Below are 57,355 nucleotides of genomic sequence, written 5' to 3' on the forward strand. Positions count from 1 at the left end.
CCGTCCGCCGCGGTGGGCGCCACGGCCTCCACGTGGTCGACGGCCACGCGCGGCCAGGCGGCACGGGCCCTGGCCTTCCAGTCGGCGAGCCGGCGCGCCGTCCCGGGGTCCAGCGCGCGCCGGGCGCGCGCGGCGGGCGCGTACAGCCGTTCCACGTACTCGCACACCATCCGCCCGGCCAGCACCTTGGGACCGAGCGTGCCCAGCGTGCGGCGGACCATCTCGATCCAGCGCTCCGGAAGCCCCTCGTCGCCCCGGTCGTAGAAGCGGGGCGCGACCCTGTCCTCGATCAGCTCGTAGAGGGCGGCGGCCTCCAGATCGTCCCGGCGGTCCTCGTCCAGGGCCAGACCGTCGGCGGTCGGGATCGCCCAGCCGAAGTCCGGCTCGAACCACTCGTCCCACCAGCCGTCGAGCACCGAGAGGTTGAGGCAGCCGTTGAGCGCGGCCTTCATCCCGCTCGTACCGCAGGCCTCCAGCGGGCGCAGCGGATTGTTCAGCCATACGTCGCAGCCCGGGTAGAGCTTCTGCGCCATGGCCATCCCGTAGTCCGGCAGGAAGACGATGCGGTGGCGCACCCGGGGATCGTCGGAGAACCGCACCAGCTCCTGCACCAGCCGTTTTCCGCCGTCGTCGGCGGGGTGGGCCTTGCCCGCGACGACGATCTGGATCGGGCGGGTCGGGTGGAGCAGCAGTTCCATCAGCCGGTCGCGGTCGCGCAGCATCAGCGTGAGCCGCTTGTACGAGGGAACGCGCCGGGCGAACCCGATCGTCAGCACGTCCGGGTCCAGCACGCCGTCGATCCAGCCGAGTTCGGCCGGCTCGGCGCCCCGGGCGCGCCATGAGGCGTGCAGCCGTTCGCGCACCTCGGTGACCAGCTGTCCGCGCAGGGACCGCCGCAGGTCCCACAGTTCCCGGTCCGGGACCTCGGCGGCGGAGTCCCAGCGTCCGGGCGTGCCGCCGTATCGGCTGCGCAGCCGGAAGACCTCGGGCGCCACCCAGGTGGGTGCGTGGACCCCGTTGGTCACCGAGGTGATCGGCACCTCGGCCGCGTCGAAGCCCGGCCACAGCCCGGCGAACATCTCCCGGCTGACCGAGCCGTGGAGGGTGGAGACCCCGTTGGCCCGCTGGGCGAGCCGCAGTCCCATCACCGCCATGTTGAAGAGACCGGCCTCACCGTCGGGGCGGGTCTCCATGCCCAGCTGCAGGATGCGTTCGGCGGCCACGCCCGGGAGTTCGCCGTCTTCGCCGAAGTGCCGGGCGACGAGTTCGCGGTCGAAGCGGTCGATCCCGGCGGGCACGGGTGTGTGGGTGGTGAAGACCGTGCCGGCCCGTACGGACTCCACCGCGGAGTCGAAGTCCAGCCCGGTGCCGGAGAGTTCACGGATGCGTTCGAGTCCGAGGAAGCCGGCGTGCCCCTCGTTGGTGTGGAACACCTCGGGTTCCGGGTGCCCCGTGAGCCGGCAGTACGTCCGCACGGCCCGTACGCCGCCGATGCCCAGGAGCATCTCCTGGAGGAGCCGGTGCTCGCTGCCGCCGCCGTACAGCCGGTCGGTCACCTCGCGTTCGCCCGGCGCGTTCTCCTCCACGTCGGAGTCGAGCATCAGCAGCGGTACGCGTCCGACCCGGGCCTGCCAGATGTGGGCGTGCAGCGAACGGCCGCCGGGCAGCGACAGCACCACCCGGCTCGGGCTTCCGTCGGCCTCGCGCAGCAGGGCGACCGGGAGCTCGTTCGGATCGAGTACCGGATAGTGCTCCTGCTGCCAGCCGTCGCGCGACAGGCTCTGGCGGAAGTAGCCGTGCCGGTAGAGCAGGCCGACCCCGACGAGGGGGACGCCCAGATCGCTGGCGGCCTTGAGATGGTCGCCGGCGAGGATGCCGAGCCCGCCGGAGTACTGGGGCAGGGCCGCGGTCACTCCGAACTCGGGCGAGAAGTAGGCGACAGCGGCCGGGAGTTGTGCTCCCTGCTCCAGCTGCTCCTGGTACCACCTGGGTCCGTGCAGGTAGTCCCGGAGGCCCTGGGACGCCTCGGCCAGCCGGTGCAGGAACTGCTGGTCCCGGGCCAGCTCGGCGAGTCGTCCGGCGGATACGGCACCGAGCAGCCGCACCGGATCGCATTCCGCCGTCCGCCGGACCTCCGGGTCGACGGCCTGGAACAGCTCACGGGTCTCGGTGTGCCAGGACCAGCGCAGATTGTGGGCGAGGTCGCTGAGCGGTCGAAGGGGTTCGGGGAGGACGGGGCGCACGGTGAACCGACGAATGGCCTTCACGTGTTCCACCTTTACAGGGGACGTACGGATCCGAGGGGACGCACCACGGTGTGCGGCGCTCCGTCACCCTCGACGGCAGTGGCGGGCCCCGTCCCATCCGTAACCGGATTCCCGCACGGCCCCTCCAGGCACATCGACCACACAGGTAATGGCCGATTCCATTCCCCCGTTCGGTCTTGTGGCACTCCACGCCAAGGAGAAAGCTGCCCAGTGGCGTCCGGGGGCACCGGCGGGCCCGCGCACACGGGGCGACGCCCGGTGCGAACAGGTCGTCATGAATACGCCCGAGTAGTTGACAGAATCACTGGATTGGCCCACCGGGAATCGTGGGAAGGCTTCTCCGGTACACAGCCCGAGTGCGCACCGGGCACCAGATGAATACCGCCCGAATGCAGCAAGAATGCGAGGCATCCGCGGGTGTGGAGTCCATCCGGTTCACATGCTCGAAACATACCCGCGCCCGGGTCATTCGACTGCCATTCGAGTGAATGCGGACAGGAGCGGCCATGCCCACACCCCACCAGCCGTCGACGGAACAGCTAGAAAGGACGGACCCCATCGGTAGCGGTGCGCGCATTTCGCCCTCCGCCACTGTGCCGCGCCCCGTTCAGCCCGAACCCCAGTCCCCAGGTGATTCCATGATCGGTCGCATTCCCGTCCTCGACGTCCGTCCCCTCGTCGACTGCGGCAGAAGGCCCGCCAAGGCCGTCGCCGATGAGACCTTCCAGGTCACCGCGACCGTCTTCCGCGAGGGCCACGAGGCCGTCGCCGCCAATGTGGTCCTGGTGGACCCGAGCGGGCGCCCCGGTCCGTGGACGCCGATGCGCGAGCTCGCCCCCGGCACCGACCGCTGGGGCGCCGAGGTCACCCCGGTCTCCGAGGGCCGCTGGACGTATACGGTCGAGGCCTGGAGCGATCCGGTCACCACCTGGCGGCAGCACGCCCGGATCAAGATTCCGGCGGGGATCGACACCGCGCTCGTCCTGGCGGAGGGTGCCGAGCTGTACGAGCGGGCCGCCGGGGGCGTGCCCAAGCGGGACGGCCGCGAGGTGGTGCTGGCCGCCGTCGACGCGCTGCGCGACGCGTCCCGCCCGGCCGCCGCCCGGCTGGCCGCGGCGCTCGCCCCCGAGGCGCAGGCCGCGCTCGCCCGCCATCCGCTGCGCGAACTGGTCAGCGCGTCCCGGCCGCTGCCGCTGGTGGTCGAGCGCCGACGGGCCCTGTTCGGCTCCTGGTACGAGCTGTTCCCGCGCTCGGAGGGGGCCAGGGTCGAACCGGCCGCGCCGACGAGGAGGAAGGGCGGGGCGGGCAGGGCCGGAAAGCCTGCGAGGATCGTCAGCGGCACCTTCCGCACGGCCGGCGAGCGGCTTCCCGCGGTCGCCGCGATGGGCTTCGACGTGGTCTATCTCCCGCCGATCCACCCCATCGGAACCACCCACCGCAAGGGCCCCAACAACTCGCTCTCCCCCGCCCCGCACGACGTGGGGGTGCCGTGGGCGATCGGCTCCGCGGAGGGCGGTCACGACGCCGTCCATCCCGGACTCGGCACCCTCGACGACTTCGATCATTTCGTCAGGACAGCCCGCGATCTGCGCATGGAGATCGCCCTCGATTTCGCGCTCCAGTGCTCTCCCGACCACCCCTGGGTGGAGAAACACCCGGAGTGGTTCCACCATCGCGCGGACGGCTCGATCGCCTATGCCGAGAATCCGCCGAAGAAATACCAGGACATCTATCCGATCGCCTTCGACAAGGATCTGCGCGGACTGGTCGCCGAGACCGTGCGCATTCTGCGGTTCTGGATGGATCACGGGGTGCGGATCTTCCGTGTCGACAATCCGCACACCAAGCCGGTGATCTTCTGGGAGAAGGTGATCGCGGACATCAACCGGACCGACCCCGATGTGATCTTTCTGGCCGAGGCATTCACCCGGCCTGCGATGATGAAGACGCTCGCGACCATCGGCTTCCAGCAGTCCTACACATATTTCACCTGGCGCAACACCGGGCAGGAAATCACCGAATACGTCACGGAGTTGTCCGGCGAAACCGCTTCCTACATGCGGCCCAACTTCTTCGTGAACACGCCGGACATCCTGTCCGGCTATCTCCAGGACGGAGGCCGCCCGGCCTTCGAGACGCGGGCCGTCCTCGCCGCGACGCTCTCCCCCTCCTGGGGTGTGTACGCGGGCTACGAGCTGTGCGAGAACACCCCGGTCCGGCCCGGCAGTGAGGAGTACCTCGACTCGGAGAAGTACCAGATCCGGCCCAGGGACTGGGAGTCGGCGGAGCGCGAGGGCCGTTCGCTGGCCCCGCTCATCACCACGCTCAACCGCGTCAGGCGCCGCAACCCGGCTCTGCAGCAACTGCGCGACGTGCACTTCCACTCCACCGACAACGACGCGTTGATCGCGTACAGCAAGCGTTCGGGGTCGAACATCGTTCTGGTGGTCGTCAACCTCGACCCGCACCACACCCACGAGGCCACGGTCTCGTTGGACATGCCGCGACTCGGCCTCGACCGGCACGAGCGCGTGCCGGTGCGCGACGAGCTCACCGGCGATACCTATCACTGGGGCAGGACCTTCTATGTGCGTCTGGAGCCGGGCGTCACGCCCGCGCACATCGTCGTCCTGCGACCGTCCCCGCCGACCGGAGGGTCACCCACACCATGATCGTCAATGAGCCTGTCCACGACACGTTCGAGGACACCCCGGCCAAGGACCGCGATCCCGACTGGTTCAAGCGCGCCGTCTTCTACGAGGTCCTCGTCAGGTCCTTCCAGGACTCCAACGGCGACGGCATCGGCGACCTCAAGGGCATCACCGCCAAACTGGACTATCTGCAGTGGCTGGGCGTCGACTGCCTCTGGCTGCCGCCGTTCTTCAAGTCGCCGCTGCGCGACGGCGGTTACGACGTCTCCGACTACACCGCCGTGCTGCCGGAGTTCGGTGATCTGGCCGACTTCGTGGAGTTCGTCGACGCCGCGCACCAGCGCGGGATGCGCGTGATCATCGACTTCGTCATGAACCACACGAGCGATCAGCACGACTGGTTCCAGCAGTCCCGCACCGACCCGGAGGGGCCGTACGGCGACTACTACGTCTGGGCCGACGACGACAAGCAGTTCCCGGACGCCCGGATCATCTTCGTGGACACGGAGACGTCCAACTGGACCTTCGACCCGGTGCGCAAGCAGTACTACTGGCACCGGTTCTTCTCCCACCAGCCCGATCTCAACTACGAGAACCCGGCGGTGCAGGAGGAGATCATCTCCGCGCTCCGCTTCTGGCTGGACCTCGGCATCGACGGTTTCCGGGTGGACGCCGTGCCGTATCTCTACCAGCGGGAGGGCACCAACTGCGAGAACCTCCCGGAGACGCACGACTTCCTCAAGCGGGTCCGCAAGGAGATCGACGCGCACTACCCGGACACCGTGCTGCTCGCCGAGGCCAACCAGTGGCCGGAGGACGTCGTCGACTACTTCGGCGAGTACCGGGCCGGCGGCGACGAGTGCCACATGGCGTTCCACTTCCCCGTGATGCCGCGGATCTTCATGGCCGTCCGGCGCGAGAGCCGCTACCCGGTCTCCGAGATCCTGGCGAAGACACCGGCGATCCCGAAGAACTGCCAGTGGGGCATCTTCCTGCGCAACCACGACGAACTCACCCTCGAAATGGTCACGGACGAAGAGCGCGACTACATGTACGCGGAGTACGCCAAGGATCCGCGCATGCGGGCCAACATCGGCATCCGGCGGCGGCTCGCGCCCCTGCTGGACAACGACCGCAACCAGATCGAGCTGTTCACCGCGCTGCTGCTGTCCCTGCCCGGCTCCCCGATCCTCTACTACGGGGACGAGATCGGGATGGGCGACAACATCTGGCTCGGCGACCGGGACGCGGTACGCACCCCGATGCAGTGGACGCCCGACCGGAACGCCGGGTTCTCCTCCAGCGACCCGGGGCGGCTCTACCTCCCCACGATCATGGATCCGGTCTACGGCTACCAAGTCACCAATGTCGAGGCGTCGATGGCGTCGCCGTCGTCGCTGCTGCACTGGACGCGGCGGATGATCGAGATCCGTAAGCAGAACCCCGCCTTCGGTCTCGGCTCGTACAACGAACTGCCGTCGTCGAACCCGGCCGTGCTCGCCTTCACTCGTGAGCACGGGGACGATCTCGTGCTGTGCGTGCACAACTTCTCGCGGTTCGCGCAGCCGACGGAGCTCGATCTGCGGTCGTTCACCGGGCGTCATCCGGTGGAGCTGATCGGCGGGGTGCGCTTCCCCGCCGTCGGTCAATGGCCCTACCTGCTGACTCTCGCGGGGCACGGCTTCTACTGGTTCCGGCTGCGCAAGGACGCGCCGCCGAACTGACCGGACACCCTCTCCCACACCGACCGCGGGGCGGTTTCCGCCGCCCCGCACGGGGCACCCTCCCCCACATCGCACACGCGTACGGCCCCTTCCGGGTCCCATCTGGCGTTTCGATCCCATCGAGTCGAGTCCGTACGGACCATCCTGACCCGACACGTCCCGCACAGCCGGACAGCTATTGCCGCAATCCGGGACACTCTTCGCATCCTGTGGTGTGCCCGGGGAAAGGACGCGATGCCATGTCGGAGGCTGCATCCACTCGGGTCGCCCTGGCTGACAGCACAGCTCTGCTCCCGTCTCTCGCACCCCTGCTGCACGAATGGCTGCCCCGGCAGCGTTGGTTCGCGGGCAAGGGGCGGCCGGTCACCGCGTTCTCGCTGGTGTCGGCGACCGAAATACTGCCGGTGGGCACCGGTTCCGTCGCCGCCGGAACCGGAACCGGGCTGCTCCATCTGCTGGTCCGGGCCCATCAGCCGGCCACGCCCGCGCAGTCGCCGGACGACTGCTACCAACTGCTGCTCGGCGTACGGGCCGCGCTGCCGCCCCGGCTGGCGCCCGCGCTCATCGGCCGGGTGACCGAGGGGCCGCTGGCCGGCCGCACCGTCTACGAGGGGCTGCACGACCCGCGCCTCGCCGGACTCCTGCTGGAACGATTCCGTACCCCCGGCACGCTCGGCGCCCTGCGCTTCGACCGGAGCGGTCCGGCCATCGCCGCGGAACTCGCACCGCGGCTGCTCGAAACCGACCAGTCCAACACCTCGCTCGTCTACGGCGACGCCTACATCCTCAAGATCTTCCGCCGCATCTTCCCGGGCACCAACCCCGACCTGGAACTTCCGCTGGCGCTCGCACAGGAGGGCTGCGGGCGGGTGCCCGCCCCCGTCGCCTGGTTCGAGTCCATCACCCCCCGGCCGCTCACCCTCGGTGTGCTCCAGCCGTTCCTGAGCGGCGCCGAGGACGGCTGGCGGCTCGCCCTGCGCGCCCTGGCCACGGGCCTGGACTTCACCGACGAGGCACACGCGCTGGGCCGGGCCACCGCCGAGGTGCACACCGCGCTCGCCGCCGCGCTGCCGACGCCCGCCCTGCACCGCGCCCAGACCGAGCGCCTCGCCGCCTCGATGGTGCGCCGGCTGGAGGCCGCCGCCCAGGCGGTGCCGGAGCTCGTGCCGTACGTCCCCGGGCTGCGTGCCGCCTTCGACGCGGTGGCCGCGCTGGGGCACCGGGGGCGCGACTGGGCGGCCCAGCGGGTGCACGGCGATCTCCATCTCGGCCAGACCCTGCGCGCGGCCGACGGTTTCTGGTCACTGATCGACTTCGAGGGCGAACCGGCCAGACCGCTGCCCGAGCGCCGCCGGCCGCAGCTCCCGGTGCGCGACATCGCCGGGATGCTCCGCTCCTTCGACTACGCGGCCCGCTCGCACCGCCCGTGGAACGCCGACTGGGCGGCCCGCTGCCGGACCGCCTACTGCGAGGGGTACGCCGACGCGGCGGGCGTCGACCCGCGCAGCGAACCGGAGTTGCTGCGCGCCCATGAGACCGACAAGGCGGTGTACGAGGTGCTGTACGAGGCACGGCACCGGCCCGACTGGCTTCCGGTCCCGATGGCCGCGATCCACCGTCTGGCCGCCGCCGACGACTGACGGCCCGGCGCGCGTACCCCTCGACGCTCTCCCGTCCCCTTCTTTCTCCCCCTCTCAACACCCTCCGAGGAGGCTGTCCCTGTGACCGCCCGCAAGCCGTCCCGAAAGCCGTCCGCCAAAACGCCCGCCCCCATCGAGGGCCTCCGAGTCCAGCCACCGGCACCCGACGGGGCGCCGGCCCCCGCGGGCCCGGCCGAGGCGGCGGCGCCGTCGCCGGAACCGGCCGCCCCCGCCGGACGGAAGAAGCCGGCGGCCGAGCGGGCCGGCACCGCGACGGCGGGCCCCCGCCGGAGCGCCGGCAGCCAGGGCGTACGACAGGCGCGCCCCCTCGACGACGGCGACCGGGGACGGCTGCTCGCCGGTGAGCACCACGCCCCGCACGACCTGCTCGGCGCCCACCCGGTCCGCGGTGGTGTGACCTTCCGGGTGCTGCGCCCGTACGCCCGGTCGGTGACCGTGCTCGCCAAGGGGCTGCGGGCGCGGCTGCACGACGACGGCGACGGCTTCTTCTCCGGGCTGCTGCCGATGCCCGCACTGCCCGAGTACCGGCTGCTGGTCGCCTACGACGACAACGAGATCGAGGTCGAGGATCCGTACCGCTTCCTGCCCGCGCTCGGCGATCTCGATCTGCATCTGATCGGCGAGGGGCGGCACGAGGAGCTGTGGACGGCCCTCGGCGCGCAGCCCATGGAGCACCAGGGGGTGGCGGGCACCCGGTTCACCGTCTGGGCGCCCGACGCCCGCGGTGTGCGGGTCATCGGGGACTTCAACTACTGGGACGGCACCGGCTTCCCGATGCGTTCGCTCGGCTCCACCGGGGTGTGGGAGCTGTTCCTGCCCGCGATCGGGGAGGGCGCGCTCTACAAGTTCGACGTCTGCCGCCCGGACGGTTCGCACACGCTGCGCGCCGACCCGATGGCCCGGTACGCCGAGGTGCCGCCCGCCAACGCCTCGATCGTGACGGCCTCGCACCACGAATGGCGGGACCAGGAGTGGATGGCGCACCGCGGGGACGTCCCGGTGCACGAGGCGCCGATGTCCGTGTACGAGGTGCATCTTCCGTCCTGGCGCCCGGGGCTCACCTTCCGCCAGCTTGCCTCCCAACTCCCGGCGTACGTAAGGGATCTGGGGTTCACGCATGTGGAGCTGATGCCGGTCTCCGAGCACCCCTTCGGCGGCTCCTGGGGCTATCAGGTCACCGGTTTCTACGCCCCGACGTCGCGCATGGGCACCCCCGACGACTTCCGTTTCCTCGTCGATTCCCTGCACCGGGCCGGGATCGGCGTGATCGTCGACTGGGTGCCCGCGCACTTCCCGCGCGACGACTGGGCGCTGGCCGAGTTCGACGGCCGGCCGCTGTACGAACACTCCGATCCGTCGCGGGCGGCGCACCCCGACTGGGGCACGCTGGAGTTCGACTTCGGACGCACCGAGGTGCGCAACTTCCTGGTGTCCAACGCCACTTACTGGTGCGAGGAGTTCCACGTCGACGGGCTGCGGGTCGACGCCGTCGCCTCGATGCTCTATCTCGACTACTCGCGCGAGGAGGGCGAGTGGTCCCCGAACGAGCACGGCGGGCGGGAGAATCTGGACGCCGTCGCCTTCCTGCAGGAGATGAACGCCACCGTCTACCGCCGCAATCCGGGTGTGGTGACCATCGCGGAGGAGTCCACCGCCTGGGACGGTGTCACCCGCGCCACCCACCATGTCGGCCCCGGCGGCTTCGGGGGCCTCGGCTTCGGGCTGAAGTGGAACATGGGCTGGATGCACGACTCCCTGGAGTACGTGTCGAAGGAGCCGGTACACCGCAAGTACCACCACAACGAGATGACCTTCTCGATGGTGTACGCGTACAGCGAGAACTACGTCCTGCCGATCTCGCACGACGAGGTGGTGCACGGCAAGCGGTCGCTGGTCTCCAAGATGCCCGGCGACTGGTGGCAGCAGCGCGCCAACCACCGGGCCTACCTCGGCTTCATGTGGGCCCACCCGGGCAAGCAACTCCTGTTCATGGGCCAGGAGTTCGCTCAGGGGGCGGAGTGGTCGGAGGGGCACGGCCCGGACTGGTGGCTGCTCGACCCCTCGTACGCGGCGGAGAGCGACCACCGGGGCGTACGCACCCTGGTGAGCGACCTGAACGCGGTGTACGGCGCGACCCCCGCGCTCTGGCAGCGCGACACCGTTCCGGAGGGCTTCGACTGGGTGGACGGCGGCGCGGCCGAGGACAATGTCTTCGCCTTCCTGCGCTACGACGCGCACGGCTCACCGCTCCTGGCCGTCAGCAACTTCTCCCCGGTGGTGCGGCACGACTACCGGGTGGGGGTCCCGGACGTGCGCGGGGACCGGGCGGCGTGGGCGGAGGTCCTCAACACCGACGCCGCCCGGTACGGCGGCAGCGACGTGGGCCATCCCGATCCGCTGAAGCCGCAGCCGGTGGCCGCGCACGGCCGGCCCGGCAGCCTGCTGCTGACGCTGCCGCCGCTGGCGACGGTCTGGCTGAAGCCGGTGTGACGCACGGCGCGTGGCCCGCGACCGTCGCTCCCGGTCGCGGGCCACGCGCCCCGGCCCGCTCTCACACCGTCTCGAAGACGTCCTCCAGTTCCTGGAGCAGCCGGCGCTTGGGGCGGGCGCCCACCATCGACTTCACGGGTTCGCCGGAGCGGAAGACCATCAGGGTCGGTGCCGACAGCACCGCGTACCGGCTCGCGATGCCCGGATTGGTGTCGATGTCGAGCTGGACGACCTCCATGCGCCCGGCCAGCTCGGTGGCGACGGCGCTGAGCACGGGGGCGATCTGGCGGCACGGGCCGCACCAGTCGGCGGTGAACTCGACCAGCACGGGCAGGTCCGCCGCGAGTACCTCCGTGTCGAAGGTGGTGTCGGTGACCTCGGCCACGCCCTCTGCATGAATCATCTGTCATCCTCCCAGTTCACAACGTGGTTCCGGACCGCCGGGGAGCACTGCCCCGGCCTCCAGCTCGGCCCTGGCGAGCTCTGCGCCCACCTGGGCGCGGACCGCTTGGAGCTGCTCGATGAGCGAGTCGAGCTCGCCGAGTTTGCGCCGGTAGACGGCGAGCGAGGCGGGGCAGGCGTCACCGGCCGGGTGGCCGGCGCGCAGGCAGTCGACGAACGGCCGGGTCTCCTCCAGCTCGAACCCGAAGTCCTGCAGGGTCCGGATCTGCTGGACCAGTCGCAGATCGTCCTCGTCGTACGCGCGGTAGCCGTTGTCGGCCCGCCGCGCGGACAGCAGCCCGCGTGACTCGTAGTAGCGCAGAGTCCGCGTGGTCGTCCCGGCCCGTTCGGCCAGCTCCCCGATTCGCATGTCCTCGACGGTAGACCTTGACGCCGACGTCAAGGCAAGCGCGAAGGGCCGCCGCGGGAGTCCCGCGGCGGCCCTGTACGTGTTCCGGGTGGCTACGCCTTCGCCACGGCGGGCTGCTCCTCGCTGCCCCGGGGCTCCGGGACGGTGCCCGTGTCGGCGTCCTGGTTGAGCATCTGCTCGGTCCACGGGAGCGCACCGGAGAGGACCTGGTCCACGCGCTCCTTGTCGATCTCCTTGGTCCAGGTGCCGACCAGGACGGTGGCCACCGCGTTGCCCGCGAAGTTCGTCATGGCGCGGGCCTCGCTCATGAAGCGGTCGATGCCGACGATCAGGCCGACGCCGTCGACCAGTCCCGGGCGGTGCGACTGGAGGCCGCCCGCGAGGGTGGCCAGGCCCGCGCCGGTGACTCCGGCGGCGCCCTTCGAGGCGACGATCATGAAGAGCAGCAGCGAGACCTGCTCACCGGCGCTCAGCGGGTCGCCCATCGCGTTGGCGATGAAGAGCGAGGACATCGTGAGGTAGATCGCGGTGCCGTCGAGGTTGAAGGAGTAGCCGGTCGGCACGGTGATGCCGACGACCGGCCGGCTGACCCCGAGGTGTTCCATCTTCGCGATGAGCCGCGGCAGGGCGGACTCGGAGGAGGAGGTGGAGAGGATCAGCAGGAACTCGCGGCCCAGGTACTTCAGCAGCGCGATCAGATTGACCCCGGCGACCAGCCTCAGGATCGTGCCGAGCACCACGAAGACGAAGATCGCGCAGGTGAGGTAGAAGCCGATCATGATGATCGCGAGGGACTTCAGCGCGTCGACGCCGGTCTCGCCGACCACCGCGGCCATCGCGCCGAACGCGCCGACCGGAGCCGCCCACATGATCATGGCGAGGATCCGGAAGACGAGGCGCTGGATGTGGCCGATGCCGCGCAGCACCGGCTCGCCCGCCGAGCCCATGGCCTGGAGCGCGAAGCCCGCGAGCAGGGCGATGAGCAGGGTCTGCAGCACCTCGCCCTCGGTGAAGGCGGAGACGATCGTGGTCGGGATGATGCCGAGCAGGAAGTCGGCGGTGGACTCGCTCGCGCCGGCCGCCTGCTTCTCGCCCGCGGCGCGTACGGCCTCGGTGAGGTGGAGGCCCTGGCCGGGCTCCAGGAGGTTTCCGACGAGCAGACCGATGGCCAGCGCGACGGTCGACATGACCAGGAAGTAGCCGAGGGCGAGGCCGCCGACCGCGCCGACCTTGGCGGCCTTGCGCACCGAGCCGACGCCCAGCACGATCGTGCAGAAGATGATGGGCGAGATCATCATCTTGATCAGGTTCACGAAGCCGGTGCCGATCGGCTTGAGCTCGACGGCGACGCCCGGGGCCGCGAAGCCCACGAGGATGCCGAGCCCCACCGCCGCGATCACGGCGAGATACAGATAGTGCGTGCGGTCCCGCTTGGCGGCTGCCACTCCCACGGGGGTTCTCCTCGGTTCGTCCGGGTCACTCCCCCGTCCCTGGGGGCGCAAGGGCTGCCCGGCGGATGGGAGCCGGAAAAACCCTTGGCGAATATCTCGCTCCCTGTGACGCCGGTCACCGTTGCGTGCATTTCGTTCATTGGTTTTCGGCCAGGCAGACTGTGGCCATGCGTCTCCCCCGCCCCCGTACCCGCCCGCGCAGCCTGGCCGGTCAGCTCTTCGCCATGCAGGTGGTGCTGGTGGCGGCGGTGGTGGCGGGGTGCGCGTTCTTCGCCTACGCCTCCGGCAGCGAGCAGGCGAAGGAGACCGCGGCCAAACAGGTCAGGTCGGCCGCGCTGGCAATCGCCGAGTCGCCGTCGGTACGGGAGGCGATCCGTACCCCGGACCCGTCCGCCGTGCTGCAGCCGTACGCGGAGAAGGTCCGCAAGGACACCGGGATCGCCTTCGTCACGATCATGTCCCCGGACCGGGTCCGCTGGACGCACCCGGACTCCCACCGGATCGGTGAGGAGTTCCTCGGGCACACCGCGCAGGCGCTGCGCGGCGAGACGTTCACCGAGACGTACACCGGCACGCTCGGCCCCTCGATCCGGGTCGTCACCCCGGTCCGGGACGGCGGCAGGATCACCGGTCTGGTCAGCGCGGGCATCACGGTCGAACGGGTCTCCTCGCAGGTGCGGGCGCAGCTCGGGGCGCTGGGGCTGGCGGCGGGCGGGGCGCTCGCGCTCGGCGGCATCGGCACGTATGTGATCAACGCCCGGCTGCGGCGGCACACGCACGGCATGAACGCCGCCGAGCTGAGCCGGATGCACGACTACCACCAGGCCACCCTGCACGCGGTGCGCGAGGGGCTGCTGATGCTCGACGGGCGGCGACGGATCGCGTTGATCAACGACGCGGGCCGGGAGCTGCTCGGTCTGGAGCCGGGTGCGGTCGGGCGCAGGGTCGTCGAGCTGGATCTGCCGGCGCCGCTGACCGGTGCGCTGCTCGCCTCCGAGGAGCGGGTCGACGAACTGCATCTGACGGCGGACCGGGTGATCGTGGTCAACACCCGTCCGGTGGTGGGCGGGGAGCAGCGCGGCACGGTCGTGACACTGCGCGATCACACGGAACTCCAGGCGCTGTCCGGCGAGTTGGACTCGGAGCGGGGCTTCACCCAGGCCCTGCGCTCGCAGGCGCACGAGGCGGCGAACCGGCTGCACACCGTCGTCTCGCTGATCGAACTGGGCCGGGCCGAGGAGGCGGTGGGCTTCGCCACCGCCGAGCTGGAGCTGGCCCAGGCCCTCACCGACCGGGTGGTGGGCGCGGTCGCCGAACCGGTGCTGGCCGCACTGCTGCTCGGCAAGGCGGCGCAGGCGAACGAACGGGGGGTGGAGCTGGTGCTCGCGGACGACAGCCTGATCGACGACGGCGCCCTGCCGGCGACGCTGCCGCAGCGGGATCTGGTGACGGTCCTCGGCAATCTGATCGACAACGCGGTGGACGCGGCGTCGGAGGCGGTGACCGGCGTGCCGGGTCCCGGGTCCGTGCCCGCCCAGCGGGGTACGGGGAGCGGCCGGGCCGCCCGTGCCCGGGTCACCGTCACCGCGCTGGCCGGGGAGGGCGAACTGCTGCTGCGGGTCGCCGACACGGGGGCCGGGATCGATCCCCGGGATGCCGCCGAGGTCTTCGAGCGCGGCTGGTCGACGCACGGCACCGGCCGCGGGATCGGGCTGGCGCTCGTCCAGCAGGCGGTGCACCGCAACGGCGGGACGGTCGCGCTGGACGGCGGCCCGGACGGCGGGGCGCGATTCACGGTACGGCTGCCGCTGACCGTCGCCGGCCGTCCGGCGCACACCACGAAGGAGGCCACGGCGTGATCCAGGTGCTGGTCGTCGAGGACGATCCCGTAGCCGCGGACGCCCATCGGCTCTACGTGGGCCGCGTCCCCGGGTTCACGGTGGCGGCCGTCGCGCATTCGCGTGCGGAGGCGGTGCGGGCGCTGGACCGTACACCGGTCGATCTGCTGCTCCTTGATCTGTATCTGCCCGACGGGCACGGGCTGCAGCTGCTGCGCTCGCTGCGCGCGGCCGGGCACTCGGCGGATGTCATCGCGGTGACGTCGGCGCGCGATCTGGCGGTGGTCCGGGAGGGGGTGTCGCTCGGTGTCGTCCAGTACGTGCTGAAGCCGTTCACCTTCGCCACCCTGCGCGACCGGCTCGTGCGCTACGCGGAGTTCCGCGCGGCGGCCGGTGAGGCGAGCGGCCAGGACGAGGTGGACCGGGCGCTCGGAGCCCTGCGCGCGCCGCAGCCGGCCCGGCTGCCGAAGGGGCTGAGCGGCCCGACCCTGGAGGCCGTGACCCGCGCCCTGCGGGCCGCCCCGGACGGGGTGACGGCGGCGGCGGCCGGGGAGGAGCTGGGCATCTCGCGGATCACCGCGCGCCGCTATCTGGAGCATCTGGTGACGGTGGGACGTGCGGTGCGCAGTCCGCAGTACGGTCAGATCGGGCGCCCGGAGCTGCACTACCGGTGGGTGAGCCAGAATCTCTGAGCCGTGCCCGGCCATGGTCCGCCGGACGGGCCCTCGGACGTTCCTACGAGCCGTGGATATCGGTGGAACACACCGTAGTCATTCGATGCCTTGACTCCTACGGTGGGGCCGTGCACCCCTCCCCGCCGTTCAACGCCCCCGCCGCGCGCCGACTGCGCGAGGCCCTGGGGATGCTTCCCGGTCACGTCGCGTACGGTCTCGGGGCCCAGTACGGGCTCCGGATCAGCACCGAGACGGTGGTCGCCTGGGAGCGCGGGCTCGCCGTCCCGGGCGAGTACGAACTCACGGCGCTGGCCGGGGTGTTGTGGTGCTCGCCGGGCGAACTGCTCACCGCCGCGCGCACCCTGCGGGAGCATCGGGTGGCCAGGGAGCTGGCCGTGGAGGAGCTGGCGCGGCTGCTGGGGCTGACCGCCTCCGCGTATCTGCGGATGGAGGACTCGGGGCGCTGGCGCGGCAACGAACGCCAGTCCGCGGCACTCGCCGAGGTGCTGGGGCTGACGCCCGCCGGGTTCGTGACGGTGTCCGGCCGGGACGAGGAGCTGGCGGAGCTGCTGCGCGGCGCGGTGACGACGCGCTGGCAGGCCCAGCTGCGGGCGGTGGCGAAGCTGGTGCCGCTGGAGCGCGGCTTCCTCCAGGACGTACTGGAACAGCTGCACGCCGACTACCAGTCGCTGATGGTGTCGACGCTGAGCTGGAGCAGCACGGGTGCGGAGCGGGCCGGGGCGACGGGCGACGCGGGACGGGTGTTCCTGGCGGAGATCCTGGAACGGTTCTGGCGGGCCGCGGGGGTGCCGGGGCCGGACGGGTGAGCCGCCCGGCCCGGTCGGCGCCGATGTCCTCAGAGCCTGTCGGGTGACCTCGGATCGGAAAAGCGGACGCGGTCTGGTGCGTGCGATTCCAAGGCGGAGGAGGGAGTCGACGCGGAGCGTTGGCGACCGACGACAACGCAGGAAGCGTGCGTGCCAGGGCGTGGCCGCCCGGTCGGAGGTCACCCGACAGGTTCTCAGCCGTCGGCAGCGTCCGCGGCCACCGGGTCGAAGGAGAACAGACTCCCCCGGTCCACCCCGTCGCAGCCCATCTGCACCAGTTCGGCATCGCGCCTGCTGCTGCCCGCCTCGGCACCGACGCACAGGTGGGTGTGGGCGGGGCGGATCCGGTAGCCCTCGACGGGACGGCCCACGGGCTCGATCCAGAAGGCCTCCGCGGCGCCGCGGCTGCCGCACGTCTGGTCCTGCATCGAGGCGCCGGCCTCCCGTGTCCCGTTCCAGACACCCGTGCAGCCCTTGCCGTAGTCCGGGTGGTCGGTCACGAGCCGCCAGACGCCGTCGCCCAGCGGTCTGAGCGAGAAGCTCGGGATCGTATGCCCATCACATGGCAGCTGGTACAGCCGTCCGCTGTCGGTGCTGCGGTGCTCGGAGAGGCAGAAGCCGGAGTGGACCGACCGGATCTGCACCGTCCGCCCCGCCACAGGACCGGTCACGGGCGCGGTTCCCGTCCGGTCGTCGCCCTGTACGAGAAGGACGACGGCCACCGCGGCGGCGAGCACGACCAGCGAGACGACGGCCGCCAGGACGGTCCTGGACCGGCGACGACGGGCGGGGGACGGCGCGGGGACCGGGACGGTGGGCGGCTCGGACGGCTGCTCGGACGGCTGCTCCGGGGTCTGCTCGGCCGACCGCTCGGGCGGCTCTTCCGGGGAGAGCCCGGCCGGTGCGTCCCGTGCCGTCCCGGAATCCTGGGCTCCGGCCTCGCTCCCGCCCGCGCCCCCGCCCTCGGCCCGCTGCCCGCGCGCGGTGAGCTCCTTGCGTACGGCGAGCCAGTTCGCCGCCTCCGCGGGCCCGCAGCCGCAGGCCCGTACGAAGGCGGCGAGGAGTTCCTCGCGCGGGACCGACGTACGCCCCAGCATGTTGGCGATCGTGGAGCGCGGCAGTACGTCCCCGACCGCGTCGGCCCGCCGGGCCAGTTCCCGCAACGTCAGCCCCGAGGCGTCCTTGAGCACCCGTAACAGGGCTATGAACTCGGGCGCGCTGCGCGCCTCACGAGGATCCGGAGCCCCGCCCTCGACCACCATGCGCTCTGCCTCTCCCCTGGATTCCACGCCCGGACAGGGTTGGGACATGTCCGGGACCAGGGACAAGCCTTGTTGATCCGGTCCGCCGGCTCAAGAGTGGTTTCCGGCACCGCGGCCGCCCGGATCCGACCATCCGGAACGGCCCCGGGCGCCGGGGGAACGGCAAGCGGCCCTGACCGTCCACGGGGGGACAGTCAGGGCCGCCGGGCCGTTCCCGCTGTGCGCTGCCGCGCGGCCGGGGTCAGAAGACCGACTCGGCCTCGTCCATCCGGTCCGTGGGCACCGTCTTGAGCTGTGTGATCGCGTCGGCGAGCGGAACCATCTCGATGTCCGTGCCGCGCAGCGCCGTCATCCGGCCGAAGTCGCCGCGGTGCGCCGCCTCGACCGCGTGCCAGCCGAAGCGGGTGGCGAGCACCCGGTCGTAGGCGGTCGGCGTGCCGCCCCGCTGCACATGGCCGAGAATGACCGGCCGGGCCTCCTTGCCGAGCCGGGTCTCCAGTTCGATGGCCAGCCGGTTGCCGATGCCCTGGAAGCGCTCGTGGCCGAACTGGTCGATCTCGCCCTTGGCGTACGGCATGGAGCCCTCGGCCGGGTGCGCGCCCTCGGCCACGCAGATGACCGCGAACTTCTTGCCGCGCGCGAAGCGTGCCTCGACCATCTTCACCAGGTCCTTGACCTGGAAACGGCGCTCGGGGAGGCAGATGCCGTGCGCGCCGCCCGCCATTCCGGACTCCAGCGCGATCCAGCCCGCGTGCCGGCCCATCACCTCGACGACCATGACCCGCTGGTGCGATTCGGCGGTGGTCTTGAGGCGGTCTATGGCATCGGTGGCGACACCCACCGCGGTGTCGAAGCCGAAGGTCCGGTCGGTGGCGGAGATGTCGTTGTCGATGGTCTTGGGGACGCCGACGACGGGCATTCCGGCGTCCGCCAGCATCCGGGCGGCGGTGAGGGTGCCCTCGCCGCCGATCGGGATGAGGGCGTCCATGCCGTAACGACGGCTCAGCTCGGCGCAGTTCTCCGCGGCCTCGCGCAGCCGGTCGCGCTCCAGCCGGGCCGAACCGAGGATGGTGCCGCCGCGGGCGAGGATGCCGCTGACCGCGTTGAGGTCGAGGGGGCGGAAGTGACCGTCGAGGAGTCCCTTGAACCCGTCCTCGAAGCCGATGACTTCATCTCCGTGCCCCACCACGGCGCGGTGCACGACCGACCGGATCACTGCGTTCAGGCCTGGGCAGTCGCCGCCTGCGGTGAGAATTCCGATGCGCATCGTGCTGTGTCTCCTGCTCGCTAGTGCCGTGCATTCCGGGGGACGTCCGCGGAAGCCCCCGTACCGTGAGCCACGTCGATTGTCCCACGTCAGGTCTGGACCTCGCGCTGCCGGCCGCCCGGTGCGGGGGCTTCGCCCGGCGGGCGACGTCTCGGCCCCCACAGGTATCGTCGACATGGCGATACCATCCCAAACCGAGATTGGACGGGAGAACACGCGTGACGCGCAGCGTGTACGTGACCGGGATCGACCGGGGAGACGGCCGGCAGGTCGTCGATCTGGGAGTCATGGAACTCCTGACGCGTCAGGTGGACCGGGTCGGAGTGTTCCGCCCGCTCGTCCACGACGGACCCGATCGCCTGTTCGAACTGCTGCGGTCCCGCTACCGACTCCCCCAGGACCCCGAGTCGGCCTACGGGCTGGACTACCACGAGGCGTCCGCGCTCCAGGCGGAGCGGGGCACGGACGAGCTGGTCTCCCTGCTCGTCGACCGGTTCCACCAGGTGGCCCGGAAGTACGAGGTGGTGCTGGTGCTCGGCACCGACTTCGCCGCCACCCAGCTGCCCGACGAGCTGGCGCTCAACGCACGCCTGGCCAATGAGTTCGGCGCCTCGGTGATCACGGTGGTCGGCGGGAAGGGCCAGACCGCGGAGTCGGTACGGGCCGAGACCCGCAATGCCTACCGCGCGTACGCCGGACTGGGCTGCGACGTCGTCGCGGTGATCGTGAACCGGGTGGCGGCCGAGGACCGTGACGTCATCGCGGCGCGGCTGGCGGCCACGCTGCCCGCTCCCTGTTCCGTCCTGCCCGACGACGCGGCGCTCTCCGCGCCGACCGTCGCCCAGATCACCGCGGCGCTCGGCGGCACGGTGCTGCTCGGCGACGACTCCGGGCTGGCGAGGGACGCCCTGGACTTCGTCTTCGGCGGCGCGATGCTGCCGAACATGCTGAACGCGCTGACGCCGGGCTGCCTGGTGGTCACACCCGGGGACCGGGCGGACCTGGTGGTCGGCTCGCTGGCCGCGCACAGCGCCGGGACCCCGCCCATCGCGGGGGTGCTGCTGACCCTGGACGAGCGCCCCGGCGAGGAGATACTCAGGCTGGCCGCGCGACTCGCACCGGGCACCCCGGTCGTGTCGGTGGCCGACGGATCCTTCCCCACCGCGGCCCGGCTCTTCGCCCTGGAAGGCAAGTTGAACGCCGCGACGCCCCGCAAGGCGGAGACCGCGCTGGGCCTCTTCGAGCGCCACGTGGACACCGGCGCCCTGCTGGAGCGGATCTCGGTCGCCCGCAGCGGCCGCGTCACCCCGATGATGTTCGAGCACGAGCTGCTGGAGCAGGCCCGCGCCGACCGGCGCCGGGTCGTCCTGCCGGAGGGCACCGAGGAGCGGGTGCTGCGCGCCGCCGACGTACTGCTGCGCCGCGACGTCTGCGACCTCACCCTGCTCGGCGACCCGGACGTCATCCGCAAGAAGGCCGCCGACCTCGGCATCGATCTCGTCGGCACCCAGCTCATCGACCCGCAGGCCTCCGAGCTGCGCCAGACCTTCGCCGAGCGGTACGCGCAGCTGCGGGCCCACCGCGGGGTCACGGTGGAGCTGGCGTACGACGTCGTCGCGGACGTCAACTACTTCGGCACCCTGATGGTCCAGGAGGGGCTCGCGGACGGCATGGTCTCCGGGGCCGTGCACTCCACCGCGGCGACGATCCGGCCGGCGTTCGAGATCATCAAAACCACACCGGACGCCTCGATCGTCTCCTCCGTCTTCTTCATGTGCCTCGCCGACAAGGTGCTGGTGTACGGCGACTGCGCGGTCAATCCGGACCCGGACGCGGAGCAGCTCGCCGACATCGCGGTGCAGTCGGCCGCCACCGCCGCCCGCTTCGGTGTGGAGCCGCGGATCGCGATGCTGTCGTACTCGACGGGCACCTCCGGCTCGGGCGCCGATGTGGACAAGGTGCGCGAGGCGACGGACCGGGTCCGCGCGAGCAGGCCGGACCTCAGGATCGAGGGTCCGATCCAGTACGACGCCGCGGTGGAGCCGAGCGTCGCCGCGACGAAGCTGCCGGGCTCCGAGGTGGCGGGCCAGGCGACGGTGCTGATCTTCCCGGACCTGAACACCGGCAACAACACCTACAAGGCCGTGCAGCGCTCAGCGGGCGCGGTGGCCGTCGGACCGGTGCTCCAGGGGCTGCGGAAGCCCGTCAACGACCTGTCCCGCGGCGCGCTCGTCCAGGACATCGTCAATACCGTGGCCATCACGGCGATCCAGGCGCAGGGCAAGGAGTGAACGGATGACCATCCCGACCACCGAGGGCTCCGCCGTGACGGGCGCGTACCGCGTGCTGGTCCTCAACTCCGGCTCCTCGTCGCTGAAGTACCAGCTGCTGGACATGAGCGACCGCACCCGGCTCGCGGTGGGGCTGGTCGAGCGGATCGGGGAGGAGACCTCCCGTCTGGTGCACACCCCGCTGGTCGGCAAAGGCGCCGAGCGGCGCGAGCGCACCGGCCCGATCGCCGACCACGAGGCGGCGCTGAAGGCGGCGGCACAGGAGCTGGCGGCCGACGGGCTCGGACTGGACTCCCCGCAGCTCGCGGCGATCGGCCACCGGGTGGTGCACGGCGGGCTGCGGTTCACCGAGCCGGTGGTGATCGACGACGAGGTGCTGAAGGAGATCGAGCGACTGATCCCGGTGGCCCCGCTGCACAACCCGGCGAACATCACCGGCATCCGCACCGCTCGGGCCCTGCGACCGGACCTTCCGCAGGTGGCGGTCTTCGACACGGCCTTCCACACGACGATGCCGGAGTACGCGGCGCGGTACGCGATCGACACGGAGACCGCCGACGCGCACCGCATCCGGCGCTACGGATTCCACGGCACCTCGCACGCGTACGTCTCCCGCAAGGCCGCCGAGCTGCTGGGACGCACCCCCGAGGAGGTCAACGTCATCGTGCTGCACCTGGGCAACGGCGCCTCGGCCTCGGCGGTGGCGGGTGGCCGGTGCGTGGAGACCTCGATGGGGCTGACCCCCTTGGAGGGGCTGGTGATGGGCACCCGCTCCGGGGACGTCGATCCGGCCGTCACCTTCCACCTCATGCGCGTCGCGGGGATGTCGGCGGACGAGATCGACGCGCTGCTCAACAAGAAGAGCGGCCTGGTCGGCCTCTGCGGCGACAACGACATGCGGGAGATCCGGCGCCGGATCGACGAGGGCGACGAGCGCGCGGCGCTGGCGTTCGACATCTATGTGCACCGGCTGAAGAAGTACATCGGCGCCTATTCGGCGGTCCTCGGCCGGGTGGATGCCGTGGTGTTCACGGCGGGGGTCGGGGAGAACTCGGCACCGGTGCGGGAGGCTGCCGTCGCCGGTCTCGAAGAGCTCGGCCTGGCGGTGGACGCGGACCTGAACGGCGTGCGGTCCGACGAGCCCCGGCTGATCTCGCCGGACTACGCGCGGGTCGCGGTCGCCGTGGTGCCGACGGACGAGGAACTGGAGATCGCCGTCCAGACCTTCGCGCTCGTCGGACAGGCCCGCGGCCTCGTCGGACAAGCCCACAACTGAGCGCCCCCGCGCCCCTTTGTACCTTCCACCAGACGGAATATTCCGTAGCGAAACAAACCGATAGGATCCGCCTCATGCGCCGTTCCAAAATCGTCTGCACACTCGGTCCCGCCGTCGACTCCCATGAGCAGCTCGTCGCTCTGATCGAGGCCGGCATGAGCGTGGCCCGATTCAACTTCAGTCACGGCAGCCACGAGGAGCACCAGGGTCGTTACGACCGGGTCCGCAAGGCCGCCGCCGAGACCGGCCGCGCGATCGGCGTGCTCGCCGACCTCCAGGGCCCGAAGATCCGCCTGGCGAAGTTCGCCGAGGGCCCCGTCGAGCTGGTCCGCGGGGACGAGTTCACCATCACCGCCGAGGACGTCCCCGGCGACAAGTCGATCTGCGGCACGACCTACAAGGGTCTGCCCGGCGACGTCGCCAAGGGCGACCCGATCCTGATCAACGACGGCAACGTCGAGCTGAAGGTCGTCGCGGTCGAGGGCCCCCGGGTGAAGACCATCGTCATCGAGGGCGGTGTCATCTCCGACCACAAGGGCATCAACCTCCCCGGCGCGGCGGTCAACGTCCCGGCCCTGTCCGAGAAGGACGTCGACGACCTGCGGTTCGCCCTGCGGATGGGCTGCGACCTGGTGGCGCTCTCCTTCGTGCGGGACGCCGATGACGTCAAGGACGTCCACAAGGTGATGGACGAGGAGGGCCGCCGGGTCCCCGTCATCGCCAAGGTCGAGAAGCCGCAGGCCGTCGAGCACATGGAGGGCGTCGTCATGGCGTTCGACGGTGTGATGGTCGCCCGCGGCGACCTGGCCGTCGAGTATCCCCTGGAGAAGGTCCCGATGGTGCAGAAGCGCCTGGTGGAGCTCTGCCGGCGGAACGCCAAGCCGGTGATCGTCGCGACCCAGATGATGGAGTCGATGATCACCAACTCGCGGCCGACGCGCGCCGAGGCGTCCGACGTCGCCAACGCGATCCTGGACGGCGCGGACGCGGTCATGCTGTCGGCCGAGTCCAGCGTGGGCGCGTACCCGATCGAGACGGTCAAGACGATGTCGAAGATCGTCGTCGCCGCCGAGGAGGAGCTGCTCGCCAAGGGACTCCAGCCGCTGGTGCCGGGCAAGAAGCCCCGTACCCAGGGCGGTTCGGTGGCCCGTGCGGCCTGTGAGATCGCGGACTTCCTGAACGGCAGGGCGCTGGTCGCCTTCACCAAGTCCGGTGACACGGCCCGCCGGCTCTCCCGCTACCGCGCGGCGCAGCCCATCCTGGCCTTCACCACGGACGAGTCGACCCGCAACCAGCTCGCGCTGAGCTGGGGCGTCGAGGCCCACGTCGTGCCGCACGTGGACAACACGGACGCGATGGTCGACCTGGTCGACGGCGAGCTGCTGAAGCTGGGCCGCTACAACGAGGGCGACACCATGGTCATCACGGCCGGCTCGCCCCCCGGCATCCCGGGCACGACCAACATGGTGCGGGTGCACCATGTGGGGGGCGGGGCGCGCGACTGACGCGGCCACCCGTGAACAGGGCTGTGGGCCGCACTCCCCGAGGAGTGCGGCCCACAGCCATGTGCGGCTCCCGGACAGGCCCTAGTTGTTGCCGCCGGTGAAGTAGTTGTGCAGCCCGGGGACCTTGAGCGAGCCGCCGAACTGGCCGGCCTGGGTCACCTTGACCTTGGTGAAGAAGGCGAAGGGTACGTTGAGCGGAGGCGGTGTCTCCGGGCTGAACGTCACCGGGATGAGGCCGAAGAGGTTGCCCTTCAGCTGCTCCGTGTACATCGTCACCGTGCCGTTGCGGATGGTGGACCTGGAGCCCTTCCGCGCCTCGACATGGCCCGTCGTACCGGCCGGACCGACCGTCTTCTGGTGGAGGTTGTCGATGTCGATGGAGCTCGCGGTGAACTTCAGCACCTTCTTGACGGTGCCGTCGTACGTCTTCACCTCGACGATGCCCTTGTAGTCGAGCCCGTTGAGGGTGAGCATCGAGCTCTCCAGGATCCACGGGTCGGTCGGGAGCAGCGGGACGCCCGTCTCCAGATCGGCCGCGGCCAGCGCCTTGGGATCGGCGGTCGGACACGGGAAGCGCTCCTTGGCGCCGTCCGGGATGTCCTCGTCCTTCTTGGCGTCGAGCCCCTTGGCGCTCTCGTCGAGCTCCTTGACCGACTTGCCGGCCCTGCCCGCGGCTTCGCGGATGGCGGCGGCGGTCTTGTCGGCCGTCTCCTTCGCGGCGTCCGTGGCCTTCTCGACGGGCTTCTCGGCGGGCTTCTCGGCGGTGTCGGTCCGCGACGGCTTCGGGGACGCGGTGCTCGCGCTCGGGGACGGGCTCGCCGTCTCCTTGTCCGGTCCGTCGAAGAGGTCCTTGAGCGCGTCGCCGACGCCCAGCGGGTCGAGCGGGTTCCTCGACTTCGTGGGTGTGGGCGAGGCACTCGGCGTGGCGGCGGGGGCGTCGGCCGCGGCGGCCTTCGTCTTCGCCGTGTCGCTCGCGGACGGGGTCGTCGAGGGCTTCGGGGTCGCCGAGGACTTCGGGGTCGCCGTGTCGCCCTCGTCACCGGAGTCGGTGGCGGACGGCGACGGGGACGGCGACTTCGACGCGGACGGCGAGGGCTCCTCGCTCGGCTCGTCGGAGCGGGTCACACAGGGGCCGGGCGCGAAGGGAATGTCCGAACTGTCGTCGGCCAGCGCGAGCTTGGGGGTGAGCCCCATTCCCACGAAGACGGCCGTCGGCATCGCGGCGAGCGCGAACGCCTTGCCCGCGGGAATGTGCAGCTTCGTCAGCAAGGACTTCCTGGGGGCCGCGTGGCGCGGTCCGCTTCTCGTCCCGAGGCCCTCCCCGGTCGAGTTCAGCTGCGTCTCGTCACCCCGCACGATGCCTCCCGCCGTCGACCTCAACTGTCGTGTCGTACTGCTCCGGCCGCTGCTGGGGCACCGCTGCCGTGCTCTGGAACTCGGGTTCGAGCTCCTGCGTACCAGGACCGGCGTCCTTGTATGTCTGGTCCAGAGCACCCGCATCCACGGCGTCGGGCTTCGGCTCGCCCGGGGCCCAGGATATGGAGAGCGCCCCACCGAGCAGGGAGAACAGGAAGCCGATCAGGAATCCGCCGATGTTGGCGACCGGTATGGAGATCAACGCCAGCAGGATCGCGGCGACTCCCGCGAACACTCTCACGATGTGGTGAAACCACATCGTAAGGCCCAGCGTGATCAGCAGGACCCCGATGATCAGCGATCCCGCACCGGCGGTCGTGGACATCGCCAGCGTGATGTTGCCGAGGTGCATGTTGGCGTACGGGAAGTACGCGATGGGTAGACCACCCACCATGGTGAACAGGCCCGCCCAGAACGGCCGGTTACCCCGCCAGGTGCGGAATCCCCGCCGGAAGACGCGGAGGTAGTGCTCGTTCTGCCCTGTGGACTCGGGGCTCATGGAAAACAGCTCCCTGGAACCGGTACTGCTGTGAGAAGAGAAAAGGTGGGCGGCCGGAGTCCCCGCAGGGGCGCTCCGGCCACCCGGCGGGTGCTTAGTAGCACTCCTTGACGCCACTGTGCAGCCGCAGGCTCAGGTTGCTGAGCTTGAAGGTGCCGGCGGTGGTCGCCCATGCCGTCTGCTTCACGTTGGTCAGCGTCGCCGTCTCGGCGCGCTGCGCGAAGCCGTTCGGGTTGACCTTCTTCTCGGTACCGGACTGGATGCCGGGCTTGCCGACGTCTCCCGCGGCAACACCGATGTCGATGTGCTCGAAGTACGCGTCGGCGTCGAGCTCGGCGATGTCGAGGTACAGGTTGGTCGCCTCGACCGGCTTCTTCGGGTCCGTACCCGCGTTCAGCTGCAGCGTGACGTTGCCGAGACCGAACGGAAGGTTCGGAGTGACCACCGACTGGCACATGTTGGTGATCGTGGCATCGCTGAAGCCGGACACGGCCACGGCGTGCGCCGCGTCGTCGCCCTTGAGGTCCTTGCCGGTAGCAACGCTGCCGTACTGGACGAAGTCATGGCCGACGAGCTTGTCCGCACGCACCTTGAAGCTCTGGCCGGACACGCTGAACGACGCCGCGAGGGCGCCCTGCGCGAGACCGACACCCACCGCCGCGGTCGCGACGACGCTCGGCACCATGACCAGAGCGAAACGCTTCCATCTGGTGCCGCCACGAACCTGGGAACTCATAATTTTCCTCCTTCTCGGACGTACATCTCCGGTCCGGGCTGGGCCCGTCCTGGGATGGGAGAAGTGCTACGTCCTCGGCAAGGAGAGCGCCTGCGGACGGAGGCATGAACCGCGTCCGAATCACCGGCGATCACCCCCGAGCGACAACCACTGGCCACGCATTCGCGCAACCTGTTCGGACAGGCCCTGCCGGACGACAGGAACCCCCCTGCCCGGAGCCGGCGCCACTGCCGCCGGCCCACTCGGTGGGGACCCAACAGGGCCGCCGCACCGACTGGCAGCCGGGCTGGCGTTATTGGACCGAGCGTGGCCGATCGTGGTGCATTCCCGCCCGTGACACAAGGGGGTTCGTTACTCGCTAGTAACGGCCCGATAACCGATGCGCGACCGGCTGATACCGCCCGGCCACACAGGGTGGCGCCGAGTCGAAGGACGAAAGGGAGGATCGGGTCACCAATACGGACAGATCCCGGTGCACGATTTACTGCGAGTAACAGGCCCTGGCTTTATCAAGATTTGGTAAAGCAGGGGCGTCTCTTATCGCCGGATCGCGAAAAAGGCCGCGGTCCCCCGGAGGGCACCGCGGCCACTTGTCACATCAGAACAAGACCCGCGCCAGCGCCGTACGCGCGGCGCCGACCCGCGGGTCGTCGGGGCCGATCACCTCGAACAGCTCCAGCAGCCGCACCCGCGCGGCGTCCCGGTCGTCACCGAAGGTGCGCCGCACCGTCTCGACGAGCCGGCCGAAGGCGTCCTCGACATGACCGCCGACCAGATCCAGATCGGCGGCGGCGAGCTGCGCCGTGACATCGGCCGGATTCGCGGCGGCGTTCTCGCGGACCCGCTGCGCGTCCATGTCCTTGGCCCGGGAGAGGAGTTCGGCCTGGGCGAGACCGAGCTTGGCCTCCGTGTTGGCCGGGTCGTCGGACAGGACGTTCTTGTACGCCTGGACGGCACCGGCGAAGTCGTCGGCGTCCAGGGCCCGTACGGCCGATTCGAGCAGGGCGTCGTACGGCCCCGCGGGCGCCTCGGCCGGAGCCGCGTCACCCTCTCCGGCGGCGGCGTCCTGGTCGACCGCGATCCCGGTGAGCCCGAACCGCTCCTCGCCGACCTGGATCAACTGGTCAAGCGTCTGGCGGATCTGGGCCTCGGGGGCCGCGCCCTGGAAGAGCGGGAGGGCCTGTCCGGCGACGACGGCGAAGACCGCCGGAATGCCCTGGATGCCGAACTGCTGCATCAGCATCTGGTTGGCGTCGACATCGACCTTGGCCAGCACGAAGCGGCCGTTGTACTCAAGGGCCAGACGCTCCAGGAGCGGGCCCAACTGCTTGCACGGCTCGCACCACTCGGCCCAGAAGTCGATGACGACCGGGACCTCGGCGGAACGCTGGAGGACATCGTTCTCGAAGCCCGCCTCATCGACATCGATCACCAGGGCGGAGGGCGGCACGGCACCGCCGCCACCCTGCCGGGAGGCCTCGGCGCGGGCCTGCTCCGCCTTCACCTTGGCCTCGCCGGCCGCCTTCACCGCGGCGAGGTCGACGACGCCGCTCATGGACATGTTCCTAGGCTGCATACGTACATCCTCCCCCCTCGGTGCGCCGATCCGGAAAGCGATACGGGAACCGGATCGGTCCGCGGCCCCGGCCGGTGTGCGGGGCGGGCGGACAGACACGTTCCCGGGCCCCGCGAAGGACCCTGGAAGAGGTCGAAAAGACCCCGGTGGGCCCCTGAAAGACCCGATTCGGCAGCCGGACCCCCGCCCAGTGCCTGGTGCGGCTCCGGGTCCCCACCCGGCGCCTGTGGTTGTCGCTCGTTCGTGGCGCGAGACGCGGCGCCCTGGCCGCCTTCCTTACGCTACGACCCGTAGCGTAACTGCCGATGGGCTCTCTCGAACAGATGATCCCGGTGATCTGTCTCACGGACACCGGGGCCGTCCCGTTCTTACTACTGACCGGTATGGTCACCGCATGCTGAGCCACAGCGACCAGACCCCCTCCCGGACAGGACGTCCGCGCAGTACCGCGGCCGATGCCGCGATCCTCGAAGCGACCCGGGCGTCCCTGGTCGATCTGGGCTGGTCGAAGCTGACCATGAGCGATGTGGCGACCCGGGCGGGGGTCGCGAAGACGACCCTCTATCGACGCTGGGCGGGCAAGAACGAGCTGGTCGTCGACGCGGTCGCGGTCCTCTTCGACGAGCTGGAGCTCCACGACCGGGGCAGCCTGGCGGCCGATGTGCAGGGCGTCGTGCTCCAGTTCGCCGCATTGCTGGAGCGGCCGGAGACCCGGACCGCGCTGATGGCGGTGGTCGCGGAGTCCACCCGGGACGATTCGCTCCGGCTGCGGATCCGGTCGGCCATCGTGGACCGGCAGAAGCGCCTGGTCGTCCTCGGCCGGGAACGCGCCCAGGCCCGCGGCGAGCTGTCGTACGAGGACGATGCCGGGACGGCGGCCCACAACGCGGACCTGATCTTCGATGTGATCGCCGGTGCCGTGGTGCACCGGACGCTGGTCAGCGCCGAGCCGGTGGACGCCGAGTGGGCGCGCAGCTTCACCTCTCTGCTGCTGCTCGGGCTGGCCGGGGCTCAGAGCCTGTCGGGTGACCTCTGATCGGGCGGCCACGGCCTGGTGCGTCCGCTCTCCGATCGAAGGTCACCCGACAGACTCTCAGACCTGATAGCGCCCCGGCGCGAAGAGGTGGAGGTGCTTCTCCACCCAGGCGGAGGTCCGTTCCAGGCCCTCCTCCAGGGGGACTTCGGGGCGCCAGCCCGCCCACTCGCGGGCCCGGGTGTTGTCGGACAGCAGCCGCTGGACCTCGCTGCCGGCGGGCCGCAGCCGCGCCGGGTCCACCACCACCTCCGCGTCCCGACCGGACGCGGTGATCAGGGCTTTGGCCAGGTCCCCGACCGAAATCTCCCGGCCGGTGCCGAGGTTGGCGCTCTCGCCCAGGGCCCGGTCGCAGTCGGCCAGCGCCAGGAATCCGGCCGCGGTGTCGGTGACGTACGTGAAGTCCCGGGTGGGGGTCAGTGAGCCGAGGCGGATCTCCCGTGCGCCCGCGTGCAGTTGGGCCAGGATCGTGGGGATCACCGCGCGGGCGGACTGGCGCGGGCCGTAGGTGTTGAACGGGCGGACGACGGTCACCGGAAGCTCGAAGGCGTGCCAGTGCGAGAGCGCCATCATGTCGGCGCCGATCTTCGAGGCGGAGTACGGGGACTGCGGCTGGAGCGGGTGATTCTCGCTGATCGGAGCGGTCAGCGCGCTCCCGTACACCTCGCTGGTGGAGGTGTGCAGCAGGCGGCGCACCGAGTGGCGGCGGCACGCCTCGGCGATGTTCTCGGTGCCGACGACGTTCGTGCGGACGTACGCGGCCGGCGCGTCGTAGCTGTACGGGATGCCGATGAGCGCCGCGAGGTGGAAGACCGTGTCGCAGCCCGCGACCGCGTCCATCACACGGCCCGCGTCACCGATGTCCCCGGCGATCATCTCGACGGGGCCGTGCGGGTCGTCGAGGTAGCGGGCGAGGTGACCCTTCTCGGCGTACGGCTTGTAGTGGACGAACGCGCGGACGTGCGCGCCGCGTTCGACGAGCAGGTCCACGAGGGTGGAGCCGATGAAGCCCTCGGCGCCGGTGACAAGGACCGTGCGGCCCTTCCAGTCGATGCTGCGGCCGTTGCGGTCGGTGCTCATGCGGTGGATTCCTTTGCGTTGGGTGGGGTTACTGGGCGGTGGCGAGGCGGATGACGATGGCAGCGAGCAGGTCGGCAGCCCGCGCGTGGTTGCCGGGGTCGGCGGCGCGGCCCATCGCGGCGAGCCTGCCGGGATCGGTGAGCAGCGGCTCGACGACGGCGGCGAGCCGGTCGGCGGTGGTTTCGGCGTCCGGCACGAGGTATGCGGCACCCACCTCGGACAGCACCCGGGCGTTGTGGGTCTGGTGGTCGCCGGGGGCGTGCGGGTACGGCACGAGGACGGCGGGCACCCCGGTGGTCGCGAGTTCGGCGATCGTGGCGGACCCGGCCCGGCAGACCACCAGATCGGCCACGGCGTAGGCGAGGTCCATCCGGTCCAGATAGCGGACGGCCTGCGCGACCGGGCCCGCGCCCGCGTCGGCGAGCCGCTGTCGGGTCTCCGCGAGCGCCGCCGGACCCGTCTTGATCAGGAGGTGGACGTCCCGGCGGTCGCGCCAGCGGGCGGCGAGGCCGACCGCGGCCGCGGTGAGCCGGGCCGCGCCGAGGCTGCCGCCGTTGAAGAGGACGACGCGGGCTCCGGCGGGTATACCGAAGGCGTCCCGGGCCTCGTCGCGGAGCGCGGGGCGGTCCAGGGCGGCCAGCGAGGCGGCGATCGGCATGCCGACGGTCCGGGCCCGCTCTCCGCCCGCCAGGTGCGGCCGGCTGCCGTCGAAGGCGACCGTGAGGTGTTCGGTGAGCCGGGCAGCGAACTGGTTGGCGCGGCCGGGGACGGCGTTGGACTCGTGGATGACGCTCGGCAGCCCGGCCATCCGGGCCCCGAGGACGGCGGGGGCGCTCGGGTAGCCGCCCATGCCGACGACGACCTGGGCCCGCTGGGTGCGCAGGATGGACCGGCACTGCGCGCCGGAGCGCAGAAGGGCGGCCGGGAGCAGGAAGCGCTTGGCTCCCAGCGCGGGGTCGAAGGGGATCATGTCGACGGTGTGCAGCCGGTATCCGGCCGCCGGGATCAGGGTCGTCTCCAGGCCCCGCTCGGTCCCGACGAAGGAGATGACCGCGTCCGGCTCGGCGCGGCGCAGGGCCTCGGCGAGAGCGAGCCCTGGGTAGATGTGGCCGCCGGTGCCGCCCGCACCGATCACGACGGAGAGTGGTGTGCGCATGGCCACCACTCTCGGAAAGCGGCTTAAGAAGGTTCTAAGAGTCCGCTTTGGCATTCTTCGGGGTATGAACAGGATTCTGGTGGCCGACGACGAGCCGGAAGTGCGGGCCGCCGTCGAGGACGGGCTGAGCGTGGAGGGGTACGAGGTACGAGGGGTCGGCGACGGCCTGGCCGCGCTCTCGGCGGTGGCGTCCTGGCAGCCCGACGCGCTGGTCCTGGACGTGATGATGCCGGTCCTGGACGGGCTCGCGGTGTGCCGCCGGCTGCGCGCGATGGAGGACAGGACCCCGGTCCTGGTCCTCACCGCCCTGGCCTCCGTCAGCGAGCGCGTCGACGGCCTGGACGCGGGCGCCGACGACTATCTGGTGAAGCCGTTCGCGCTGGACGAACTGGTGGCCCGGGTCAGGGCCCTGCTGCGGCGGGCCGCCCCGCCCGCGGCGGACGGGGCGGAACTGTCCTTCGCGGACCTGACACTGGATCCGGTGGCCCGCACGGGGCGACGAGCGGGCCGCCCGCTGGAGTTCAGCCGCACCGAGGCCGCCCTGCTGGAACTGCTCCTGCGCCACCCGGGCCAGGTGCTCCCCCGTGCGATGATCCTGGAGCGCGTCTGGGGGCAGGACTTCGGGCCGGACTCCAACTCGCTCGCGGTGTACGTGGGTTACCTGCGCCGCAAACTGGAGCTGGGCGGCGAACCGCGGCTCGTCCACACGGTGCACGGTCTCGGCTACCGGCTGGACACGGCATGAGCGGGGTGCGCCGGCTGGGCGCCCGGTGGCGACGTCGGCGCCCGGTGCGTACACGGCTGGCACTGGCGGCCTCGGCGGCGGTGGCACTGGTCGCGGTCGGGGTGTGCGCGGCCGCCTTCTTCGTGATCCGCTACGAGCTGCTGCACCAGCTGGACCTGAATCTGACGCAGTCCGCGACTCGGCTGACCCAGGAGAACCGGGGCGGCGGCCCGCAGGTACTGGCCGGCGAGTGCCGGTACCTCTCCGCGCCCGCTTGCGCACAGGTGGTCCCGGCCTCCGCGGCGGCGGACCCGGGCGAGGCGTATCCGCTGCCGGTCTCCGCTCCGGTACGAGAGGTGGCGGCGGGCGACCGGCCCCCGTACTTCAGCAACATCACCCGCTTCGGGCAGCCCCTGCGGATGCTCACGACGCGCTTCGGTGACGGGCGGGCGCTCCAGGTGGCGCTGCGCTCGGACCCGGTGGAGAAGGGCGTCCGGCAGGCTGCCGTACTGCTGGCGGCGGTCGGCGGGGCGGGCGTCCTGCTGGCGGCGGCGCTCGGCTACGGGGTCTCCCGCACCGGCCTGGCGCCCGTGGCCCGGCTCACCTCGACCGCCGAGCGGATCGCGGCCACCCGGGACCCGCGCCACCGCATCGAGCTGCCGCCGGGGCCGCCGGGACGCCAGGACGAAGTGACCCGGCTGGCGGCCAGCTTCAATACGATGCTCGGTGAGCTGGAGCAGTCGGTGACCGCCCAGCGCCGGCTGGTCGCGGACGCCTCGCACGAACTGCGGACCCCGCTGACCGCGCTGCGCACCAACGCGGAGCTGCTGGCCCGGACCGACCGGCTGACGCCGGCACAGCGCGACCGGGCGGCGAAGGCGCTGGGTCGGCAGATCCGCGAGGTGACCGGCCTGGTGAACGACCTGATCGAGCTGGCCAGGGACGAGGAGCCGCTGCCGCTGCTGGAGGAGGTACGCATCGCGGACCTGGCCGGGCATGCGGTGACCACGGCCCGGACACACTGGCCGGAGACCCGCTTCCTGCTGGAGATCGCGCCCCCGGCGGCGGAGGTGACCCGGCCCGGCGTGCCCGCCCGCCTGAGTCGGCTGCTGACCAATCTGCTGGACAACGCGGCCAAGTTCAGCCCGCCGGGCGCCCCGGTGGAGATCGGTCTGACCGCGTTCGGGGACGGGCTGGAGGTGACGGTCCGCGACCACGGTCCCGGGATCGCGGCGGCGGACCTCCCGTACGTCTTCGACCGCTTCTACCGCGCCGACGCGGCCCGTGCGCTGCCGGGCTCGGGACTGGGGCTGGCCATGGCCCGGCAGATCGCACGGGCTCATGGCGCGGACCTGACGGCACGGGCGGCGCCGGGCGGCGGAGCGCTGTTCACGCTGACGTTCGAGGGCGGGGACCCGCCGGGCGGCGGGGCCCTCCCCCGCGCCCGTCAGAAGCCGGGCGGCTCCGTGTAGGTGCCCCACTCGTCGCGCAGGACCCCGCAGATCTCACCGAGCGTCGCCTCGGCCCGCACCGCGTCGAGCATCGGCACGATCATGTTGGAGCCGTCGCGGGCGGCGGCCAGCATCGCGCCCAGCGCCGACTTCACCCGGGCGTCGTCGCGGGCGTCCTTGCGGCCGCCGAGCGCCCGGACCTGCTCGCGCTCGACCTCGTGGCTGACCCGCAGGATCTCCAGGTCGCCGGTGACCGAGCCGTGGTGGACGTTGACGCCGACGACCCGCTTGTCGCCCTTCTCCAGCGACTGCTGGTAGCGGAAGGCCGACTCGGCGATCTCGCCGGTGAACCAGCCGTCCTCGATGCCGCGCAGGATGCCGGAGGTGATGGGCCCGATGGGGTGCTGCCCGTCCGGGTGGGCCCGGGTGCCGCGCTCCTTGATCTGGTCGAAGATCTTCTCGGCGTCGGCCTCGATCCGGTCGGTGAGCTGCTCGACGTACCAGGAACCGCCCAGCGGGTCGGCCACATTGGCGACGCCGGTCTCCTCCATCAGCACCTGCTGGGTGCGCAGGGCGATCTCGGCGGCCTGCTCGGAGGGGAGCGCGAGGGTCTCGTCGAGGGCGTTGGTGTGCAGCGAGTTGGTGCCGCCGAGGACCGCGGAGAGCGCCTCGACGGCCGTCCGCACGACGTTGTTGTACGGCTGCTGGGCGGTGAGCGAGACACCGGCGGTCTGGGTGTGGAAGCGGAGCCACTGCGCCTTGTCGGTCTTCGCGCCGTAGGTCTCCTTCATCCAGCGGGCCCAGATCCGGCGGGCCGCGCGGAACTTGGCGATCTCCTCGAAGAAGTCGAGGTGCGCGTCGAAGAAGAAGGAGAGGCCGGGCGCGAAGGTGTCGACGTCGAGGCCGCGGGAGAGGCCGAGCTCCACGTAACCGAAGCCGTCGGCGAGGGTGTACGCGAGCTCCTGCGCGGCCGTCGCCCCGGCTTCGCGGATGTGGTAGCCGGAGACGGAGAGCGGCTTGTAGGCGGGGATGTCGCGGGCGCAGTGCTCCATCAGGTCGCCGATGAGGCGCAGATGGGGCTCGGGCTGGAAGAGCCACTCCTTCTGCGCGATGTACTCCTTGAAGATGTCGGTCTGGAGCGTGCCGTTGAGCACGCCCGGGTCGACGCCCTGGCGCTCGGCCGCGACCAGGTACATGCAGAAGACCGGGACGGCGGGTCCGCTGATCGTCATGGACGTCGTGACGTCGCCGAGCGGGATGTCCTTGAAGAGGACCTCCATGTCGGCGGCGGAGTCGATCGCCACACCGCAGTGCCCGACCTCGCCGAGCGAGCGGGGGTCGTCGGAGTCGCGGCCCATCAGCGTCGGCATGTCGAAGGCGACGCTGAGCCCGCCGCCGCCCGCGGCGAGGATCATCTTGTAGCGCTCGTTGGTCTGCTCGGCGTTGCCGAAGCCGGCGAACTGGCGGATGGTCCAGGTCCGGCCGCGGTAGCCGGTGGGGTAGAGCCCCCGGGTGAAGGGGTACTCGCCGGGCCAGCCGATTCGCTCGAACCCCTCGTACGTGTCCCCGGGGCGGGGGCCGTACGCGGGCTCCACCGGATCCCCGGAGAGTGTGGTGAAGTCCGCGTCACGCTTGCGGGCCTTGTCGTAACGGGCCTGCCAGCGGAGGCGGCCTTCCTCGATCGCGTCAGCGTCCATACCATCGAATTTACTAGGACGTCCTAGTAAATGTCGATGGCAAACCGCCCGGTGCTTCGCACGGGGCGGTTCGGGCGGCGCGGACCGGGGTCCGGCCGGTTCAGGCCTTGGCGGTCGCGGGGGAACCGTCGACGATCAGCGGCTCGACCTCGCGGACGACCTTGCGCTCGACGAAGAACGCGGCCGTCGGGATGGTGCCGGAGATCAGTACCCAGAGCAGCTTGCCCATCGGCCACTTCGCCTTGGAGCCGAGGTCGAAGGCGAAGATCAGGTAGATGATGTAGAGGACACCGTGGATCTGGGAGACGACGAGCGTCAGACCCTCGCCCTTCTCGAAGCCGTACTTGAAGACCATGCAGGTGCAGAGCACCAGCAACATGACGGCGGTGACGTAGGCCATCACCCGGTACCGGGTCAGCACACTGCGTTTCATGGCATCGAGCGTAACCGGACGGCCGGGGCGATCTTGCAGCGGGCCGGGCTCTCGAAACGCCGTTCTACGCCCTCCGCCCGCGCTTCTTCCCCGCGCCTCTCCCCCGCGCCTCTTCTCTACGTCTCTTCGAAGTCCTGGGCGGAGATCCGCAGCGGCCGCAGCATGGCGAAGATCTCCGCGCACTCCTCGGCGTCGTACGCCCCTAGCCCGAACTCCATGTCGACCAGGTCCTTGGTCGCGGCCTCGACGACCTCGCGGCCCTTGTCGGTGATGGAGGCGAGGGTGCCGCGGCCGTCGTTCGGGTTGGGGCGCTTGGCGACCAGGCCGGAGCGCACCAGCCGGTCCACGGTGTTGGTGACGGAGGTGGGGTGGACCATGAGCCGCTCGCCGATCTTGGACATCGGCAGCTCACCGGCCTTGGAGAAGGTGAGCAGCACCAGCGCCTCGTAGCGCGCGAAGGTCAGTCCGTACGGCTTGACGACCGCGTCGACCTCGGCGAGCAGGATCTGCTGGGCGCGCATGATCGAGGTGATCGCCCCCATCGAGGGCACGGGGCCCCAGCGCTGCTGCCAGAGTTCGTCGGCGCGGGCGATGGGATCGAAGGGGAGACTGAGCGGCTTCGGCACGGCACCGACCTTACCCACTGGTCATATGCTGGTCAGCCCCGTCTCGAACTTCGGTCCGAGGACCGTGCGCGGGTTCCGTGTTCCTGGCCTCGCGGACGAGGACGAGCGTGCACACCGTACCGATCACAGCGGCCCCGGCGACCACCTGATGTACGGGGACGAATTCGGCGGCGAGCCCGGCGAGGGCCATGCCGATGCCCTGGACCGTCATCAGCCCGGCGGTGAGCAGGGTCATGGCCCGGCCCCGCAGCTCCTCCGGGACGGCGTCGACGAACCACTGGTCGAGACCGATGACGTACGCCGCCCCCACCCCGGCCAGCACGAGCGCGACAACGCTCAGGACTATGCCGGGACGGAACCCGTACAGCACGAGGGGCAGCAGCCCGGCGGCGGCGACGGGCAGCACGATCCTGGAGCGCAGGCGCGGGGCGAGCACCGCGCCCACGTACAGCTCGGCGCCGATGTGACCGACCGGCATCGCGCACATCAGCAGTCCGAGCGCGGCCGGGCCGACACCGATCTCGTCCGCGTACGGTGCGGCGAGCGCCTCCGGTGCCACGACGAACATCGCCGGCAGCCAGAAGAGCAGCATCAGCGCGCGGATCCTGCGGTCGGCGAGGACGGTCCGGGCTCCGGCGAGCGAGTCCTTGAGCAGGGCGCCGCCTGCGCCGCTGCCGCTCCGGGCGGGCCGGTCCCGGGTCCCGAAGCGGAGCAGCGCCGCCGAGCAGAGGAAGGTCCCGACGGTGATCGTGATCGCCCCGCGCGCGGACACCGCGGCGAGCAGCGCACCGCCCACGCCGAAGCCGATCAGCATCGCGCTCTGCGACACGATCCGCAGCAGCGAGCGGCCCAGTACATAGAGGTCGCCATCGCCGAGGATGTCGGTGAGCGCGGCCATGCGCGTCCCGGTGAAGACGGGCGACACGGAGGCGACGAGACAGCGCAGCGCGAGAAGCCCGCCGACGGGGGTCCCGGGCAGCACCATGACGGCGACGCAGCCCGCGCAGATCAGATCACAGGTGACCAGGACCCGGCGGGCGGGGTAGCGGTCGGCGACCCCGGCGAAGAGCGTGCCGCCGACGAGGTACGGGAGGAGACCGAGCGCGAAGGTGAGGGCGCTGAGCAGGGGCGATCCGGTGAGGTCGTAGACGAGGACGGTGAGCGCGAGCTCGCTGACAACGACGCCGAGGAGGGAGAGCAGGTGTGCGGCGAAGACGGCACGGAACTCCCGTACGGCGAAGACGGCGCGGTAGCCGCGGGGTGTGCCGGGGTCCGGGACGGAAGCCGGAGCCCGGAGCGTGGGCGACGGGTTCGGGTCAATGGGGTCGGCGCGCTCCGGGGACGGCGCCGCTCCTGTGGGGTGGGCGTTCGCTGCGGACGGGTGGTGGGGTGATGGGCCCGTCGGGCCGCTCGGGGGGTCCACCGCGTCGCGTGGGCTGCCCGCCGGGGCGGGGCTGTTGCTCGGCATGGACGCAGCGTGGAGGAGCATGGCCCGCGCTCCATAAACTTTCGGCTGACACCGAATCTTCGTGAGGTGCGCCGATGCCGTTCCATCTGCATTTCGACGAGAGCGATCTGCTGTGCTGCAGGTTCGCCCTCTCCCCGCTCTGGGAGACGCAACAGGCGGTACGCACCCTTCTGCGCCCCGGGAACCACGGCTACCACGAGCCGTGGCTGCGGCGTATCCGGAGCGCCGCCGCGGGGCTCGAACTCGGGCCGCTCTGGTCGCTGATGCCGGCCGGCGGACACAATCCTGACTTTCTCTGCCCGCCGCCGCTCGGGCCCTATGCATCCTTCGAGGAGGAGATCGCCGGGGTGCGCGCCATCGACCCCGAGCTCGTCCGTGCGGACCTGGCACTGACGCTCGCGTGTGTGCCGGGGGCGCTGGACTCCCCCTCCGGACGGGCGATGCTCGACGACCCCGCCCGTGCGCAGCGGGAGCTGTCCGCGCTTCTGGAACAGGCGTGGCGCGTCCTGGTCGAGCCGGACTGGCCGCGGCTGCGCGCATTGCTGGAGGCGGACATCGCGTACCACTCGCGGCGACTCGCCGCGGTCGGCCTCGCGCGGCTGCTCGGCGAATTGAGTCCCCAGCTGAGCTGGGCGGGCTCGACGCTCACGCTCGTCGGGATGCGGGGCCGGCACTCCCGGGTGCTCGGTGGGCAGGGTCTTGTCCTGATGCCGAGCGTCTTCGCCTGGCCGGATGTGGTGAGCGGGTACGAGCCGCCCTACCAGCCCGCGGTGATCTATCCGGCGCGTGGGATCGGTGGCCTGTGGACGGAGCCCGCGGACCGTACGCCGCAGGCGCTCGCGCGGCTGCTCGGGCGGGCGCGGGCCGATGTCCTGTGCATGCTCAACGAACCGGCAGGGACGAGCGCCCTCGCCCACCGGCTCGGGCTCGCGCCGTCCTCCGTGTCGGAACATCTGTCGGTGCTGCGGGCGGCGGGGCTGCTGACCTCGCGGCGGTACGGGCACCAGGTGCTGTACGAGCGGACACCGCTCGGGTTCGCGCTGGCGGTGGAGCCCGCAACGCACTCCGGGTGACCAGGCCCCCCGCGCCGTGCAGCGCGGGGGTTCTCCGGGTGGTGCGGAGGGGCGTCAGCCCGCGAGGTACCGCTCGACCGTCTCGACCTTCGAGGTCAGTCCGTCGGTGACACCGGGGCGGATGTCGGCCTTCAGTACGAGGGAGACGCGTCCGGCGCGGGCCTCGACGGCGGCGACGGCCCGCTTGACGACATCCATGACCTCGTCCCATTCACCCTCGATGGAGGTGAACATGGCGTCCGTGCGGTTGGGCAGGCCGGACTCGCGGACGACCCGGACGGCGTCGGCGACGTACTCGCCGACGTCCTCGCCGACTCCCAGCGGGCTGACCGAGAACGCGACGATCATGCGCTGACCACGCCTTCGCGGCGGGCGCGGGCGGCGATGACGCCGTCGGCCTCGTAGCGCTTGAGCAGCTTGTCGCCGTACAGGCCGCCGAAGGGCAGCAGCGCGAGCAGGAAGAAGAACGCGACGCGCTTCAGCGGCCACTTGGTCTTGGACCAGACATCGAGCAGCAGGACGGCGTAGATCACGAAGAGCACGCCGTGCAGGATGCCGAGCGGCATCATCAGGAAGTCGATGTCGGAGACCCGGCTGAGGATCGAGCCGAAGATGATCAGCGCCGGGAAGGAGAGCGCCTCGGGAATCGAGATGAGGCGCAGCCGGTGCAGGGCGGTAGCGGTCTTGATGTCCACGAGGGCACCTTCGGTGGGAGGACGGTGACAGCTTGTGAATACGGGCACAAGCTCGACCCATTGTGGCATCGGCGCGGGCGGCGCTCGGCGCCGGGGGCCGTATCGGTCGGGTGAAGGACGCGTCCGCGCCGACAGGGCTTACGTCCCGGTTGCGTACGGATCCCGTACCGGATGCGTATCAGGGGCCGTTCAGGGGTCCGGATTCTCCTCCGGGCCCTGTCCCGGCCGGGGGCCTGCCGCTAACGTCGCCCCGTGGCAATGTTCCGACTCCAAGGCAGCAGGACGCTCGCCGTCGACCTGGCCGGCGACGCCGTCAAGGCGAAGAACGGCTCGATGGTCGCCTACGACGGCCGGATGACGTTCAAGAAGATGACCGGCGGCGGTGACGGGCTGCGCGGCATGGTGACCCGACGCCTGACCGGCGAGCAGATGTCCGTGATGGAGGTGACCGGCCAGGGCACCTGTTACTTCGGGGACCGCGCGAGCGAGATCAATCTCGTCTCGCTGCACGGGGACAAGCTCTACGTCGAGGCGAGCAATCTGCTGTGCACCGACGCGGGGCTGCGCACCGGCACCACCTTCACCGGCCTGCGCGGCGGGGCGAGCGGCAACGGCCTGTTCACCACCACCGTCGAGGGCACCGGCCAGGTGGCGATCATGTCGGACGGCTCGGCGGTGGCGCTGCGGGTCTCGGCCCAGTACCCGCTGTTCGTCGACCCCGGCGCCTACATCGCCCACCAGGGCAGCCTCCAGCAGCACTTCCAGTCCGGCGTGAACTTCCGGACGGTGATCGGCGAGGGTTCCGGGGAGTCCTTCCAGATCCGGTTCGAGGGCGAGGGCGTCGTCTACGTCCAGCCGAGCGAGCGGAACACCATCGGGGGCGATGTCTGATGCCGTTCCGTGAGATCAACTCGAAGATGGTCGAGGCGACGGTGGTTCCCGGCCAGAAGATGTACAGCCAGCGGGGCGCGATGCTCGCCTACCGCGGCGAGGTGTCGTTCACGCCGAACATCCAGGGCGGCCAGGGCGGCGTGATGTCGATGATCGGCCGGCGGGTGGCCAATGAGGCGACCCCGCTGATGACGGTCGAGGGCAGCGGAACGGTGATGTTCGGCCACGGCGGCCATCACATCCAGGTGATCAACATGACCGGGGACACCCTGTACGTGGAGGCCGACCGGCTGCTCGCCTTCGACGGGACGCTCCAGCAGGGCACGATGTTCATGGGCTCGCAGGGCGGCGTGATGGGCATGGTGCGCGGCCAGGTGACCGGGCAGGGCCTGTTCACCACCACGCTCAAGGGCCATGGCGCGGTCGCGGTGATGGCCCACGGCGGGGTGATCGAGCTGCCGATCACCCCCGGCCGCGAGGTGCATGTGGACCCGCAGGCGTATGTCGCGCACCACGGCGACGTACGGAACAAGCTCTCGACCGCGCTCGGCTGGCGCGACATGGTGGGGCGCGGCTCCGGCGAGGCGTTCCAGCTGGAGCTGAGCGGCAGTGGCGCGGTGTACGTCCAGGCCTCGGAGGAGAAGCTGTGAGCACGCCCGTGGTCTTCGACCCGATGACGCTGCCGTCGGACGACAACGTCAACTCGTACACCTTCTGCGTGGAGCTCAAGGGGAGCCAGTGGTTCCTGCAGAAGGGCAAGATGATCGCCTACTACGGACGGATCGATTTCAACGGCATCGGCCACGGCCGCTTCGAGCGGCTGATCCGTACGAGCTTCCACTCGCCGCTGCACGCGAGCGACTGGGTGGTGGCCGAGGGCAGCGGCAAGATGCTGCTCGCGGACCGGGCCTTCGATGTGAACTCCTACGACCTGGACGAGGGGAATCTGACCATCCGGTCGGGCAATCTCCTCGCGTACCAGCCGTCACTGGCACTCAAGCAGTCGATCGTGCCGGGCTTTCTGACCCTGATCGGTACGGGGAAGTTCGTGGCCGCCTCCAACGGTCCGGTGGTCTTCATGGAGCCGCCGCTGCGGGTCGACCCGCAGGCCCTGGTGGGCTGGGCGGACTGCCCCTCGCCGTGCCACCACTACGACCACGGCTACATGACGGGCGTACTGGGCGGCCTGCGGTCCCTGACGGGCCTCGGGGGCACCTCGGGCGAGGAGCACCAGTTCGAGTTCGTGGGCGCGGGTACGGTGCTGCTCCAGTCGACCGAGATCCTGATGGCCGAACAACCGACGGGCGCGGTGCCGGGTCAGGCGGGGGTCCCGGGCGGCGCGGGTCAACCTGGCGCCTCACCCCGTATGCCCGGTCAGCTCGGGGACCTCCAGCGTCGCTTCGGTTTGTGAACGGTACTCTGCGGAGTGTGACGTCGAACGTCCGCACCCCGCGCCCGGACCCGTCTCCGGACGGGTGCCGACCGTCACACCTCCCTACTTCGTCCGGCTTTCAACTTCTTAGGTAGAATCCATATATGGAGACCGAGACGGCCACCCGCTGGCTGAACGACGCGGAGCAGTGCGCCTGGCGCACCCACCTGGACGTCAGCAGGCTGCTGATGCACCAGTTGGAGAAGGATCTCCAGCCGTTCGGCCTGACCAACAACGACTACGAGATCCTGGTCAACCTCTCGGAGTCGGACGACCAGCGCATGCGGATGAGCGACCTCGCCGCCGCGACGCTGCAGTCCAAGAGCAGGCTCTCGCACCAGATCACCCGCATGGAGAACGCCGGTCTGGTCCGCAGGGAGAACTGCGAGTCCGACCGGCGCGGTCTGTACGCGGTCCTCACCGAGGACGGCGCGGAGACGATGCGCAAGGTGGCGCCGCACCATGTGGCGTCGGTCCGCAAGCACTTCATGGACCTGCTGACGCCTGAGGCGCTGGCGAACCTGCACGCGGCGCTGACCCCGGTCGCGGAACACCTGCGGGGACGGCGCGGCAAGGTGTGACCCCCGGCGGGGCGGCGTTCAGCGGGCTCCGGGCAGCCAGAGCTCGAACCGGGCGCCGCCCTCCCGCGCACCGTCCACCGTCAGCCGCCCTCCGTGCCGGGCGGCGACGTCCCGGGCGATGGCCAGGCCCAGGCCCGCGCCGCCGTCGTCCCGGGTGCGGGCGTCGTCGAGCCGTACGAAACGTTCGAAGATCCGCTCACGCTCCTCCGGCGGCACTCCCGCCCCGTCGTCGGTGACGGCGACGACCACGCCGCCGCGCTCCGCCGCACGCACCGAGACCGTCACCGCGCTCCGCGCATGACGCTCCGCGTTGTCCAGCAGATTGCCGATCACCCGCGCCAACTGCCCACGCGAACCGGCCACTTCGAACGGCCCGGAGTCCGGTCCGGAGTCCGGCACCGACAGCGTCACCGCGATCCGGTCGCCCGTGCGCTGCGAGACCTCCTCGCGGACCAGCGCGCCCAGGTCCAGCGCCGTACGGCCCGGCCGCTCTCCCGCGTCGAGCCTGGCCAGCAGCAGGAGATCGGCGGCCAGCGCCTGGAGCCGTACGGTGTCGGCGACCGCGCCCGGCACGTCCAGCAGCTCCGGATGGGCCGCCCCCACCTCCAGTTGGGTGCGCAGGGAGGCGATCGGGCTGCGCAGTTCGTGCGAGGCGTCCGCGACGAAGCGCCGCTGACGCTCGACGGAGGCCTCCAGAGCGGTGAGCGTCTCATTGGTCGTACGGGCCAGCCGGGCGATCTCGTCGCGCGAGCCGGGCTCCGGCACCCGCCGGCTCAGGTCCTCGGACGCGGTGATCGCGGCCATCTCGCGCCGGATGCCCTCGACCGGGCGCAGCGCCCGCCGGGTCACCAGCCACGTCACCCCGGCGACGACGAGCAGCAGCACCGGCAGCCCGACCAGCATCGCACCGCGCACGGTGCCCACCGCCTCCTGCTCGGCGGCCAGCGGGGCGCCCGCGTGGACGGTCAGGGTCACCCCGGCGGGAGTCGTCGCCTGCACGGACGCGAAACGGTAGTCGGCCGTTTCGCCGTCGACGTCGGCGGTGCCGTTACCGAAGTCCGGTTCGTCGGAGTCGACTTCGCCGCGACCGGGGGCGGGGGCGGCGTGACGGTCGTCGTCATCGCTTCCGTCGTCGTCGCTTCCGTCGTCGTCGCCGCCCGTGCTGCCGGGCTCCCCGGCGGTCGGTGACGGGACCGGTGTGACCCGGTCCGTACCGGTGCCGGAGATCGCCCGGAGGTCCTTGGAGACGGCGACCACGCGCCCGTCCTCGTCGGTCACCTGGACCGGATGGTCCTCCTCGTCGCGCATCTCCAGCCGGCCGTACGGCACATCGAGGGCCAGTTGCCCGGCCACTTCCCGGGCCACCACCTCGGCCTGCAGGCCCGCCTGGTCGGTGAGGTTGGCGCGCAGGACGAGGAGTACGGAGAGCCCGGCGCCGATCAGCGCGAGGGCGACCACCACCGTGGCACCCAGCGCGGCCCTGGCCCGTACCGACCTCACAGCGCCTCCAGCCGGTACCCGGCGCCGCGCACCGTGCGAATGGCGGCCGCGCCGAGCTTGCGCCGCAGCGCGCTCACGTACACCTCGACGATGTTCGGGTCGCCGTCGTAGGCGAAGTCCCAGACGTGTTCCAGGATGTCCGCCTTGCTCACCACCTGTCCGGCCCTCAGCGCGAGCTGTTCCAGCACCGCGAACTCCTTTGTGGTGAGGATGATTTCGGCTTCGCCGAGGTGGACGCGGCGGGCGGCGGTGTCCATGCGCAGGGCACCGACGGTGACCACCGGGGAGCCGGAGCCGCCTCCTCGGCGCCGCAGCAGCGCCCGGATCCTGGCCACCAGTACGACGTACGAGAAGGGCTTGGTCAGGTAGTCGTCGGCCCCGGTGTCGAGGCCCTCCGCCTCGTCGTACTCCCCGTCCTTCGCCGTCAGCATCAGGATCGGTGTCTCGTGTCCGGCGGCGCGCAGGGCGGCGCAGACGCGGTAGCCATTCATCCCGGGCAGCATGATGTCGAGGACGACGAGGTCGTACGCGCCCTCGGCGGCCCGGTGCAGCCCTTCGAGACCGTCGTGCGCCACGTCCACGGCGAAGCCCTCGGCGGTGAGCCCCGCGGCCAGGGCCGTCGCGAGCCGCTTCTCGTCCTCCACGATCAACAGGCGCATACGCACAGGGTCGCAAACCGAACCTGAAGACGGCTTCAGGTGGCTTCAGGCTGCGTTCAGCATCACCCCGGCAATGTGGTCCTCGTCGAAACCGGCCACCCGATCGGGGAGGAACCCACATGAAGCGCAAGATCGTCATCGCCGCAGTCACCGCGGCCGTGCTCGTCGGCGGCGGAGCCGCCACGGCGGTCGCCTTCGCGGACGACGACAGCCACGACCGCGAGACCCGTTCCGGCGCGCCGAGCGGTGCCACCGCCCGCGTCGACGTGGCGGACGCCATCACGGCCGCCGTCAAGGCCGTCCCGGGCACGGTCACCGAGGCCGAGCTGGACGACGAGGACGGCGGGCTCGTCTGGGAGCTCGACGTGTACGGCTCCGACAAGGCGTGGCACGACGTGACGGTGGACGCGGGCAACGGCAAGGTGCTCGGCAAGCACACCTCCGACGACGACGGTGACGACGACCGCGACCGGCACGCGCCCCGGTCGGCCCCCGTGTCGCTGAACGCGGCCGTCGACGCCGCGCTGAAGGCGAACCCCGGGACCGTGACCTCGATCGACCTGGACGACCACGACGGCCGCGACGGCGGAGCACTGCACTGGGAGGTCGACGTCCGGGGCAAGGACGGCAAGCAGCACGAGCTGAACGTGGACGCGAAGTCGGGCAGGGTGACGGTGGACCGGTCGGACGACGACCACGGGGACGACGACCGTGACGGGGACGACGACTGAGGGCGCCCCGTCCCGGCGGTCCGTCAGGGTGCGTAGCCGGAGAGGACGGTTCCGTTCTCGAAGGTCAGGAAAAGCACGTCTCCCTTCGCGAGATGGGGACACGGTTTCCGGGTCGACCTTGCTGTTCGGGACATTCGACCAGCCGGAGTACCCCTTCATGTTGACCGGGCTCTCTTGGCTGCCCCGGGCGAATTCGTAGGACTCCAGGAGTCCCTCCGTGACGAGGTAGGCGTGGTCGCCGACGATGACCGGTGCGCCCGAGTAGTCCACCGCTTCGGACGTCGCCCAGTCCTGCCGCCCGTCGGCGAGGCCGAACGCGTACACCCGGTCCGGTGAGCTGAGCACGACCGTGCCGTCCCGGGTGACGGCGGGCCGGTAGGCGATGTCCACTCCGCCGGCGATCGTCCGGCGGTTCCGCGGCGCGGTCACGTCGACGACCGTCAGGCCGCTCGGGCCCCGGCAGAGCAGTTCCCTCCCCTTCAGGACCGGTGTGCGGCAGGCGATATCCCCGGGCCGGAAGGCCTTCGGCGCCTCCTCACCCATGGCGTACACCACGCCGTCGTCGGTGGCGATCGGCCAGAAGTTGCCCCCTGGGCGTTGGAGACGCCCTGCGGGGACAGCGGCTCTCGCCACTTCTCGGCGCCGGTTCTCAGGTCGTAGGCGGCGAGGGACGCGTTGCCGAACGTCGGTGCGGTGGAGGCGAAGACCAGGCCGTCGACCACGAGCGGCGCACTCTCCAAGTTGTGCGCGCCGCCGGACCGGACCTCCCAGCGGACCTTGCCGGTCCGGGCATCCAGCGACTGCAGCCGGTCACCCGCCGCGAGCAGGACGGTGCCGTCGTAAACGATGGGGCGGGTGGACCCGGCCGGCATGAAGAACTGGCCCCGGGGCCCCCAGCCCGCCGAGCGGGTGGTCTCCCCCGTATCCAGCGTCCACATCCGGTGCCCGTCCGCCGCCGACAACGCCTCGTACGTGCCGTCCACCATCCGGCAGACCACCACATCCCGGCCCGCCGAACAGCCGATCGGCGACCCCGTGAACTTCCCCTTCCAGGACTTCTTCCACCCCGCAGGCCGGACGTCGCGGCCGTACGGGACCGTGCCCGAGGCGTCCGGGCCGCCGTTCTCGTCCACGCCCGCCACGATGCGGACGGCGGGTGAACCGCCCCCGCGCGCGGTCCCTTCGGGGGTCTTCTGCTGGTTGCGCCAAGCCAGGAGTCCCCCTGTCGCCACGCCCAGCACGATCAGCGCGGCGAGGGCGGCGCCCCGTGCGCGCCGGGAGCGGCGCCGGGGTGGGGCGAGGCCGGGCCCCTGGGTGGGGGCGATGTGCAGCCCCGGGGTGAAGTCGGTTCCCTGGGTGGGTGGTGGTGGGGCGCGGGACGGCTGTCGGCGGTTGCCTCGGCCGGTGTGTATCCCGGCAGCAACGGACCGTCCAGGGCCATGACGCGGGCCAGTTCGCGCCCGTGCTCGGCGATGTGCTGCGCCACCGGGTCCGGCCACCGCTGTGCCGCGCCGGGGTCGAGCAGCTCCGCGAGTCCGGCGGCGGTCGGGCGGGCGGCCGGGTCGGCCACCAGGCAGCGGTCCAGTACGGCACGCAGCGCGTCGGGAACGTCGTCGAGCAGCGGGGCGAGGTGGGGTCCGGCGACGGACCGGGCGACGGTGATCTCGCGGCGGAAGCGGCTGCGGAAGCCGGGGTCCTTGGACACGTCGCGGCGGACGGTCTTGACGGCGACCGGGTCTCCGCCGCCGTCCCGGGCGCCGAGGAAGACCTCTCCCATGCCGCCCGCGCCGAGCCGGGCCCGTATCGCGTACGGGCCGATCCGCCTCGGCGAGTCCTCCCGCAACGGACCCAGCATGCGCCACTCCCCCCGTCGGTACGCATGGATCGGCGGGCGTCCCGTGCAGTATCCGGGTGCGCGCATCCGGCCGTCATCCTGCCACGGACACGTCATGAACCGCAGCGCCGTACGAATGCGACCGGGCGGGTCCCGGAGCGGCCCGCACGCCGCCCCCGGACCCGCCCGGTCGTCCCGTCGGATCACACCTCGCCGGTGAGCCCCGCCACCAGCTCGTCCGCCGCCGCGTACGGGTCGAGGCTGCCCGCCACGATGCGTTCGGCGAGCGCGCCGAGGTGGCGGTCGCCGTGCAGATCACCGATGCGCTCGCGCAGCCGCGTCACGGCGATGGTCTCGACCTCGCGGGAGGCGCGGGCCGCGCGCCGCTCGGCGAGCACTCCGTGCTCCTCCATCCACGCCCGGTGCTTCTCCAGCGCCTCGACGACCTCGTCGATGCCCTCGCCCCGGGCGGCGACCGTCTTCACGATCGGCGGCCGCCAGTCGCCGGGGCCCCGTGATTCGCCGAGGCCCAGCATGTGGTTGAGCTCGCGCGCGGTGGCGTCCGCGCCGTCCCGGTCGGCCTTGTTGACGACGTACACATCGCCGATCTCCAGGATTCCGGCCTTCGCCGCCTGGATGCCGTCCCCCATGCCGGGTGCCAGCAGGACGACGGAGGTGTCGGCCTGGGAGGCGATCTCCACCTCCGACTGGCCGACGCCGACCGTCTCCACCAGGATCACCTCGCAGCCCGCCGCGTCCAGCACCCGGATCGCCTGCGGTGCCGACCAGGCGAGGCCGCCCAGGTGGCCGCGGGTGGCCATGGAGCGGATGTAGACGCCCGGGTCGGAGGCGTGCTCCGACATCCGGACCCGGTCGCCGAGGAGCGCCCCGCCGGAGAACGGCGAGGACGGGTCGACGGCCAGGACTCCGACCCGCTTGCCGGCCCGCCGGTACGCCGAGACGAGCGCCGACGTCGATGTCGACTTGCCGACACCGGGCGAGCCGGTCAGGCCGACGACGTACGCGTTGCCCGTCAGCGGCGCCAGGGCCGCCATCACCTCGCGCAGCTGCGGCGACGCCCCCTCCACCAGGGAGATGAGCCGGGCCACGGCCCGCGGCCGGCCCGCACGTGCCTGCTCGACCAGGGTGGGGACGTCCACCATCACCGCTCCGTTCACTCGCTGCGTGCTCTACGTGTACCGCGTACCACTGGCCCGGAACGTACTACTTGCCCGGGACGCGGACGATCAGCGCGTCGCCCTGACCGCCACCACCGCACAGCGCCGCCGCGCCGGTGCCGCCGCCGCGCCGCTTCAGCTCCAGCGCCAGGTGCAGCACCACACGGGCGCCGGACATGCCGATCGGGTGGCCCAGCGCGATGGCGCCGCCGTTGACGTTCACCTTCTCCGGGGTGACGCCGAGGTCCTTCATCGACTGGACGGCGACCGCGGCGAAGGCCTCGTTGATCTCGATGAGGTCGAGGTCCGCCACCTCCAGGCCCTCCTTCTTGAGGGCGTGCAGAATCGCTTGGGAGGGCTGCGACTGGAGCGAGTTGTCCGGGCCCGCCACATTGCCGTGGGCGCCGATCTCGGCGATCCAGTCCAGGCCCAGCTCCTCGGCCTTGGCCTTGCTCATGACGACGACCGCGGCAGCGCCGTCGGAGATCTGCGAGGAGGTGCCCGCGGTGATCGTGCCGTCCTTGGCGAACGCCGGACGCAGCCTGGCGAGGGACTCCGCGGTCGTCTCCGGGCGGATGCCCTCGTCCTTGGCGAAGAGGACCGGGTCGCCCTTGCGCTGCGGGATCTCGACCGGGGTGATCTCGGCCTCGAAGATGCCGTTCTTCTGGGCCGCGGCGGCGCGCTGGTGCGAGAGGGCGCCGATCTCGTCCTGGTCGGCGCGGCTCAGTCCCAGGCGGGAGTTGTGCTTCTCGGTGGACTCGCCCATCGGGATGTTCTCGTAGGCGTCGGTCAGACCGTCGTACGCCATGGAGTCGAGCATCTCGATGGCGCCGTACTTGTGGCCCTCGCGGGACTTCGGGAGCAGGTGCGGGGCGTTCGTCATGGACTCCTGGCCGCCGGCGACGACGACGTCGAACTCACCGGCGCGGATCAGCTGGTCGGCGAGCGCGATGGCGTCGAGCCCGGACAGACACACCTTGTTCACGGTGAGCGCGGGAACGTTCATCGGGATGCCGGCCTTGACCGCGGCCTGGCGGGCCGGGATCTGGCCCGCACCGGCCTGCAGCACCTGGCCCATGATCACGTACTCCACCTGGTCGCCGCCGATGCCGGCCCGGTCCAGCGCGGCCTTGATGGCGAAGCCGCCGAGGTCGGCCCCGGAGAAGCTCTTCAGCGAGCCGAGGAGGCGGCCCATGGGCGTACGCGCGCCCGCGACGATCACTGAGGTGGTACCGGTCGTTCCAGACATGAGGGGCGCCCCTTGGGATGAGGAGTGAACGAGGGTTTACTTGAATGTACTGAGCGGTACCTCGCCCGTCATCCGGCAGCGGGTGTGACGGCGCGCACGTTGCGTAACCATCCGTGTGGCGCTGCACTGGTTCCATGCTGACGCGAATCGATCACATCGGGATTGCCTGTTTCGACCTCGACAGGACCGTCGAGTTCTACCGCTCGACCTACGGGTTCGAGGTGTTCCATTCCGAGATCAACGAGGAGCAGGGCGTACGGGAGGCCATGCTCAAGATCAACGATACGTCCGACGGCGGCGCTTCCTACCTCCAGCTCCTGGAGCCGACCCGGGAGGACTCGGCCGTGGGCAAGTGGCTGGCGAAGAACGGGGAGGGCGTCCACCACATCGCCTTCGGCACCGCGGATGTCGACGCCGATTCCGCGGACATCCGGGAGAAGGGGGTCAGGGTGTTGTACGAGGAGCCCAGGACCGGTTCCATGGGGTCCCGGATCACCTTCCTGCACCCCAAGGACTGCCATGGAGTCCTCACCGAACTGGTCACGTCCGCAGCGGAGCACTGACCTCCGGATACCCAGCCCGGTAGAGTGGGCTGTTCCGGGCCGGGGCCGGGTCGGGGCCGCGCCGCGTCCCCAGCCGTTGATCTGTCACCATTCCCCGGGGGACCGTTCACCGGTGAACGGTACTCGTTGGAGAGTTGCGACCAGGGGACGGATGGGACCGCGCAGTGCGGGGCTACGAACGCCAGGAGAGCCACCGAGCTGACGACGACCATCTCTCGCGGTTCGAAGCCGAGATGGACCGGCTGAAGACCGACCGGGAGAAGGCCGTCCAGCACGCCGAGGACCTCGGTTACCAGGTCGAGGTCTTGCGCGCCAAGCTGCACGAGGCTCGGCGCAATCTCGCGACCCGTCCCGCGTACGACAGCGCGGACATCGGCTACCAGGCCGACCAGTTGCTCCGTAACGCCCAGATCCAGGCGGATCAGCTGCGGACCGACGCCGAGCGGGAGCTCCGCGACGCCCGTGCGCAGACGCAGCGGATCCTCCAGGAGCACGCCGAGCACCAGGCGCGGCTCCAGGCCGAGCTGCACAACGAGGCGGTGCAGCGGCGCCAGCGGCTCGACCAGGAGCTGGCGGAGCGCCGCCAGACCGTCGAGTCCCATGTCAACGAGAACGTCGCCTGGGCCGAGCAGCTCAGGGCCAGGACGGAGTCCCAGGCCCGTCGGCTGCTGGAGGAGTCGCGGGCCGAGGCCGAGCAGTCCCTGACGGCCGCGCGCGCCGAGGCGAACCGGGTTGCGGAGGAGACCAGGCAGCGGCTCGGTTCCGAGGCGGAGTCGGCACGGGCCGAGGCCGAGGCGATCCTGCTGCGCGCCCGCAAGGACGCCGAGCGGCTGCTGGACGCCGCCGCCGGCCAGGCGCAGGAGGCCACCAGCCACGCCGAGCAGCTGCGTACGTCGACGTCGGCCGAGACCGAGCAGACCCGCCAGCAGACCGCCGAGCTGAACCGGGCCGCCGAGCAGCGCATGCAGGAGGCCGAGACCCGGCTGCGCGAGGCCCGGCTGGAGGCCGAGAAGGTCACCGGCGAGGCGAAGGAGGCCGCGGTCAAGCGACTGGCCGCCGCCGAGTCGCAGAACGAGCAGCGCACCCGTACGGCCAAGTCGGAGATCGCCCGGCTGGTCGGCGAGGCGACCAAGGACGCCGAGACGCTCAAGGCGGAGGCCGAGCAGGCGCTCGCCGACGCGCGGGCCGAGGCGGACCGGCTGAAGTCCGAGGCCTCCGAGAAGGCCCGCACGGCCGCCGCCGAGGACACCGCGGCCCAGCTCGCCAAGGCCGCCAGGAGCGCCGAGGAGGTGCTGACCAAGGCGTCCGAGGACGCGAAGTCCACCACCAGGGCGGCGGGCGAGGAGGCCGACCGGATCCGCCGCGAGGCGGAGGCCGAGGCGGACCGGCTGCGCGGCGAGGCCGCCGAGCAGGCCGATCAGCTCAAGGGCGCGGCCAAGGACGACACCAAGGAGTACCGGGCCAAAACGGTCGAGCTCCAGGAGGAGGCGCGCCGACTGCGCGGCGAGGCCGAGCAGCTGCGCTCCGAGGCGGTCGCCGAGGGCGAGCGGATCCGTGGCGAGGCCCGCCGCGAGGCCGTCCAGCAGATCGAGGAGGGCGCGAAGACCGCCGAGGAGCTGCTGGCCAAGGCGAAGGCGGACGCGGAGGAGCTGCGCTCCACCGCGAGCACCGAGAGCGAGCGGGTCCGCACCGAGGCGGCCGAGCGCGCCGGCACGCTGCGCAAGCAGGCCGAGGAGGCCCTGGAGCGCGCCCGTACCGAGGCCGAGCAGCTGCGTACCGACTCCGAGGAGCAGGCGGGCTCGACCACCACCGCGGCCGAGCGGGCGGCGGCGGAGCTGCGCGAGGAGACCGAGCGCGCGGTCGCGGCCCGGCAGGCGGAGGCGGCCGAGGAGCTGACCCGGCTGCACACCGAGGCGGAGACCCGGGTCGCCACCGCCGAGCAGGCGCTCACGGACGCGCGCGCCGAGGCGGAGCGCATCCGGCGCGAGACGAACGAGGAGTCCGAGCGGCTGCGGACGGAGGCCGCCGAGCGGCTCCGGACGCTGCGGGAGCAGGCGGAGACCGAGGCGGAGCGGCTGCGCGACGAGGCCGCGGCGGATGCGTCGCAGTCGCGTGCGGAGGGTGAGTCCGTCGCCGTACGGCTGCGGTCCGAGGCCGCCGCCGAGGCCGAGCGGCTCAAGTCCGAGGCGCAGGAGAGCGCCGACCGGGTGCGGTCCGAGGCCGCCGCCGCGGCGGAGCGGGTCGGCACGGAGGCCGCCGAGGCGCTGGCCGCCGCCCAGGAGGAGGCGAACCGGCGCCGCCGGGAGTCCGAGGAGACCCTCGACGCGGCACGCACCGAGGCGAACCAGGAGCGCGAGCGGGCCCGCGAGCAGAGCGAGGAGCTGCTCGCCTCCGCCCGCAAGCGGGTCGAGCAGGCGCAGGCCGAGGCGCAGCGGCTGGTCGAGGAGGCGGACAGCCGGGCGACCGAGCTGGTCTCCGCTGCCGAGCAGACCGCCCAGCAGGTACGGGATTCGGTCAGCGGGCTGCAGGAGCAGGCCGAGGCGGAGATCGCCGGGCTGCGCTCGACCGCCGAGCATGTCGCGCAGCGGACGAAGTCCGAGGCGCAGGAGGAGGCGGACCGGGTCCGCACCGACGCGCACGCCGAGCGGGAGCGGGCCGGCGAGGACGCGGCCCGGATCCGCCAGGAGGCGCGGGAGGAGTCCGAGGCCGCGAAGGCGATGGCCGAGCGGACCGTCGCCGACGCGATCAGCGAGTCGGAGCGGCTGCGGGCGGACACCGCCGAGTACAGCCAGCGGATGCGTACCGAGGCCTCCGACGCGCTGGCCTCGGCCGAGCAGGACGCCTCGCGCAGCCGCGCCGAGGCCCGCGAGGACGCCAACCGGATGCGTTCCGACGCCGCGACCCAGGCCGACCGGCTGGTGGGCGAGGCGACGAGCGAGGCCGAGCGGATCGGTACGGAGTCGGCGCAGCAGGCCACCCGGCTCGTCGACGAGGCGACGCAGCAGGCCACCGCGCTGGTCGACGAGGCGAAGCAGCAGGCGGCCCGGCTGTCGGGCGAGGCCGCGGACGAGGCCGAGCGGCTGCGTGCGGAGGCGGCGGCCACCGTCGGCTCGGCGCAGGAGCACGCGGCCCGCACCCGCCAGGAGGCGGAGCGGGTGCGCGCCGACGCGGAGTCGGCGGCCGAGCAGATGCGCGCGGAGGCCCGTCAGGAGGCGGACCGGCTGCTCGACGAGGCGCGGGAGGCCGCGGCGAAGCGCCGGGCCGATGCCGCCGAGCAGGCCGATCAGCTGGTCAACAAGGCCCAGGAGGAGGCGCTGCGCGCCGCCACCGAGGCCGAGGAGCAGGCCGACACGATGGTCGGCGCGGCCCGCAAGGAAGCCGTGCGGATCACCTCGGGGGCGACGGTCGAGGGCAACTCCCTGGTGGAGCGGGCCCGTACGGACGCGGACGAGCTACTGGTCGGCGCGCGCCGGGACGCCACGGCGATCCGGGAGCGGGCCGAGGAGCTGCGGACGCGGATCGAGGGCGAGATCGAGGAGCTGCACGACCGGGCCCGGCGGGAGACCTCCGAGCAGATGAAGACTGCGGGCGAGCGCGTCGACAACCTGATGAAGGCGGCGACGGAGCAGCGCGACGAGGCGGCGGCCAAGGCCAAGGAGCTGCTGGCGGACGCCAATTCGGAGGCGAGCAAGGTCCGGATCGCCGCGGTGAAGCGGGCCGAGTCGCTGCTGAAGGAGGCCGAGCAGAAGAAGGCCACGCTGGTCCGCGAGGCCGAGAAGCTGCGGTCCGACGCCGAGGCCGAGGCGAAGCACACGGTCGAGGAGGGCAAGCGCGAGCTCGATCTGCTGGTGCGCCGGCGCGAGGACATCAACACCGAGATCTCCCGAGTCCAGGACGTGCTGGAGGCGTTGGAGTCCTTCGAGACGCCCACGGGCGGCGGCAAGGGCGCGGGCGGCTCCTCCGGTGGCGTCAAGGCCGGGGCCTCGGCGGGCACTCGATCGAGTGGCAAGTCGTCCGAGAGGTAGTCGCGTTGTCAGGTCCCGTGCTCCGACAAGAACGTTCAACCCTCCGAGTGGCAAGAGTTGCGGGGGTTAGCCACTCAAAAGAGGTGTCATTCTCCAGATCAAAAGGGCATCCGCTCGGTGACACGCCGTCCGGGCCCCTAGGATTCCCTCTAACACCTCACCGGTCTCATTCGACAGGAACCCCATGAGCGACCCTTCCTCCCCCTTCGGCTTCGAGCTCGTGCGACGTGGATACGACCGCGGTCAGGTGGATGACCGCATTACCAAGCTCGTCGCCGACCGTGATAGTGCCCTGACCCGCATCACGTCTCTGGAAAAGCGCATCGAGGAGCTCCACCTCGAAACGCAGAACGCTCAGGCCCAGGTGAGCGACGCCGAGCCGTCGTACGCCGGCCTCGGCGCGCGGGTGGAGAAGATCCTCCGCCTGGCCGAGGAGGAGGCGAAGGACCTGCGTGAGGAGGCCCGTCGCGCCGCCGAGCAGCACCGTGAGCTCGCCGAGTCGGCCGCCCAGCAGGTGCGCAACGACGCCGAGACGTTCGCCGCCGAGCGCAAGGCGAAGGCCGAGGACGAGGGCGTCCGGATCGTCGAGAAGGCCAAGGGTGAGGCCGGCTCGCTGCGTACGGAGGCCCAGAAGGACGCCGCGCAGAAGCGCGAGGAGGCGGACGCCCTCTTCGAGGAGACCCGCGCCAAGGCCGCCCAGGCCGCCGCGGACTTCGAGACCAACCTGGCCAAGCGCCGCGACCAGTCGGAGCGCGACCTCGCGTCCCGTCAGGCCAAGGCCGAGAAGCGCCTCGCCGAGATCGAGCACCGCGCCGAGCAGCTCCGCCTGGAGGCCGAGAAGCTCCGTACGGACGCCGAGCGCCGGGCCCGCCAGACGGTGGAGACCGCGCAGCGCCAGTCCGAGGACATCGTGGCCGACGCGAACGCCAAGGCCGACCGGATCCGCAGCGAGTCGGAGCGCGAGCTGGCTGCTCTCACCAACCGCCGCGACTCGATCAACGCCCAGCTGACCAACGTCCGCGAGATGCTGGCCACGCTGACCGGTGCCGCGGTCGCCGCTGCGGGTACCCCCGCCGACGACGAGCCGGTCACCCGTGGCGTCCCGGCCCAGCAGGGCCGCTGACCCCGAGTACCGCAGCTGCACCCCAGGAGGACACCGAAGATCTTCAGCATCCTCCTTGCGCGCCCGGTTCCGCCCTTGTGGTGGCGCCGGGCGCGCGGCCGTTCTAGCGTGAACGCATGATCGAGCTCGATGGCCTCACCAAGCGCTTTGGCAACAAGGTTGCCGTCGACCGGCTTTCCTGCCAGGTCAGACCCGGAATGGTGACGGGTTTTCTGGGGCCCAACGGGGCGGGCAAGTCCACGACGATGCGGATGATGCTCGATCTCGACAACCCGACCAGCGGTGCGGTGCGCATCGACGGCAAGCACTACCGCGACCTGGAAGAACCCCTCAAGTACATCGGGGCGCTGCTGGACGCCAAGTCGATGCACGGCGGACGCAGCGCGTACAACAATCTGCTCTGTCTCGCGCAGAGCAATCGCATCCCGGAGAGCCGGGTCGCGGAGGTTCTGGACACCGTCGGCCTGACCGCGGTGGCGAAGAAGAAGTCGAAGGGCTTCTCCCTAGGCATGGGCCAGCGGCTCGGGATCGCGGCGGCGCTGCTCGGCGACCCTCAGGTGCTGCTCTTCGACGAACCCGTCAACGGTCTGGACCCCGAGGGCATCCACTGGATCCGCAATCTGATGAAGGCGCTCGCCGCGGAAGGCCGGACGATCTTCGTCTCCAGCCATCTGATGAGCGAAATGGCCCTCACCGCGGACCACTTGATCGTGATCGGCCAGGGCAGGCTGCTCGCCGACACCTCGATGGCCGATTTCATCCACCAGAACTCCCGCAGTTACGTACGGCTGCGCTCGCCGCAGCAGGAGAGGCTGCGCGATGTGCTGCACGAGGCGGGCCTGATCGTGGTCGAGACGGGAGGCGGCACGCTGGAGATCGACGGTGCCACGACCGAGGCGCTGGGCGAGCTCGCCGCGCAGCACCAGATCGTGCTGCATGAGCTGAGTGCCCAGCGGGCCTCGCTGGAGGACGCGTTCATGCAGATGACGGCGGACTCCGTGGAGTACCACGCACACTCGGACCACGCCGCGGCGCCACCGCCCACGGGCCCGCAGTGGGGCGATCAATGGAACGAGCGGACCGGTGGCGGCACCGGCAAGGAGGTGTGACGACGATGGCATCGGTACCCGCGGTCCTGACCTCCGAGTGGACCAAGATCCGTACGGTCTCCTCGACCGTCTGGACGCTGATCGCCGCGTTCGTCGTCACCGTCGCGATGAGTGCGGCGCTCTGCGCCCTGATGAACGCCCAGTTCGACGACCTCCCGGTGGCGCAACGGGCCACCTTCGACCCGACCCTCATCGGCTTCTCCGGCATGGTCCTCGGCCAGTTGGCCATGGTCGTCTTCGGGGTGCTGGTGGTCGGTACGGAGTACAGCTCCGGCATGATCCGCACCTCACTGGCGGCCGTGCCCCAGCGCGGTTCGTTCCTGTTCAGCAAGGTCGCGGTGGCCGGTGTGCTGGCCCTGGTGGTCGGCATCGCGACCAGCTTCGTCTCGTTCTTCCTCGGACAGGCCCTGCTCGGCGACCACCACACGGACATCGGCGCGGACAACGTCCTGCGCGCGGTCGTCGGCGGTGGCGTCTACATGGGCCTGATCGGGATCTTCTCGATGGGTGTGGCCACGATGCTGCGCAGCTCCATGCTGTCGCTCGGCATCCTGATGCCGTTCTTCTTCCTGGTCTCCCAGATCCTGTCGGCGGTCCCCGGGGCGAAGAAGGTCGCCCGCTACTTCCCCGACCAGGCCGGGTCCAAGATCATGCAGGTGGTTCCCGACGCCATGCACAGCAACCCGGCTCCGTACGGGCCGTGGGGCGGGCTCGGGATCCTGCTCGCCTGGGTGGCGGCCGCGCTGATCGGCGGCTATCTCGTACTCAAGAAGCGGGACGCGTGACCGTTCGCCCGGTCCGGGCAGCGACGCGCGCCCGCAA

Annotated in this window: 48 protein-coding genes (1 of these 48 running past the window's edge); 24 read left to right on the plus strand and 24 right to left on the minus strand. The window is 71.2% G+C overall.

What is annotated here, in order from left to right; translation table 11 throughout:
• Positions 1-2,267, minus strand: partial view of an alpha-glucan family phosphorylase gene (glgP, locus tag OG520_RS12335; RefSeq protein ID WP_399333947.1) — the 5' portion only. 337 nt of this gene lie to the left of the window's left edge; 2,267 of the gene's 2,604 nt are visible here — the first part of the coding sequence; its start codon is at positions 2,265-2,267; the stop codon falls past the left edge of the window.
• Between the two features lie 638 nt (positions 2,268-2,905).
• Between glgP and OG520_RS12340 the strand changes: the two genes are divergently transcribed.
• The 4 genes from OG520_RS12340 (at position 2,906) to glgB (ending at position 10,793) form a co-directional block, all read left to right on the plus strand.
• Positions 2,906-4,939: an alpha-1,4-glucan--maltose-1-phosphate maltosyltransferase gene (locus OG520_RS12340; RefSeq protein ID WP_406013207.1), complete on the plus strand. Its 2,034-nt coding sequence runs from the start codon at positions 2,906-2,908 to the stop codon at positions 4,937-4,939.
• Positions 4,936-6,642 (plus strand): maltose alpha-D-glucosyltransferase, encoded by a 1,707-nt coding sequence (gene treS / locus OG520_RS12345; RefSeq protein ID WP_399333951.1) that lies wholly within the window; start codon positions 4,936-4,938, stop codon positions 6,640-6,642. The genes OG520_RS12340 and treS overlap by 4 nt, the downstream gene beginning before the upstream one ends.
• Before the next feature lie 239 nt (positions 6,643-6,881).
• Complete coding sequence (locus OG520_RS12350; protein WP_406013208.1) at positions 6,882-8,282, plus strand: maltokinase N-terminal cap-like domain-containing protein; 1,401 nt, start codon at positions 6,882-6,884, stop codon at positions 8,280-8,282.
• 81 nt (positions 8,283-8,363) lie between these two features.
• Complete coding sequence (gene glgB / locus OG520_RS12355) at positions 8,364-10,793, plus strand: 1,4-alpha-glucan branching enzyme (RefSeq protein ID WP_406013209.1); 2,430 nt, start codon at positions 8,364-8,366, stop codon at positions 10,791-10,793.
• A 61-nt stretch (positions 10,794-10,854) separates the two neighbouring features.
• Here glgB and trxA read toward each other — a convergent pair whose 3' ends face one another.
• The 3 genes from trxA to OG520_RS12370 form a co-directional block, all read right to left on the minus strand.
• Positions 10,855-11,196: a thioredoxin gene (trxA, locus tag OG520_RS12360; RefSeq protein WP_323180280.1), complete on the minus strand. Its 342-nt coding sequence runs from the start codon at positions 11,194-11,196 to the stop codon at positions 10,855-10,857.
• 3 nt (positions 11,197-11,199) lie between these two features.
• Complete coding sequence (locus OG520_RS12365) at positions 11,200-11,604, minus strand: MerR family transcriptional regulator (protein WP_399333959.1); 405 nt, start codon at positions 11,602-11,604, stop codon at positions 11,200-11,202.
• Positions 11,605-11,696: 92 nt separating this feature from the next.
• Positions 11,697-13,055 carry a cation:dicarboxylate symporter family transporter gene (locus OG520_RS12370; protein WP_399333961.1) on the minus strand — a complete coding sequence of 453 codons (1,359 nt, stop codon included), beginning with the start codon at positions 13,053-13,055 and terminating at the stop codon, positions 11,697-11,699.
• Positions 13,056-13,222: 167 nt separating this feature from the next.
• On the opposite strand from OG520_RS12370, the gene OG520_RS12375 reads away from it, so the two are divergent.
• The 3 genes from OG520_RS12375 (at position 13,223) to OG520_RS12385 (ending at position 16,394) form a co-directional block, all read left to right on the plus strand.
• Positions 13,223-14,914 (plus strand): ATP-binding protein, encoded by a 1,692-nt coding sequence (locus OG520_RS12375; RefSeq protein WP_406013210.1) that lies wholly within the window; start codon positions 13,223-13,225, stop codon positions 14,912-14,914.
• A complete protein-coding gene (locus OG520_RS12380; protein WP_385329731.1) occupies positions 14,911-15,585 on the plus strand; it encodes a response regulator in 675 nt (224 codons plus the stop codon). The genes OG520_RS12375 and OG520_RS12380 overlap by 4 nt, the downstream gene beginning before the upstream one ends.
• Positions 15,586-15,755: 170 nt before the next feature.
• Complete coding sequence (locus OG520_RS12385) at positions 15,756-16,394, plus strand: helix-turn-helix domain-containing protein (RefSeq protein WP_406016470.1); 639 nt, start codon at positions 15,756-15,758, stop codon at positions 16,392-16,394.
• 194 nt (positions 16,395-16,588) lie between these two features.
• Here OG520_RS12385 and OG520_RS12390 read toward each other — a convergent pair whose 3' ends face one another.
• Positions 16,589-17,683, minus strand: coding sequence for a helix-turn-helix domain-containing protein (locus tag OG520_RS12390; RefSeq protein ID WP_406013211.1), 1,095 nt, complete (start codon positions 17,681-17,683; stop codon positions 16,589-16,591).
• A gap of 214 nt (positions 17,684-17,897) precedes the next feature.
• The gene (locus OG520_RS12395) at positions 17,898-18,923 is read right to left on the minus strand and encodes an ATP-dependent 6-phosphofructokinase (protein WP_406013212.1); all 1,026 of its coding nucleotides are present in this window, start codon (positions 18,921-18,923) and stop codon (positions 17,898-17,900) included.
• Between the two features lie 218 nt (positions 18,924-19,141).
• On the opposite strand from OG520_RS12395, the gene pta reads away from it, so the two are divergent.
• From pta to pyk, 3 genes are all read left to right on the plus strand, one after another.
• Positions 19,142-21,214 (plus strand): phosphate acetyltransferase, encoded by a 2,073-nt coding sequence (gene pta / locus OG520_RS12400; protein WP_406013213.1) that lies wholly within the window; start codon positions 19,142-19,144, stop codon positions 21,212-21,214.
• Positions 21,215-21,218: 4 nt separating this feature from the next.
• Positions 21,219-22,490, plus strand: a complete 1,272-nt coding sequence (locus tag OG520_RS12405; protein ID WP_406013214.1) for an acetate kinase — start codon at positions 21,219-21,221, stop codon at positions 22,488-22,490.
• A gap of 74 nt (positions 22,491-22,564) precedes the next feature.
• On the plus strand, positions 22,565-23,995 hold the full coding sequence (gene pyk, locus OG520_RS12410) for a pyruvate kinase (protein ID WP_266426654.1): 1,431 nt from the start codon (positions 22,565-22,567) through the stop codon (positions 23,993-23,995).
• 81 nt (positions 23,996-24,076) lie between these two features.
• On the opposite strand, the gene OG520_RS12415 is transcribed toward pyk, so the two are convergent.
• The 4 genes from OG520_RS12415 to OG520_RS12430 form a co-directional block, all read right to left on the minus strand.
• Positions 24,077-25,351, minus strand: a complete 1,275-nt coding sequence (locus tag OG520_RS12415) for a hypothetical protein (RefSeq protein WP_406013215.1) — start codon at positions 25,349-25,351, stop codon at positions 24,077-24,079.
• Positions 25,341-25,910, minus strand: coding sequence for a DUF6114 domain-containing protein (locus OG520_RS12420; RefSeq protein ID WP_406013216.1), 570 nt, complete (start codon positions 25,908-25,910; stop codon positions 25,341-25,343). The genes OG520_RS12415 and OG520_RS12420 overlap by 11 nt, the downstream gene beginning before the upstream one ends.
• Before the next feature lie 94 nt (positions 25,911-26,004).
• The gene (locus tag OG520_RS12425) at positions 26,005-26,646 is read right to left on the minus strand and encodes a DUF6230 family protein (RefSeq protein WP_385329708.1); all 642 of its coding nucleotides are present in this window, start codon (positions 26,644-26,646) and stop codon (positions 26,005-26,007) included.
• A gap of 598 nt (positions 26,647-27,244) precedes the next feature.
• Positions 27,245-28,222, minus strand: coding sequence for a tetratricopeptide repeat protein (locus OG520_RS12430; RefSeq protein WP_406013217.1), 978 nt, complete (start codon positions 28,220-28,222; stop codon positions 27,245-27,247).
• A gap of 394 nt (positions 28,223-28,616) precedes the next feature.
• Here OG520_RS12430 and OG520_RS12435 point away from each other — a divergent pair, with 394 nt between their 5' ends.
• Positions 28,617-29,258: a TetR/AcrR family transcriptional regulator gene (locus OG520_RS12435; RefSeq protein ID WP_399333980.1), complete on the plus strand. Its 642-nt coding sequence runs from the start codon at positions 28,617-28,619 to the stop codon at positions 29,256-29,258.
• 57 nt (positions 29,259-29,315) lie between these two features.
• Here OG520_RS12435 and OG520_RS12440 read toward each other — a convergent pair whose 3' ends face one another.
• Both OG520_RS12440 and OG520_RS12445 read right to left on the minus strand, forming a co-directional pair.
• A complete protein-coding gene (locus OG520_RS12440; protein WP_406013218.1) occupies positions 29,316-30,335 on the minus strand; it encodes a GDP-mannose 4,6-dehydratase in 1,020 nt (339 codons plus the stop codon).
• Positions 30,336-30,363: 28 nt separating this feature from the next.
• The gene (locus OG520_RS12445; protein ID WP_406013219.1) at positions 30,364-31,491 is read right to left on the minus strand and encodes a UDP-N-acetylglucosamine--N-acetylmuramyl-(pentapeptide) pyrophosphoryl-undecaprenol N-acetylglucosamine transferase; all 1,128 of its coding nucleotides are present in this window, start codon (positions 31,489-31,491) and stop codon (positions 30,364-30,366) included.
• Positions 31,492-31,555: 64 nt separating this feature from the next.
• Between OG520_RS12445 and OG520_RS12450 the strand changes: the two genes are divergently transcribed.
• Positions 31,556-32,236 carry a response regulator transcription factor gene (locus OG520_RS12450; RefSeq protein ID WP_399333986.1) on the plus strand — a complete coding sequence of 227 codons (681 nt, stop codon included), beginning with the start codon at positions 31,556-31,558 and terminating at the stop codon, positions 32,234-32,236.
• A complete protein-coding gene (locus OG520_RS12455) occupies positions 32,233-33,687 on the plus strand; it encodes a sensor histidine kinase (RefSeq protein WP_406013220.1) in 1,455 nt (484 codons plus the stop codon). Before OG520_RS12450 ends, OG520_RS12455 begins: the two co-directional genes overlap by 4 nt.
• Here OG520_RS12455 and OG520_RS12460 read toward each other — a convergent pair.
• The 4 genes from OG520_RS12460 to OG520_RS12475 all read right to left on the minus strand — a co-directional run bounded on the left by OG520_RS12460 (position 33,663) and on the right by OG520_RS12475 (position 37,890).
• A complete protein-coding gene (locus tag OG520_RS12460) occupies positions 33,663-35,363 on the minus strand; it encodes a methylmalonyl-CoA mutase (protein WP_266426629.1) in 1,701 nt (566 codons plus the stop codon). The two genes, OG520_RS12455 and OG520_RS12460, sit on opposite strands and share 25 nt — an antisense overlap.
• 100 nt (positions 35,364-35,463) lie before the next feature.
• Positions 35,464-35,796 (minus strand): DUF3817 domain-containing protein, encoded by a 333-nt coding sequence (locus OG520_RS12465; RefSeq protein WP_266426627.1) that lies wholly within the window; start codon positions 35,794-35,796, stop codon positions 35,464-35,466.
• Positions 35,797-35,912: 116 nt separating this feature from the next.
• On the minus strand, positions 35,913-36,422 hold the full coding sequence (locus OG520_RS12470; RefSeq protein WP_406013221.1) for a MarR family winged helix-turn-helix transcriptional regulator: 510 nt from the start codon (positions 36,420-36,422) through the stop codon (positions 35,913-35,915).
• Between the two features lie 10 nt (positions 36,423-36,432).
• Positions 36,433-37,890, minus strand: coding sequence for an MFS transporter (locus tag OG520_RS12475; protein ID WP_406013222.1), 1,458 nt, complete (start codon positions 37,888-37,890; stop codon positions 36,433-36,435).
• A gap of 74 nt (positions 37,891-37,964) precedes the next feature.
• Here OG520_RS12475 and OG520_RS12480 point away from each other — a divergent pair, with 74 nt between their 5' ends.
• Entirely contained in the window at positions 37,965-38,963 is a 999-nt protein-coding gene (locus OG520_RS12480) for a DUF5937 family protein (protein ID WP_406013223.1), read from the plus strand.
• 54 nt (positions 38,964-39,017) lie between these two features.
• On the opposite strand, the gene OG520_RS12485 is transcribed toward OG520_RS12480, so the two are convergent.
• The gene (locus OG520_RS12485) at positions 39,018-39,311 is read right to left on the minus strand and encodes an MTH1187 family thiamine-binding protein (protein ID WP_030916057.1); all 294 of its coding nucleotides are present in this window, start codon (positions 39,309-39,311) and stop codon (positions 39,018-39,020) included.
• Entirely contained in the window at positions 39,308-39,658 is a 351-nt protein-coding gene (locus tag OG520_RS12490; protein WP_266426613.1) for a DUF3817 domain-containing protein, read from the minus strand. Before OG520_RS12490 ends, OG520_RS12485 begins: the two co-directional genes overlap by 4 nt.
• A gap of 258 nt (positions 39,659-39,916) precedes the next feature.
• Between OG520_RS12490 and OG520_RS12495 the strand changes: the two genes are divergently transcribed.
• The 4 genes from OG520_RS12495 (at position 39,917) to OG520_RS12510 (ending at position 42,562) form a co-directional block, all read left to right on the plus strand.
• Positions 39,917-40,549 (plus strand): AIM24 family protein, encoded by a 633-nt coding sequence (locus OG520_RS12495; RefSeq protein ID WP_406016471.1) that lies wholly within the window; start codon positions 39,917-39,919, stop codon positions 40,547-40,549.
• On the plus strand, positions 40,549-41,199 hold the full coding sequence (locus OG520_RS12500) for an AIM24 family protein (RefSeq protein ID WP_399333999.1): 651 nt from the start codon (positions 40,549-40,551) through the stop codon (positions 41,197-41,199). Before OG520_RS12495 ends, OG520_RS12500 begins: the two co-directional genes overlap by 1 nt.
• Positions 41,196-41,960, plus strand: a complete 765-nt coding sequence (locus OG520_RS12505) for an AIM24 family protein (RefSeq protein WP_389980186.1) — start codon at positions 41,196-41,198, stop codon at positions 41,958-41,960. Before OG520_RS12500 ends, OG520_RS12505 begins: the two co-directional genes overlap by 4 nt.
• Positions 41,961-42,085: 125 nt before the next feature.
• A complete protein-coding gene (locus OG520_RS12510) occupies positions 42,086-42,562 on the plus strand; it encodes a MarR family winged helix-turn-helix transcriptional regulator (protein WP_266426606.1) in 477 nt (158 codons plus the stop codon).
• Between the two features lie 18 nt (positions 42,563-42,580).
• On the opposite strand, the gene OG520_RS12515 is transcribed toward OG520_RS12510, so the two are convergent.
• The gene (locus OG520_RS12515) at positions 42,581-44,062 is read right to left on the minus strand and encodes an ATP-binding protein (RefSeq protein WP_406013224.1); all 1,482 of its coding nucleotides are present in this window, start codon (positions 44,060-44,062) and stop codon (positions 42,581-42,583) included.
• The gene (locus OG520_RS12520) at positions 44,059-44,721 is read right to left on the minus strand and encodes a response regulator transcription factor (protein WP_406013225.1); all 663 of its coding nucleotides are present in this window, start codon (positions 44,719-44,721) and stop codon (positions 44,059-44,061) included. Before OG520_RS12520 ends, OG520_RS12515 begins: the two co-directional genes overlap by 4 nt.
• A 119-nt stretch (positions 44,722-44,840) precedes the next feature.
• Between OG520_RS12520 and OG520_RS12525 the strand changes: the two genes are divergently transcribed.
• Positions 44,841-45,452 carry a PepSY domain-containing protein gene (locus OG520_RS12525; RefSeq protein WP_406013226.1) on the plus strand — a complete coding sequence of 204 codons (612 nt, stop codon included), beginning with the start codon at positions 44,841-44,843 and terminating at the stop codon, positions 45,450-45,452.
• A 479-nt stretch (positions 45,453-45,931) separates the two neighbouring features.
• Here OG520_RS12525 and OG520_RS12530 read toward each other — a convergent pair whose 3' ends face one another.
• The 4 genes from OG520_RS12530 to OG520_RS12545 all read right to left on the minus strand — a co-directional run bounded on the left by OG520_RS12530 (position 45,932) and on the right by OG520_RS12545 (position 49,713).
• On the minus strand, positions 45,932-46,684 hold the full coding sequence (locus OG520_RS12530) for a PQQ-binding-like beta-propeller repeat protein (RefSeq protein ID WP_406013227.1): 753 nt from the start codon (positions 46,682-46,684) through the stop codon (positions 45,932-45,934).
• An 11-nt stretch (positions 46,685-46,695) separates the two neighbouring features.
• The gene (locus OG520_RS12535) at positions 46,696-47,307 is read right to left on the minus strand and encodes a hypothetical protein (protein ID WP_406013228.1); all 612 of its coding nucleotides are present in this window, start codon (positions 47,305-47,307) and stop codon (positions 46,696-46,698) included.
• Between the two features lie 182 nt (positions 47,308-47,489).
• Positions 47,490-48,449, minus strand: coding sequence for a methylmalonyl Co-A mutase-associated GTPase MeaB (gene meaB, locus OG520_RS12540; protein WP_385329668.1), 960 nt, complete (start codon positions 48,447-48,449; stop codon positions 47,490-47,492).
• A 61-nt stretch (positions 48,450-48,510) separates the two neighbouring features.
• On the minus strand, positions 48,511-49,713 hold the full coding sequence (locus tag OG520_RS12545) for an acetyl-CoA C-acetyltransferase (RefSeq protein ID WP_399335349.1): 1,203 nt from the start codon (positions 49,711-49,713) through the stop codon (positions 48,511-48,513).
• A gap of 134 nt (positions 49,714-49,847) precedes the next feature.
• On the opposite strand from OG520_RS12545, the gene mce reads away from it, so the two are divergent.
• The 5 genes from mce (at position 49,848) to OG520_RS12570 (ending at position 57,318) form a co-directional block, all read left to right on the plus strand.
• Positions 49,848-50,276 carry a methylmalonyl-CoA epimerase gene (mce, locus tag OG520_RS12550; protein ID WP_093544046.1) on the plus strand — a complete coding sequence of 143 codons (429 nt, stop codon included), beginning with the start codon at positions 49,848-49,850 and terminating at the stop codon, positions 50,274-50,276.
• 164 nt (positions 50,277-50,440) lie between these two features.
• Entirely contained in the window at positions 50,441-54,301 is a 3,861-nt protein-coding gene (gene scy / locus OG520_RS12555; RefSeq protein ID WP_406013229.1) for a polarized growth protein Scy, read from the plus strand.
• 184 nt (positions 54,302-54,485) lie between these two features.
• Positions 54,486-55,424 (plus strand): cellulose-binding protein, encoded by a 939-nt coding sequence (locus OG520_RS12560; protein WP_266426585.1) that lies wholly within the window; start codon positions 54,486-54,488, stop codon positions 55,422-55,424.
• Positions 55,425-55,540: 116 nt separating this feature from the next.
• The gene (locus OG520_RS12565; RefSeq protein ID WP_406013230.1) at positions 55,541-56,533 is read left to right on the plus strand and encodes an ABC transporter ATP-binding protein; all 993 of its coding nucleotides are present in this window, start codon (positions 55,541-55,543) and stop codon (positions 56,531-56,533) included.
• 5 nt (positions 56,534-56,538) lie between these two features.
• Positions 56,539-57,318, plus strand: coding sequence for an ABC transporter permease (locus tag OG520_RS12570; protein ID WP_406013231.1), 780 nt, complete (start codon positions 56,539-56,541; stop codon positions 57,316-57,318).
• Positions 57,319-57,355 lie beyond the last annotated feature (37 nt).

This window comes from Streptomyces sp. NBC_00984 (assembly GCF_045162475.1).
Lineage (GTDB): Bacteria > Actinomycetota > Actinomycetes > Streptomycetales > Streptomycetaceae > Streptomyces.

What these genes read in the sequence shown, in the direction of transcription:
- OG520_RS12340 (WP_406013207.1), top strand. Translation starts at nt 2,906, where the DNA reads ATGATCGGTCGCATTCCCGTCCTCGACGTCCGTCCCCTCGTCGACTGC.
- treS (WP_399333951.1), top strand. Translation starts at nt 4,936, where the DNA reads ATGATCGTCAATGAGCCTGTCCACGACACGTTCGAGGACACCCCGGCC.
- OG520_RS12350 (WP_406013208.1), top strand. Translation starts at nt 6,882, where the DNA reads ATGTCGGAGGCTGCATCCACTCGGGTCGCCCTGGCTGACAGCACAGCT.
- trxA (WP_323180280.1), bottom strand. Translation starts at nt 11,196, where the DNA reads ATGATTCATGCAGAGGGCGTGGCCGAGGTCACCGACACCACCTTCGAC.
- OG520_RS12365 (WP_399333959.1), bottom strand. Translation starts at nt 11,604, where the DNA reads ATGCGAATCGGGGAGCTGGCCGAACGGGCCGGGACGACCACGCGGACT.
- OG520_RS12375 (WP_406013210.1), top strand. Translation starts at nt 13,223, where the DNA reads ATGCGTCTCCCCCGCCCCCGTACCCGCCCGCGCAGCCTGGCCGGTCAG.
- OG520_RS12385 (WP_406016470.1), top strand. Translation starts at nt 15,756, where the DNA reads ATGCTTCCCGGTCACGTCGCGTACGGTCTCGGGGCCCAGTACGGGCTC.
- OG520_RS12395 (WP_406013212.1), bottom strand. Translation starts at nt 18,923, where the DNA reads ATGCGCATCGGAATTCTCACCGCAGGCGGCGACTGCCCAGGCCTGAAC.
- OG520_RS12405 (WP_406013214.1), top strand. Translation starts at nt 21,219, where the DNA reads ATGACCATCCCGACCACCGAGGGCTCCGCCGTGACGGGCGCGTACCGC.
- pyk (WP_266426654.1), top strand. Translation starts at nt 22,565, where the DNA reads ATGCGCCGTTCCAAAATCGTCTGCACACTCGGTCCCGCCGTCGACTCC.
- OG520_RS12420 (WP_406013216.1), bottom strand. Translation starts at nt 25,910, where the DNA reads ATGAGCCCCGAGTCCACAGGGCAGAACGAGCACTACCTCCGCGTCTTC.
- OG520_RS12425 (WP_385329708.1), bottom strand. Translation starts at nt 26,646, where the DNA reads ATGAGTTCCCAGGTTCGTGGCGGCACCAGATGGAAGCGTTTCGCTCTG.
- OG520_RS12430 (WP_406013217.1), bottom strand. Translation starts at nt 28,222, where the DNA reads ATGCAGCCTAGGAACATGTCCATGAGCGGCGTCGTCGACCTCGCCGCG.
- OG520_RS12435 (WP_399333980.1), top strand. Translation starts at nt 28,617, where the DNA reads ATGCTGAGCCACAGCGACCAGACCCCCTCCCGGACAGGACGTCCGCGC.
- OG520_RS12440 (WP_406013218.1), bottom strand. Translation starts at nt 30,335, where the DNA reads ATGAGCACCGACCGCAACGGCCGCAGCATCGACTGGAAGGGCCGCACG.
- OG520_RS12445 (WP_406013219.1), bottom strand. Translation starts at nt 31,491, where the DNA reads ATGCGCACACCACTCTCCGTCGTGATCGGTGCGGGCGGCACCGGCGGC.
- OG520_RS12450 (WP_399333986.1), top strand. Translation starts at nt 31,556, where the DNA reads ATGAACAGGATTCTGGTGGCCGACGACGAGCCGGAAGTGCGGGCCGCC.
- OG520_RS12455 (WP_406013220.1), top strand. Translation starts at nt 32,233, where the DNA reads ATGAGCGGGGTGCGCCGGCTGGGCGCCCGGTGGCGACGTCGGCGCCCG.
- OG520_RS12460 (WP_266426629.1), bottom strand. Translation starts at nt 35,363, where the DNA reads ATGGACGCTGACGCGATCGAGGAAGGCCGCCTCCGCTGGCAGGCCCGT.
- OG520_RS12465 (WP_266426627.1), bottom strand. Translation starts at nt 35,796, where the DNA reads ATGAAACGCAGTGTGCTGACCCGGTACCGGGTGATGGCCTACGTCACC.
- OG520_RS12475 (WP_406013222.1), bottom strand. Translation starts at nt 37,890, where the DNA reads ATGCCGAGCAACAGCCCCGCCCCGGCGGGCAGCCCACGCGACGCGGTG.
- OG520_RS12480 (WP_406013223.1), top strand. Translation starts at nt 37,965, where the DNA reads ATGCCGTTCCATCTGCATTTCGACGAGAGCGATCTGCTGTGCTGCAGG.
- OG520_RS12485 (WP_030916057.1), bottom strand. Translation starts at nt 39,311, where the DNA reads ATGATCGTCGCGTTCTCGGTCAGCCCGCTGGGAGTCGGCGAGGACGTC.
- OG520_RS12495 (WP_406016471.1), top strand. Translation starts at nt 39,917, where the DNA reads ATGTTCCGACTCCAAGGCAGCAGGACGCTCGCCGTCGACCTGGCCGGC.
- OG520_RS12500 (WP_399333999.1), top strand. Translation starts at nt 40,549, where the DNA reads ATGCCGTTCCGTGAGATCAACTCGAAGATGGTCGAGGCGACGGTGGTT.
- OG520_RS12510 (WP_266426606.1), top strand. Translation starts at nt 42,086, where the DNA reads ATGGAGACCGAGACGGCCACCCGCTGGCTGAACGACGCGGAGCAGTGC.
- OG520_RS12520 (WP_406013225.1), bottom strand. Translation starts at nt 44,721, where the DNA reads ATGCGCCTGTTGATCGTGGAGGACGAGAAGCGGCTCGCGACGGCCCTG.
- OG520_RS12525 (WP_406013226.1), top strand. Translation starts at nt 44,841, where the DNA reads ATGAAGCGCAAGATCGTCATCGCCGCAGTCACCGCGGCCGTGCTCGTC.
- OG520_RS12535 (WP_406013228.1), bottom strand. Translation starts at nt 47,307, where the DNA reads ATGCTGGGTCCGTTGCGGGAGGACTCGCCGAGGCGGATCGGCCCGTAC.
- meaB (WP_385329668.1), bottom strand. Translation starts at nt 48,449, where the DNA reads ATGGTGGACGTCCCCACCCTGGTCGAGCAGGCACGTGCGGGCCGGCCG.
- OG520_RS12545 (WP_399335349.1), bottom strand. Translation starts at nt 49,713, where the DNA reads ATGTCTGGAACGACCGGTACCACCTCAGTGATCGTCGCGGGCGCGCGT.
- mce (WP_093544046.1), top strand. Translation starts at nt 49,848, where the DNA reads ATGCTGACGCGAATCGATCACATCGGGATTGCCTGTTTCGACCTCGAC.
- OG520_RS12560 (WP_266426585.1), top strand. Translation starts at nt 54,486, where the DNA reads ATGAGCGACCCTTCCTCCCCCTTCGGCTTCGAGCTCGTGCGACGTGGA.
- OG520_RS12565 (WP_406013230.1), top strand. Translation starts at nt 55,541, where the DNA reads ATGATCGAGCTCGATGGCCTCACCAAGCGCTTTGGCAACAAGGTTGCC.
- OG520_RS12570 (WP_406013231.1), top strand. Translation starts at nt 56,539, where the DNA reads ATGGCATCGGTACCCGCGGTCCTGACCTCCGAGTGGACCAAGATCCGT.